Below are 55792 nucleotides of genomic sequence, written 5' to 3' on the forward strand. Positions count from 1 at the left end.
CCCCCCCCGCGGGGGCGCCCGCGGGGCCCCCCCGCCCCCCCCCCCCCCGTGCGGTGCGTCCGCCCCCGTCCCGCTCGTTGCCAGGTGCCCTGATGTCTACTGCCACCACCACGTCCGACGCTCCCCCCGGAAGGAGGCGCGGGCGCGAGAAGCTCCTCGACTGGAAGCTGTTGATCGGAATCGCCGTGGTGGGCGCCCTGCTGGTCGCCTCCCTGCTGACCGGGGTGTACGACGTGTTCGGTGCCGAGGACGGCAGACAGATGTTCGCCATCACCCGCATCCCCCGCACCGTGGCCCTGGTGCTGGCCGGTGCCGCGATGGCCATGTCAGGGCTGATCATGCAGCTGATGACGCAGAACCGCTTCGTGGAGCCCTCCACCACCGGCACTACCGAATGGGCGGGGCTGGGGCTGATCCTGGTGATGATCGCGGCGCCGTCGGCCTCGATCCTCACCCGCATGGTGGTGGCGATCGTGTTCGCGTTCGTGGGCACCATGGTGTTCTTCGTGTTCCTGCGACGGGTCACGCTGCGCAGCTCGCTGATCGTGCCGATCATCGGCATCATGCTGGGCGCGGTGGTCAGCTCGATCTCCAGCTTCGTGGCCCTGCAGTTCGACGCCCTGCAGAACCTCGGCGTGTGGTTCGCCGGGTCCTTCACCTCCGTGCTGCGCGGTCAGTACGAGGTGCTGTGGATCGTGCTGGCGGTGGGCGTCGCGGTGTTCTTCGTGGCCGATCGCCTCACCGTGGCGGGCCTGGGCGAGGACATCGCCACGAATGTCGGCGTGAACTACCAGCAGGTGGTGCTGCTGGGCACCGGCCTGGTGGCCATCGCCACCGGTGTGGTCACCGTGGTGGTGGGGAGCCTGCCGTTCCTTGGCCTGATCGTGCCCAACGTGGTCTCCATGATCCGCGGGGACGACCTGCGCTCGAACCTGCCCTGGGTGTGCCTGCTAGGCATCGCCGTGGTCACCGTGTGCGACCTGATCGGACGCACCATCATCATGCCGTTCGAGGTGCCCGTCTCCCTGATCCTGGGGATCGTGGGCGCGGCCGTGTTCATCGCCATGATCCTCAGGCAGCGTCGCCGTGGCTGACCGCGACCCGTACCCCATGAACCCGCGCCGCCTCGGGTCCCCGCCCGCCGACGGCGCGGCCGACGTCTCCACCGCCCCCACCGACACCGCGGTGGACCTGGATGCGATGGGCGCGCCCACCTCCCGCCAGGGCAACCGCTGGGCTGCGCGCCGCAAGGACCGAGGCGGAGCGGCCGGGACATCGGCCGGGGCAGGGGCCGGTGCCGCGCGCACCCGCGGCAGCTCCGGGGCGTTCCCGGGTGCCTCATCCCGGCGCCGCTATTGGATCGTGGTGGCGGGACTGGCGGTGCTGGCGCTGGCCTTCGGCTTCGGCCTGCTCGCCGTGGACAACCCCATGCCGCCCGGCTCCCGCGGCTTCTGGCTGATCGCCGAGCTGCGCGCCACCTCCCTGCTGGTGATGCTGATCGCCGCGTTCTGCCAGGCCACCGCCACCATCGCCTTCCAGACCGTCACCAACAACCGCATCCTCACCCCGTCGATCATGGGCTTCGAGTCCCTGTACACGGTGATCCAGACCGGCACCATCTACTTCCTGGGCGTGGCCGGGGTGGTGGCCCTGCAGGGCGCCGGGCAGTTCCTCGCGCAGGTGGCGATCATGGTGGCACTGTCGGTGCTGCTGTACGGCTGGCTGCTGCGCGGGCGCTACGCGAACATGCAGGTGATGCTGCTGATCGGCATCATCATCGGTGGGGGGCTGGGATCGGTCTCCTCCTTCATGCAGCGCCTACTGACCCCCAGCGAGTTCGACGTGCTCACCGCCCGCCTGTTCGGCTCGGTCACCAACGCGGAGGTCGAGTACCTCCCGTACGCGATCCCGCTGTGCCTGACGGCCGGGGTGCTGATCTGGCTGAACGCCCGCACCCTCAACGTGATCGCCCTGGGGCGGGACGTGTGCATCAACATCGGGGTGGACCACGGACGCCAGACCATCTACACCCTGGTGCTGGTCTCCGTGCTGATGGCGGTCTCCACGGCCCTGATCGGACCCATGACCTTCTTCGGCTTCCTGGTCGCCACCCTCACCTACCAGGCCGCCGGCACCCACGACCACCGCCGCCTGCTGCCCGTGGGCGTGCTGATGGGCTTCGTGGTGCTGGCCGGGGCGTACTTCGTGATGAACCACGTGTTCTACGCCCAGGGAGTCGTCTCCATCATCATCGAGCTCGTCGGCGGGACCGTGTTCCTCGCCGTCATCATGCGGAAGGGGCGCCTGTGATCACCATCGACACCGTGCGCAAGCGGTACGTCTCAAGCTCGGGCACCGTGGAGATCGGCCCGGTCTCCATCGAGATCCCCTCGGGCGGCGTGACCGCCCTGGTGGGGCCCAACGGTGCCGGCAAGTCCACCTTGCTCACCATGGTGGGGCGCCTGCTCGGCATCGACGAGGGCGCGATCGAGGTGGCCGGGTACGACGTGTCCTCCACCGCTTCCAAGGACCTCGCCAAGGTGCTCTCGGTGCTGCGCCAGGAGAACCACTTCATCACTCGCCTCACCGTGCGGCAGCTGGTGGGGTTCGGCCGCTTCCCCTACTCGAAGGGGCGCCTGACCGCCCTGGACGAGCAGAAGATCAGCGAGGCCATCGACTTCCTGAACCTCGAGGAGCTCGAGGACCGCTACCTCGACCAGCTCTCCGGCGGTCAGCGGCAGCGCGCGTACGTGGCCATGGTGCTGGCCCAAGACACCGAGTACGTGCTGCTGGACGAGCCGCTGAACAACCTCGACATGCAGCACAGCGTGCAGATGATGGGCCGCCTGCGCGATGCCGCCCGCGAGCTGGGCCGCACCATCGTGGTGGTGCTTCACGACATCAACTTCGCCGCGCACTACGCCGACCACATCATCGCGATGAAGGACGGCGCCGTGGTCGAGCACGGCCCGGTGGAGACGATCATGGACGGCGCCGTGCTCTCGCGCGTGTTCAACACCCCCGTGCAGGTGGTCCAGGGACCCAACGGGCCGCTGGCCGTGTACTACTGAGGCCGCCGCCGCTGGGACAGGCGCGAGCGGCCGCCTCGCCCGAGCGGAGCTGCCTGACAGGGCAGTGTCTCAGTGCCCTGAGTCAGCAGGGTCGCGGCCGGCGCGGCCGTCCTCGCGGTCCAGCTCGTCGATCCGCACCAGCTCGCCCTCGTCCAGGCGCAGCTGCACCGATCCCAGGTTCTCCACGATCCGCGAGGGGGTGACGGACTTCGGTATCGCCACGATCCCGCGCGCCAGGTGCCAGGCCAGCACCACCTGGGCGGGGGTGGCTCCGTGCGCCTGGGCGATCGCGGTGATCGCCTCGTTCTCCAGCAGATCGCTCCTGCCCTGCCCCAGAGGCCCCCAGGCCTGCGTGAGGATCCGGTGCTCGTCGTGGAAGGCGCGCAGCTCCCGCTGCTGGAAGTAGGGGTGCAGCTCGATCTGGTGGATCACCGGGACCACCCCGGTGGCCTCGATGATCTCCTCCAGCTGGGGGAGGGGGAAGTTGGAGACGCCGATGGAGCGCGTCAGGCCGCGCCGCTGCAGTTCGATCAGCGCCTTCCACGCCTCCAGGTACAGACCCTGCTGAGGGAGCGCCCAGTGGATCAGGAACAGGTCCACGTACTCCAGGCCCAGGCGCTCCAATGACGCTTCGCAGGCGGCGATCGCGTCGTCGAAGCGGTGGGCGTCGTTCCACAGCTAGGTGGTCACGAACAGCTCCTGGCGCGGCAGCCCGGAATCGCGGACCGCCCGGCCCACGCCCTCCTCGTTGTCGTAGAGCTTCGCGGTGTCCACGTGCCGGTAGCCCGCCGCGAAGGCCTGGCCGGTGACGTCGGCAGCGACGTCGGAGTCGACCTTGTAGACGCCGTAGCCCAGCTGGGGGATGGAACGGCCGTCGTGGAAGGTGAGAGTGGGGCTGGCGGGCATGGTCTCCTCCGGATCCTCGAGCGCTGCGGACCACCCTACGATGGCCCCATGATCCGAACCGGTGCCCAGGCGGCGGCGCATCCGGCCCGCCCGGGGGTGGCGCGATGACCCCGGCCCGGCAGCCGCGGCTGGCGCCGCTGGACCGGCCCGTCCCCGCCGAGCAGCCGCACTACGACCACCAGCGCGGTCACGCCCCGATCCGGGGCGGCTTCGAGCTGTACGGGCTGCTGGACACCCTGTTCATCGTGGCGGGCCTGGTGCTGTCGGTGTGGCTGGCCGGCCTGTACCTGCTGGAGGGCTTCTCGCTCACCCCGGTGCGGATGCTGTACTTGGTGGGCTTCTGGCTGCTGCTGACGTACATCGCGCTGCCCCGCCTGCACCAGCTGATGACCTGGATCTACCTGCCGGACTACTTCATCGGCCGCACCCGCACCGTCGAGGGCGTGCTGTCGGACCCGATCAACCTGGCCTTCGACGGCGACGAGGCCGATCTGCACGTGGCCATGCGCCGGGCCGGCTGGGTGCTCGCCGAGGAGCGCACCGTGGGCTCGGCCTGGGACATGGTGCGGGCCACGCTGCTGCGCCGCTCCTACCCGGAGGCGCCCGTCTCGGACCTGTTCCTGATGGGGCGGCGGCACGACTTCACGTACCAGCAGGAAGTGGGCGGCACCACCGCCAAGCGCCACCACGTGCGCTTCTGGAGGATGCCGCGCAGCTTCTCCCTGCCCGGCGGGTACCGGGCCGACTGGCTGGCCGCCGGCACCTACGACCGCGCCGTCGGCTTCTCCTTCTTCACCCTCCAGTTCACCCACCGCATCGACGAGAACATCGACGTGGAGCGCGACTACGTGATCGACACCGTGCGCTACGCCGACCCCCGGGTGCAGGTGGAGGTGATCCGTGAGTTCTCCGCCGCCTACCATCACCGCAACGGCCAGGGCGACCGGATCCGCACCGACGGCGACCTGCCGATCATCGACGTGGCCGGGGCCGCTGCGCGCTCCGACGGCGCCACCGCGATGATGCTGCAGCGGCACCGGCCCACCGGCACCAGCGTATGGCGGGCCCGCGCCGTCTCCTCCGCCCACAGGGCACTGCGGCTGCGCTCCGACGCGAGCGGGCGGCAGCCTGCCACCCGCCCCGACCTGGCCGGTGCCTGGCACGAGACCCTCGACGACCTGCACGAGACCATCTCCGGCGCGGCCGACCACCACCTGCCGCCGCCCACCGTCGTCTTCACCGCCGCCCTGGTGCTGCTGCAGACGATCCCGGTGATCGCCCAATGGGTGGCCCGGGCACTGGGGGAGGACCTCTCGATGCTGTTCGCCGACGCCTTCCTGGTGTTCCCCGAGCCGACGGAGCTGATCCAGGTCTCGGTGTTCGTGGGAGCGCTCGTCGCGCTGGTGATCGGGGTGTTCCGACGCAGCCGCTGGGCCCGCGTGGGCCTGATGGCGCTGTTCACCGCCGATGCGGTGCTGCGCCTGCTGGTGGCCTCCACCGCCGGGAGCGACGCCGCCCATGCCCTGCTGGTGGGTGCCGGCGCCTCCGCGCTCGGCGTCATGGCGATCACCTCGGACGCCTCCCGACTGTGGGTGCAGACCCCGCGCCTGCCCTCTCGGTCCTCGCGCCACTCCACCTCCGGGGCTCCACCTCGCAGCGTGGGGTGATGGAGTCGTCGGTGCCGAGGGTGCTGGTCAAGCCGCCCAGCTTCGTCGCGCCCGCGCGGCCCGGAGCGAGCGAGGGAGGCCGGGTGCCCCTGTGTCCGAGCATGCCGTCCGGTTCCTGACTCATTGCCGGCTCCAGACCGGACGTTCACGTCCCTGTCACGGTCGCGTGAGGCACCCGTCATCTTCGAGGAGGACCGTCGGCCGCGCCCCACAGCGTGCCCGCCACGGTCGCGCTCTCTCCTCACGAAGGCTCCTCCCATGCCCCGTCTGAACCTCCCCCTGCTCATGGACGGCCACACCCGCGGCAAGCGCTCCGCGGTGACCTGCGCACTCAAATGCGGCAACCAGTGCATCGGTGCCGACTGCAACACCTCCACCAACGCCTACTTCCGCGACATCGCCGCCGGTGCCCTGTCCCGTCGTGCGCTCATCGGCGGCGGCACCGGTGCGATCGCCATCGCCGTGGCCGGCACCCAGGGAGCCCTCGCGGACGGCCCCGCCGCCGCCAAGCCCGGGAAGGGGAACGGGAAGGGCAAGGGCGGCAGGCCCGACGCCGCCCCGAACGGCTCCGAGCTGGTGTTCACCCCGATCGCACCCGTGGACGCCGCGGCCGACGAGTTCACCGTTCCCGAGGGCTTCACCTGGCACCCGATCATCCGCTGGGGCGACCCGATCTTCGAGGACGCACCGGAGTTCGACTGGCACGCCCAGAGCGCCGAGGCGCAGAACCTTCAGTTCGGCTACAACAACGACTACACCGAGATCCAGGAGGTGCCCGGCACGAACGGTCGCCGCGCGGTGATGTTCGTGAACCACGAGTACACCAACGAGAACATCATGTTTCCGCCCACCATGAGCGCCGAGGAGGTCATCGAGGTGGGCATGGCGGCCCACGGCCTGACCGTGGTGGAGCTGGAGCGCAGGAACCACAACTTCCCGTACCGGTACGTGCGCGGGGCCGAGCTGAACCGCCGCATCCTGCTGTCGGACACCTTCGAGCTGACCGGCGCCGCCGCTGGCTCCGACCTGGTCACCACCATCGAGGACCCCGAGGGCCGCCACGTGCTGGGCACCCTGGGCAACTGCGCCGGCGGTCTCACCCCGTGGGGCACCCTGCTCTCGGGCGAGGAGAACTTCCACTCCTACTTCCGCGCACCCGGCACCACCGCCGAGGAGAAGCGCTACGGGCTGGCCGACGCCCCCACCGCCCGCGGCTGGGAGAACGCCCACGAGCGCTTCGACACCCGCAACGAGGGCTACCGGAACGAGGCCAACCGCTTCGGCTACATCGTCGAGGTGGATCCCTGGGACCCCACCTCCACGCCGAAGAAGCACACCGCCCTGGGCCGCTTCAAGCACGAGGGCGCCAACGTGATCATCGCCGAGGACGGCCGCGTGGTCGCCTACTCCGGTGACGACGAGCGCTTCGACTACCTGTACAAGTTCGTCTCCGCCAAGAAGTACGTCGAGGGCGATCGCGCGCACAACATGACCCTGCTGGAGGAGGGCGACCTGTACGTCGCCCGCTTCGACGGCAACTCCCCGGCCGCCGAGATCGACGGCTCCGGGGACCTGCCCTCCGACGGTGCGTTCGACGGCACCGGCCAGTGGCTGCCCCTGGTGCTGGACGGGGCCTCCCAGGTGCCCGGCTTCACCGTGGAGCAGGTGCTGGTCCACACCCGCCTCGCGGCCGACGCCGTGGGCCCCACCAAGATGGACCGCTGCGAGGACGTCGAGCCCTCTGTCCACACCCGGCGCGTGTACGTGGCCTGCACCAACAACTCCAACCGCGGCGTGGGCGCCAACGCCGGCCCCGATGAGGCCAACCCCCGCACCGCCAACCGCGACGGCCATGTGATCGAGATCGACGAGCTGGGCGACCAGACCTCCACCTCCTTCGCCTGGAACCTGCTGCTGGTGTGCGGCGATCCGGAGACCGATCAGGGCACCTACTTCGGTGGCTTCCCCGAGGATCAGGTCTCCCCGATCTCCTGCCCCGACAACCTGGCCTTCGACTCGGTGGGCAACCTGTGGATCTCCACCGACGGCCAGCCCGCCGGCATCGGCTACAACGACGGCCTGTTTCGCGTGACCCTGGACGGCGAGGCCCGCGGCCGCGTCGAGCAGTTCCTGTCCGTCCCCCGCGACGGCGAGACCTGCGGGCCGATCGTGCGCGACCGGGACCGCACCGCCTTCGTCTCCGTGCAGCACCCGGGGGAGGATGGCGAGTGGGGCGCCCACACCTCGTACTTCCCCGACTACGACGGCACCGGCCCCAAGCCCTCGGTGGTCCAGGTGATGCCCTCCAAGCCCGGCAAGGGCAAGGGCCGCGGCAACGGGAACGGGAACGGCAAGGGGAAGGGCAACGGCAAGGGGAACGGTCGGGGCTGACCCACCCCGCGCCGTCATGAGTGGAGCAGTTCGGTCGCTTCCCGACGCTGGAAACAACCGAACTGCTCCACTCGCGTGACGAGGGGTGCTGAGGTGGTCCGTGCCGCGAGGTCCTGTCGTAACCCTGCGCTGCGGGATCCTGAGGGGGCGCGTCCCGCGGGATCCCGCCGCGAGACCGTCCCGGGGGCGTGCGCCCGGCAGTGATCCTCGCCACCCCCGCGTCGCCCGCCCCGTGGCTCGCCAAGGCGCCCGCACTGTCCCCGCACCGCCCCCCGAGGCTTATTCCTCTCGCGCGCACGCGAGGGAGGCCCTGGCCGTCGGTGCCCCTCATCACTGGGAGAAGTCTTGGGACGGGTTGTGACCAGTCGATAAGATGCTGGCCATGTCCCGCCACGATGCCACCTCCTGCCCTGTTCGGGGGTGGTGATGGTGTCCGTGCTGTGGACGGTGCTGAGCCTGGGCGCCACGGTGGCTCTCACCCCGGTGCTCGACAAGCTGATGGGCCGCGCCGCCTGCTACGTGCTGGCCGTCCTCTACCTCGTCGCCGCCGGCGCACTGATCCCCGCCTCGGCTGCCGTGCTGGCCGGCACCGATGATCCGACCACCGCCTTCTCCGTCCCCTGGGCACCCGCATGGGGGGCCGACTTCGCTCTGCAGGCCGACGGCGTGGGCATCGTGTTCTCGATGATCGCGCTGGTGATCGGCGCGGTGGTGCTCGTGTACTCGGCCCGCTACCTCGACCCCGGGCGGCAGCTCAGCTTCTCGCTGGTGATGGCCCTGTTCACCCTGTCGATGGTCACCCTGGTGCTGGCCGACGACCTGGTGCTGCTGTTCATCACCTGGGAGCTCACCTCGATCGCGTCGTTCCTTTTGATCGCCCGCAGCGGGGGAGCAGGCCAGGCGGCCTCCATGCGCACCCTGCTGATCACCTTCCTGGGCGGGCTCTCGCTGCTGACCGCGGTGTCGCTGATGGTGTGGCGCCTGGGCACCACGTCGGTCTCCGAGGTGCTCGCCTCGGACGTGTGGGCGCCCGGAGACGGCTTCACCACCCTGATCGCCCTGCTGGTCGCCTTCGCGGCCTGCACCAAGTCCGCCCAGTTCCCCTTCCATGTGTGGCTGCCCGACGCGATGGCCGCCGCCACCCCCGTCTCCGCCTACCTGCACGCCGCCGCGGTGGTGAAGGCGGGCATCTTCCTGCTACTGCGCTTCAGCCCCGCCTTCCACGACGTGACGGCCTGGAACGTGGTCCTCATCGTCGCGGGCCTGATCACCGCGTTCGTGGGCGGCTTCCTGGCCCTCCAGCAGTCGGACCTGAAGAAGCTGATGGCCTACTCGACCGTCAGCCAGCTGGGCCTGATCGTCACCGTGATCGGGGTGGGCACCGAGCTGGCCATCCTCGCCGCCATCGTGCACACCATCGCCCACGCCCTGTTCAAGTCGGGCCTGTTCATGATGGTCGGCGTCATCGACCACTCCGTGCACACCCGCGAACTGCGCCGCATGCCGGCGATGTGGCGCGCCCTGCCCGCCACCTTCGTGGTCACCGTTCTGGGCTGCATGTCCATGGCCGGGCTGCCGCCGATGCTGGGTTTCGTCTCCAAGGAGTCCCTGCTTACCGGCGCGCTCGATGCCCCCGGCGCCGCCTGGACCGGCTGGGTGGTGGCCCTCGGCATCGCCGGTGCCAGCGTGATCACCTTCGCCTACTGCGCCAAGATCGTGCTGGGCGCCTTCGTCGACGGCCGCGACCCCGCCCTCGACCCCGCCGACGACGCCCGGGCCGACGAGACCGGTGCCGTCGTCCGTGCGGCCGACGTGCACCGCCCCGAGCCGCTGCTGCTGTGGCCCGCCGCCCTGCCGATCCTGGTGGGCCTGCCGCTCGCGCTGGTGGTCGGGGTGCTGGACACCCCCGTCGGCCGGGCCGTGGAATCCGCCCTGGGCATCGAGGGCGCGGAGCCCCACCTGGCCTTCTGGCACGGCCTGACCCCGGAACTGGCCCTCACTGCCGGCGTGATCGTGCTGGGCACCCTGATCGCACTGGGCCGCCGCCGCATCCTCCCCGCCCTCGAGGATCGCCCCTTCCCGTACGACGGCGCCCGGGTGCTGGGTGCGGTGGATCGCGCCGTGGAGAAGCTGGCGGCCGTGCTGGTGCGGCCCATCGCCTCCGACGACCCGATGCGCCACCTGGCCGCGATCGTGATCGCCTTCGCTACGGTGCTGCTGGGCTCCCTGGCCGTGGTGCTCGACGACCTCGCCCCCCTGCAGCCGAACCTGAACCGCCCGATCGACGCGGTGCTGCTGGTGCTGATCACCGCCGCCGTGCTCGTGGTGTGCACGCGACGGGACCGGATCGGCGCGGCCGTGTCGCTGTCGGCCGTGGGCATCCTCGCCACCGTGCAGATCCTCTCGCTGGGCGCCCCCGACGTGACGCTGACCCAGCTGCTGGTCGAGTCGCTGACCATCATCGTGATCATGCTGGTGCTGCAGCGCCTGCCGCGCACCTTCGTGGCCCCGGGCCGCTCCGGCCGTCGCGGCGCCCTGGTGCCCGCCGTGCTGGTGGGCCTGGCCGCCGGCGCAGGCACGTTCATGTTCATGGGCCGCCGCGGTCGCAGCGAGGTCGCCGAGTACTACATCGCCAACGCCGAGGAGATCACCGGCGGGCACAACATCGTCAACGTGATCCTGGTGGAGTTCCGTGCACTGGACACCCTGGGCGAGCTGTCCGTGCTGGGCATGGCCGGGGTGGCCATCGTCGCGGTGCTCTCCAGCGTGCGCGACAGGTTCATCGATCCCGGCACCGTCGAGCCGCCCGCGCCCGACGCCGATGCGGTGGAGCGCGCCGAGCACGACCGCGAGCCCGTGCTGCGTGAGGCGGGCACTGCCGCGCACCGCGCCATCTCCTCCGCCTGGAGCAACTCCGCCGCCCTGCAGCTGATGGTGAGGGTGGTGGCCCCGATCCTCGCGGTCATCTCCGCCCTGCTGTTCTGGCGCGGCCACAACGCCCCCGGTGGCGGCTTCATCGCCGCCCTGGTGGGCTCGGCGATCGTGGCGCTGCTGTACCTGTCCACCTCCTCGGACCGTCAGATCGGCCCGCCCCGCGTACCGCTGCACCTGATCGGCGGCGGCATCGTGGTGGCCCTGGGTGCCGGGTTCCTCGGGTATCTCAAGGGCGGGTTCCTGGAGCCGCTGCACGGATACCTGTTCGGCGTGCACCTGACCACCTCGATGATCTTCGACGTGGGCGTGTACCTCGCAGTGCTGGGCCTGGTCATGATCGCGGTCAACCTGCTGGGCGTCAGCGGGTCCCCGTCCACCACTCCATCGGGCGTGGACAGCGGCACCCGCGCCGAGGACGCCGTGGAGGGCACCCGTGAGCGTGTCGACGAGGCCGTCGAGGGCGAGCTGCCCGGGCCTCTGGAGACCACCCGTGGCGAGGCGCTGCCGGATCGTCGCCGGGTCGGTGTGCGCACCTCCCACCTCACCTCCGGCATCAGGCCGAAGGAGGTCGGACGACGATGATCATCTCCCTGACCGTGGCCGTGCTGGTGACCGGCGGTGTGTACCTGCTGCTGCAGCGCAGCATGGTGCGCGTGGTGTTCGGCATGACGCTGCTGAGCCATGCCGCCAACTTCATCCTGCTCTCCGCCGGGGTGCCCGGCTGGCGCGCCGAGCCGCTCACCGACGTGTCCGGCCGCCCCGAGATGGCCGACCCGCTGCCGCAGGCCTTCGTGCTCACGGCCATCGTGATCACCATGGCGGTCACCATCTTCATGCTGACCCTGGCCGTGCTGGGCCGTGACGACGACATGGCCGAGCACCCCGAGACGGGGGAGACGCGAGACTCATGATCCCTGCTGTCGCTCCCTCCCTGCTGCCCCTGTTCGTGGTCATCCCCCTGCTGGGGGCCGGCCTGCTGGTGGTCGCGCGCCGCCACGCCGTCGAGGTGGCCGCGCTGCTCACAGTGCCCGTGGTGATGATCCTGGGCGCCCTGTGGCTGCTGCTGTTCCACCGCACCGAGCCGCCGCTGTCCCACGCCGTCGGCGGCTTCGCCGACGTCCTGGCGATCCCCTTCGTCTCGGACTCCCTGAGCGCCCTGATGCTGCTGGTCACTGGCATCGCCACGCTGGCCGCCAGCGTGTTCCTGGTGCTGTCGGGGGAGTCCCGCTACCGCTTCGTGCCGCCCCTGGTGCTGCTGCTGACCGCCGGCGTCAACGGTGCCCTGCTGACCGGCGACCTGTTCAACCTGTTCGTGTGGGTCGAGGTCATGCTGATGCCCTCCTACGCCCTGATCGCCGTGACCGGCACCTGGCGCAGGCTCGGCATCGGCCGCATGTTCGTGCTGGTCAACCTGCTCACCTCCACCGTCCTGGTGATCGGCGTGGGCTTCGTGTACGGCACCGCGGGGACCGTGAACATCGCGGCCCTGGAGGGCGCCGGCAGTGAGGACCCCGTGACCGCCGCGGCGCTCGCGGTGGTGCTGCTGGCGCTGGCCGTCAAGGGCGGCATGGTGCCCGTGCACTCCTGGCTGCCGCGCGCCTACCCCGCCACCTCGGCCGGCATCATGGCGCTGTTCTCCGCGCTGCACACCAAGGTCGCCCTGTACGCGATGTTCCGCATCACCGCGGTCACCTTCTCGGACGGGCTGCCGTTCCTGTCGGTGCTGGTGGTGCTGGTGATCGCCACCATCCTGGTGGGCGCCTTCTCCACGGCGGGATCGAACCGCATCCGCACCGCCCTCGGCCATCAGATGGTCGCCGGCGTGGGCCACATCCTGCTGGGCCTGGTGCTGCTGACCGAGGTCTCCTTCGCCGCCGGCATCCTGTACCTGGTCCACCACGTGATCACCATGTCGGGCCTGCTGCTGACCACGGGCGCGATCGAGCACACCTACGGCTGCGGCCGCTTGGACCACATCTCGGGCCTGGCCCGCCGCGACCCGTGGGTGATGGCCGTGATGGCCGTGGGCCTGTTCAGCCTTGTGGGCCTGCCACCCACTTCCGGCCTGTGGGGCAAGGTGGGCCTGATGCGGGCCTCTGCGGAGCAGGCCACCGCCGGTGACATCGTGCTGGGCTGGGCGGCGCTGATCGCGATCGTGCTGGCCTCCGTCGGCTCCCTGCTGGGCCTGCAGCGGATGTGGCGCGGCATGGCCTGGGGCGAGGACATGACCGTGTACCGTCCCGACGATCCCGCCCGCGGCCGCGGCAACCCCGTCGAGCTGCCCGCGGACCACCGCATCCCGCTGCGGATGCTGCTGCCCGGTGCCGCGATGATCGCGCTGTCCCTGGCCATCTTCGTGGGCATCGGCGCACTGTTGCCCGCGGTGGACGCCGGCGCCCACGACCTGATGGACGCCCGCACCTATGTGGAGGCGGTGATGGGCGGATGATTCGCTTGTGGTACGGCCTGACCTACGTGCTGTGGATCGTGGTGGAGATCGTCAAGGGCTCCATGGACGTCGCCAAGGGCGCCTACAGCCGCGGCACGAAGTCCTCCCCGGCGATCGTGGAGTTCCCGCTGCGATGCACCACCGACGCCGAGATCATCGCGATGGCCTCCTCGATCACCATCACCCCGGGCACGCTGGTGGTGGGCACCGCCCACGGCACCGAGGCGGAGCACCCCAGCCTGTTCGTCCACGCACTGTTCGCCGAGTCCCGGGAGCAGGTGCTCGCTGACCTCACCGACATGGAGGACCGACTGCTGCGCGTCACCCGCGGCCGCGCCGGCGCCCAGGACGACCCGGCGCGCGGCTCCGGCGGCACCACCGACCCCGACCATGCCGACGGGCGAGCGGCCCGCCGCATCGACGAGGGGCCGCACCGCGAGGTCGCACCCAGCGAACCCGTCGTCGGAGAGGAGGAGCGATGAGCGTCATCCTGTGGCTGACCATTGCCATCCTGAGCGCTGCGATCCTGGTGGGCCTGTTCCGCGTTGCCACTGCTCCCGATGCCGCCAGCCGCGCCGTGGTCGGTGACCTGGTGTTCTTCTCCGCCATTGGCATCATCGCGGTGATCGGTCTGGTCCACGAGTCGGCAGTGTCGGTCGATGCCACGTTGATCGCCTCGGTGCTGGGAATCCTCGCCACCGTGGCCCTGGCCCGCATCCTCACCAGGGGGCGCCGATGAACTCCGTGCTCGATATCGTGCTCGCGGCGCTGGTGGCGGTGCTGCTGCTGGGCGGCGCGTTCTGGATGCTCACCTCGGCGCTGTCCATGTTCCACGCCCGCGACTCCCTGAGCCGGGTCAACGTGCTCTCGCCCGCCACCGGCCTGGGGCTGCCCATGATCGTGCTGGGCACCTTCCTGGAGCACACCCGGGTGGACGGTTTCGATGTGGCGACGCTGCTGAAAACGCTGTTCACGGTGGTCGCCCTGATCATCGTGTCCTCGATCGCATCGAACGTGCTGGCCCGCGCCGCGTACCTCTCGGGCGCACCGGTGGATCCGCGCACGGCCCCCCAGGACCTGGCCCGCGCGCCCGGCGAGGGCGATCAGGTGCCGCACAGCGAGGATCGCTGAGGCCGGGCCTGGTTCGCTCCGCGAGGATGAGCCGGCAAGCAGTGCTCGTGGGCCTTGTCCATCAAGTGGTGCGGGGAGCGGGACACGTGATCATGCGTGGTCGCGGCGTTCTCGGGGCCGACGATCTGTTCCCGCTCCTCGCAGGTCAGGAACTCCAGGCGGAAGCGGAACGAAACCCAGGATGCTATACGTGGGGTCGAGGTTCCAGGCAGGGTTGATGGCCCGCCATGCGGGGCTGGAGATGCGGCCGGGGTGGTTCAGGTCACCTACCCTGGTCGCCATGGTGACGACTCTGCCCCACGGTTCCTGGCCCTCCCCGATCAGCGCTGAGCTGCTGGCTACCGGCGGTACGCGGCTCGGCTCCCCCCGGCTGGTGGGCAACGAGGTCTGGTGGACCGAGGGGATCGCCACCGAGGAAGGACGCACAGCGATCGTGCGCACCCCTGGTCCGCTGGCGCTTCCGGGCGTTGGTGGGGGCGTCGAGGGAGTTGCGGGGGGCGAGGCTGCCGTCGAAGCCCCCGTCGCAGAATCCCTCGCTGCAGAAGCCCCCGCACCGGTTACCGTGCTCCCCGCCCCGTACAGCGCCCGCTCCCGGGTGCACGAGTACGGCGGGGCCGCGTGGCTGGCCCTCACCGCGGTCGACCTCGTCGCTGACGGCTCCGACAACCCCCACGACCCCGAGCACCGCCCCGTCGTGGTGTTCGTGAACTTCGTCGATCAGCGCGTGTACTCCTTCATCGAGGGCGAGGAGCCACGCCCGCTCACCCCCATCGGCCCCGAGGTGCCCAGCGCCCACGGCCCGTCCCTGCGCTGGGCCGACCCCATTCCGGTCACGCTCGCCGACGGCACCGTGGAGGTGTGGTGGGTGTGCGAGGACCACACGGGCGGCGAGCAGGGCCCCAGGGCCGGTGAGGACGGCGCCCCGCACATCGAGCGCTACATCGCCGCGGTGCCCCTGGACGGCTCCGGCGCCGCGGACCCCTCGGCGATCCGCCGCGTCACGCCCGCCTCCCGCTTCGTGGCCCACCCCCGGCTCAGCCCCGATGGCACCCACGTGGCGTGGATCAGCTGGGAGCACCCGCAGATGCCGTGGGACGGCACCGAGCTTCACGTGGCACCACTGATCAGCGGCAGTGCCGGTACCGGTGAGGTGATCGCTGGGGACACCGCCACCTCCGTGCTGCAGCCCGAATGGCTCGACGACGGGCACCTCATGTTCATCTCCGACCGGTCCGGCTGGTGGAACCCGTGGGTGTGGTCCGCCGACGACGGCGCCCGTCAGGTGCTGGAGGTGGAGCAGGAGTTCGCCGAGCCGATGTGGAGCATCGGAGCGACGTCCTACCAGGTGATCGACACCGACCATGCCTTGGTCCAGTACGGTCGGGCCGCCACCGGCCTCGCTGTGCTCACCGTCTCCACCGGCAAGCTGCGCGCCCTGGAATGCCCGCTGACCTCGTTCGATGCCGTACAGCGGCGCGAGGACGGCCTGGTGGTGCTGCTCGGCGCCTCGCCCACCGAGTTCCCCGCCCTCCACCTGGCACGGCTCGACGGCCCGGAGGCCTCGCTGTCGCCCCTGGAGCTGCTGCGCTCCTCCCGCTCCGACGCGCCCGAGGAGGCGGTGCTGCCCCGCGGCGAGGCCATCGAGGTGCCCCTGCCGGGCGGTGGCGTGGTCCACGCGATCGTGTACCGCCCCCGCCACGAGTGCTTCACCGGCCCCGAGAACGAGCTGCCCCCGTTCATCGCCCGCGTCCACGGCGGCCCCACCGGCCACGTGCCCCCGGTGCTGAGCCTGCCGGTCGCCTACTACACCTCGCGTGGCCTGGGCGTGGTGGAGGTCAACTACGGCGGCTCCACCGGCTACGGGCGCGCCTACCGCGACCGGCTCAAGGGCCAGTGGGGCGTGGTGGACGTGGCCGACACCGTCGCTGTCATGGACCACCTGGTGGCCCAGGGCATCGCCGACGGGAAGCGCCTGGCGATCGAGGGCGGCAGCGCGGGAGGCTGGACCACTCTGGCGTGCCTGACCCGCACCAGCACCTTCGCCGCTGGGGTCTCCAGCTTCGGTGTGGCCGAACTGGAGCAGTTCCGCCTGGACACCCACGACTTCGAGTCCCGCTACATCGACCAGCTGGTGGGTCCGTACCCGGAGCGGCGCGACCTGTACGTGGAGCGCGCACCGCTCAGCCATGTGGACGAGCTCGAGGTGCCGGTGCTGCTGATGCAGGGCGACGAGGACCGCATCGTCCCGCCCAGCCAGTCCGAGATGGTGCGCGATGCGCTCGCCGCCAAGGGCATCCCGCACGCGTACATCCTGTTCGAGGGGGAGCAGCACGGCTTCCGCAAGGCCTCCAGCATCATCCGCGCCACCGAGGCGGCGCTGTCGTTCTACGGTCAGGTGCTGGGCTTCAGCCCCCTGGACGTGCCGGTGCTCGAGCTGAGGACCAGCGCATGAGCCAGTACTCGTCCCCGCCGCCCGGCCCTGGCCACGAGCCCCAACCGAGCTACGGCCCGCCGCCCGCCCCGGGCCACGGCCCGCAGCAGCAGTACGCGGGCCAGTGGCACGGGCGCACTCCGCCACCGGTCGAGAAGTCGGCACCGGTCACAGCACTGTCCCGCCTGGGGGTCATCCTGGTGGTGCTCCTGGTGGTGGATGGTCTCGTGGAGGGGGCGGGATGGCTGCTGCCGCGTCTGGTGGAGAGCAGCCTGGGACAGTGGATCGCGCTGGGACTGTCGCTGGTCTACGTAGTCATCCTGCTGACAACCCTCGGAGTAGCACTGGCCTGCATGATCGTGGCAATCGTCGCCTTCGTGCGGCTGCCGTCCGGTAGGGCCCGCACCGGCGCCCTGCTGCTGGTCATCGCGGGGGCCGTCGCCTCCGGTGCCGTCACCAGCGGTGCTTCAGGGGATGGACTGCCGCAGGCCGTGGCGATCGGCATGGCGGTGCTGCGAGGGTTGGGCGCTCTGGTCTCCGTCGGGCTCGCGATCGCTGGTCTGATGCGGTTGCGCGTCAATCCCTCTGACCGGAGGCCGTAGGGGGACCATGTACATGGGCCCGTCACGCAGCGGCCGCGACAAGCCCACCCCGCGCAATGCCCGCGCGAAGGGAGCCGCCGGCCGCGACGGGCGGGGCTCGAACGGCGGTGACCTGCCCGATCCGTGGGACCGCTCCGGCTCCCGCGACCGCACTGTGCGTGAGGGCAACCCCCGCTCCGTGGGACTGGACCCGGACGTGCTGGACCAGCTGCCCGGCATCGTCCGGGCCGGTCTGGACAACGACCCGCCGCGCTTCTCCGGGGCCTCCCTGCTGGTGGCCTCCCAGGGCCGCATCGCCTACGAGCACGCCGACGGCTACGCGCTGCGCTGGAAGAACCCCACCGAGCAGCTGCCCGAGGACCAGTGGGTCCCCGCCCGCCAGGACACCATCTATGATCTGGCCTCCATCTCCAAGCTGTTCACCGCCACCGCGGTGATGCAGCTCGTGGAGCGCGGGCAGCTCTCGCTCGAGGACACCGTCGCCTCCCACCTGCCGCGCTTCGGTGAGAACGGCAAGGAGCAGGTGACCATCCAGCACCTGCTCACCCACGTGGGAGGGCTGCCGCCCTTCATCAACCTGTGGCAGGCCTACCCGGATGTGCCCTCCCGCATCGACGCGGCCCTGACGGTGAAGCCCACCGCCGCACCGGGCACGAAGTACGTGTACAGCGACCTCGGCCTGATCGCCCTAGGGCAGGTGGTCGAGGTGATCTCCGGGCAGGGCCTGGACGTGTTCGTGCAGGAGAACATCACTGCACCACTGGGCATGACCGAGACCATGTACAACCCGCCCGCGGAGCTGCTGGACCGCATCGCTGCCACCGAGTACATGACCGTCACCGGCGAGCTGGTGCGCGGCCATGTGCACGACGAGAACGCCTACTCACTCGGCGGGGTGGCCGGTCACGCCGGGGTGTTCTCCACCGCCCGCGACCTGGCCGTCTTCGCCCAGATGTTCCTCAACGGCGGCACCTACGGCGGGGCCCGGGTGCTCCAGACGAGAACCGTCCAGGACATGTTCACCGACCGCATCGCCGAGGTCACCGGGGCCGGCGGGGCTCGCCGCGGCCTGGGCCCGGAGCTGGCCGCCTGGTACTACCACGCCGGCCTCACCAGCCCCTACAGCGGTGCGCACACCGGCTTCACCGGGACCTCCCTGGTGATCGACCCGCTCACCGACACCATCGTGATCATGCTGGCCAACTCGGTGCACCCGACCCGTGAATGGTCCACCACCTCGGTGACCCGGCGTGAGGTCTCCACCTGCGTCGCCCACGCACTCGGCATCGTCCCGAAGAAGGTGCGCGACGGCTGGCACGCCGGCCACGTCGACGGCACCGTCGCCACCCTCACCGCGGCCCTGGACCTGGGCACGGGCGGCCGCCCCAGGGGAGGGAAGGCCAACGACAGCAACGGGCCGGCAGAGCTCACCGCCGAGCTGTTCTACCACCTCGAGGAGGCGTACGACCTGCTCACCGTGGAGGCCTCGGCCGATGACGGCACGACCTGGACGCCCCTGGCCGGCACCCTCACCTCGAAGGATTCCCGCACCATCGACGCCCCCGCCGGCTCCCTGACAGGATGGGGCCGGCGAGCCCGGTGGGACGCCACGTTCCCGCTGGTGGCAGGTGGATCACCGCTCACCGGCGAGGTGCAGCTGCGCCTTACCGCCACCACCGACGGTCTCACCCGGGGCCTCGGTGTCTGGGTGGACCGCATCCAGGTGCGGGCCGCCGGTGGCGGGAAGAAGCTGCTGGACACCCAGCGTGGCCGCGACCGGGATGCTCTCGTGGCCGACGGCTGGGTGAAGGAGTGAGCGGGCTGCTCTCGCCCTGGATCGCGGTCCTGGCCCCCTGGTCGTCGTGGGCGTGGCCCTCGCGTTCCGCCGGCGGCCCGAGCCCCGGCCCGAAGACAGGACGCCGACCGACGGAGACTGACAGCCGCCGTCGGCCCCTACCCGCACGGCGCGGTGTCGGCGTGCGGGCCTACGTGGCGCCGGGTGGGCCGGTCAGGCTTCAGCAGGTCTTGGTGGAACCACCGCGGGGGTACTTGCAGGACTCCAGCAGCTTGCCCGCGGCATTGAAGGTACGTGCAGTGTCGCCGGTGTTGTTCCAGATGTAGCTGGCCTTGCCCCAGTACAGGGTGGTGGCAGAGTTGGTGCCCTTACCGGAACGGATGGTGACCGTCTTCCCGGCAGCCAGTTTGTAGTTCTTCGGGAAGGTGAACACCTGCGGCCCGTCGTCGCGCACCTTGTACCCCGTGAGGTTCAGGGTGGTCTTTCCGACGTTCTTGACCTGGATGTACTCCTGGTTGTAGCCGGCGTTGTTGGCCTTGTCGGCGCCGGGCGGGTCGTAGTGGATCTTGACGATGTCCAGGGGCTTGACCACGGCAGCCTCCGCCGCGGGCATGCCCGCGAGGGGGACGGCCAACAGGGCCAGGGCCGCCAGAGCAGGGGTGATACGGGTACGCAGGGATGCGCGCATGAGAATCTCCGGATGGTGCGGGGGACGACGGATCGCGACCGGGCGCTCGGCGCTGCCACCATCATCGGTGGCTCGCTTCGTCGTCCGAGGCCGCACGGTGGGGACCGGCAGGGGCCTGGTCGAGCCCGGGGATCTCAGCATAAGGCCGGTCGGCCCGCGCGTTCAGGACTTATGACCGGCTCATCCGACCGAATGCACGGTCCGGGGGTGGCGCGAGCGTAGGCGACCAGCGATGATCGACAGGTACGCCGCAGGGTGCGGCGGGTCGCCAGAGCTGCGAGGCAGCGATCGTGACCGCCGCGCCCGCGGTCCCATCGACAGGACGGAGGCGACATGGGCATCTTCGGCTTCATGCGTCGTGACGAAGGCACCAAGACCACCCGCTCGGCCATGAAAGAGGTTCGCAGGGACAAGGCCGCCAAGGGCCGCGGCAAGAAGAAGGCGGAGGTCGAGCAGGAGTCCGGTGGTGCGCTGCAGCGGATGGTCGAGTCCTTCCGCGACATCGGCCTGGACGGGAAGCTGAACTTCTCCTCCGCGCAGACGGTGGCGGACCGCGCCCTGAAGCGAAGCCGCAAGAACCCCGAGAAGGCCGCGCGCCAGATCATTCGCTCGCACCGCCGCGGCGTGACCGTGGGCGGTTTCGCCACGGGCCTGGGCGGTGTGTTCACCCTGGCTGCACTGCTGCCGGCCAACGTGTTCGAGTTCTACGTGCAGGCCACCCGCATGGTGGGTGCCATCGCCGCCGTGCGCGGATATGACCTGGAGGACGAGGAGGTCCGCACGCGCGTGCTGGCCGCCCTGGTGGGAGAGGAGTCCGACGACATCCTCGCCAGCGTGGGCCTGGGGCCGGTGGCCGGTGCCGCCACCCGTCAGATCACCAAGCGCCTGCCGGCCTCGCCGTCCACTGCGGTTGCGGGGGCCATCGGCGGGAGGGTCGTGCGCCGCTTCGGCCTGCGCTCGACCAGGCTGTTCGGCAAGGCCATCCCCGGCCTGGGCGGTGTGATCGGCGCCTGGGGCGATCGTCGTGCGCTCAAGAAGATCGCCGAGACCGCGAAGAAGGACTTCCCGCAGGTCTGAGTCGGTCAGCTCCGCCGAGCCGTGGATCATGAGGCCTATCCGCGCGGATAAGCCCCAGAATCCGCGGCTCGGTGCGTTCCGGGGGCGGACAGGGCTCTCACACGGAGCGCCGGTCCGCTACATCGAGTCCTGCCACGCCTGGTACAGCGCGGCGAAGCGCCCACCTGCGGCCACCAGCTCCTGCGGGGAGCCGTCCTCGACCACCTCACCGCCGTGCACCACCAGCACGCGGTCGGCGATCATCACGGTGGTGAGGCGGTGGGCGATGATCAGCGAGGTGCGGTGCCCCAGCAGCTTGGTCAGGCCCTCCTGCACCATCCGCTCGGAGGGGATGTCCAGCGAGCTGGTGGCCTCGTCCAGGATCAGCACCTTCGGGTCTGCCAGGAAGGCGCGGGCGAAGGAGATCAGCTGCCGCTGACCGGCCGAGACCCGCCCACCGCGCTTGTTCACGTCGGTGTCGTAGCCGTAGGGGAGCTTCTCGATGAACTCGTCGGCCCCGATCGCGGCGGCCGCCGCCCGAATCTCCTCGCGGCTCGCCCCAGGCTTGCCCAGCGCGATGTTGTCGGCCACGGTGCCGGAGAACAGGTACGCCTCCTGGGTGACCATCACGATGTTGTCGGTGAGGTCGTGCATGGAGATGTCCCGCAGGTCCACGCCGTCCAGCCGCACCGCGCCCTCGCTGGGATCGTAGAAGCGGGAGATCAGCTTGGCGACCGTGGACTTCCCGGCGCCCGTCTGTCCCACCAGGGCGACGGTCTGGCCCGCGGGGATATGCAGGTCCAGGGGCTTGAGCACCAGGGGGCCGTCCTCCGTGTACCGGAAGGAGACGCCCTCGAAGTCGATGCGGCCGGTGGAGACCGGCAGCGGCGTGGGCTGGGCGGACTCCTTCACGTGGGGCTGCTCGGCCAGCAGGTTCGCGATCTTCTCCAGCGCCGCGACGGCGGACTGGAAGGCGTTGTAGAAGTTGGCGATCTCGTCGACCGGCTGGAAGAAGCGCCGTGAGTACAGCACCAGTGCCACCAGCACGCCCACCTGCAGGTCACCGGAGAGCACCCGGAAACCACCCACCACCAGCACCGCTGCAATGGTGACGTTGGCCAGGATGCGCAGCGCCGGCTGGTAGATGCCGAACACCTGGATCGAGCGCATCGACGCATCGCGGTAGTCCTGGGCCAGGCGGTCGAACTCGGCCTGGTTGCGGTCCTGCTTGCGGAAGGCCTTCACGGCGCGGATGCCGCTCATGGCCTCCACGAAGTGCACGATCAGTCGCGCGGAGTGGGTGCGGATCGCGCGGTACTCCCGGCTGGAGCGGCGCTGGAACCACACGGTGAGCCACACGCCGGGCACCAGCATCAGCAGCATCACCAGGCCGGTCACCCAGTCCATGCCCACGATCAACACGATCGTGAACACCATGGACAGCGAGGAGCCCACCATGATGTTCACGCCGGAGTCCAGCAGCTCTCGCAGGGCCTCCATGTCGGAGGTCTGGCGGGAGACGATGCGGCCCGAGGTGTAGTGCTCGTGGAACTCGAGATCCTGCTTCTGGGTGAAGCGGAACACGCGGCGCCGCAGCGTGAGCAGCATCTTCTGCCCCACCACCACGGACTGCCGCACGTACCCGAAGGTGAGCACGCCGCCGATGAGGGCGGCGGTCATGTGGAGGATCGTGGCCTGCAGCACCTTGGTGCCGTCACCCTCCAGCAGGGCGGGCAGGCCCTCGTCGATGCCCCAGGCGATGATCGCGGGCCCGGCCACCACGGCCGCCTGCGCGACCACCACCATCACCGCCATCAGCACGAACTGGGCCTTGACGGGGCGCAACAGCTCCATCAGCAGGGTGAAGGAGCGCTGCCGGGAGGCCTTGGCCTCGGCGTCGGTCAGGGCCCCCTGGTCGTCACCGTGGTCATCGGGGCGGCGGGCGGTGGCGGTGGCGCTCATCGCTTGGACTCCGTCCACAGCCCGCGCAGGTCCAGCTCGCCGGTCATCGTCTCGATGTCACGGTCGCGCCGGGCCTCCTCCTCCTGGTTGGCGATCACCCAGCGGTAGCGGGGAGAGCTCTCCATCAGCTCGGCATGGGTGCCGACGGCCACCACCGCCCCGTCGTCCAGCAGCGCCACCCGGTCGGCGAGGGCCACGGTGGAGGTGCGATGGGCGACGATCAGGGTGGTTGTGCCCTTCAGCACCTCCCGCAGGCGACCGGTCACGGTCTCCTCGGTGCGGGTGTCCAGGGCGGAGAGCGGATCGTCCAGCAGCAGCACGGCGGGTCGGGCCGCGATCGCCCTGGCCAGGGCCAGGCGCTGGCGCTGCCCGCCGGACAGGCTCATCCCCTCTTCGCCGATGCGGGTGTCCACACCCTCGGGAAGGTCATGGGCGAAGCCCGCGTCGGCCGTGTCCAGTGCGAGCCGCAGCAGCGCCTCGGACTCCTCCTCGCTGAGAGAGGCGTCGGCGCCCAGCAGCACGTTCTCCCGCACCGAGTCGGAGAACAGTGTGGCGTCCTCGAAGGCCACGGCGGTGAGGGTGCGCAGTTCGGTCAGGTCCATGTCGCGCACGTCCACACCGTCGATGCTGATGGAGCCGGCCGTCACGTCGTACAGGCGCGGCACCAGCTGCAGCAGAGTGGACTTGCCGGAGCCGGTCACGCCGACCAGGGCCATGGTCTCGCCGGGACGCACCTCGAGATCAACGCCGTCCAGCACGTCCTGGACGTGGTCAGGGGCGTCCGCGTACCGGAAGTGCACGCCCTCCATGCGCACCTCGCCGCGGGCATCCGCGGGGTCGACGCGGCGGGGCTGCTCGGGCGAGACGATGGTGTTCTCCTCGTCCATCACTTCGTAGTGGCGGTCCAGGGCGGTGGTGGCGTTGACGGCCTGGCCGAACAGCATGCCCAGCATCCGCACGGGGCCCACCACCAGGGTGGCGGTGGCGAAGTAGGAGGCCAGCTGGCCCACGTTCATGTCACCGCGGGCGGTGAGGTGCAGACCGAGGAACAGGGCCACGCCGAGGGCCAGCTCCGGCAGCATGAACATGAACATGTCGAAGCGGGCGATCGCGGTGGCCTTGCGCACCTCGGTGCGGCGCAGCTCCTCGGCCTGCTCGGTGAAGCCCTCCAGGGCAGAGGGGCCGCGGCCGAAGGCCTTCAGCACGCGGATGCCCTGCACGGACTGCTCGATGGTGGTGGCCAGGTCGCCGTTCTGGTCCTGCGAGAGGCGGGAGAGCACCGAGTACTCGCGGTGGAAGCGGTAGGCGATGACGCTGACCGGGATCGCCGCCACGATGAACACCAGCGCCAGCAGCACCGAGGAGCGCATCAGCAGGATCATGCCCACGATGATGGTGACGGCGCTGGTCACGGCCATGATCATGCCGAAGGCGATCCAGCGGCGGATGGTGTTGATGTCGCCCATCATGCGCGAGAGCAGCTGGCCGGAGCCCCAGTTGTCGTGGAAGGACACCGGCATGTGCTGGACCTTCGCGTAGAACCGCACCCGGATCTGCTTCTCGACCGCGGTGGAGGGGGCCACGGCGAACACGCGCCGCAGGTAGATCAGAGCGGCCTCGAGGACACCCAGGGCCATCACGATCGCGCCGCCGGTCCATACGGTGGCGGCCACGGCGGAGGTCTCCAGGCGGTTGACCACGAACTCGAGCACCTGCGGGATCAGCAGAGCCACGATGGAGGCGGTCAGGGCGCTGAGCAGGCCCAGGTAGAGGCGGAAGCGGATGGGACGGACCGTCTGCCAGAGGCGGCTCATGGTCGCGAACATGGGGGTGAGGGATCCTCGGGGGAAAGTAGTGGGGGATGGTCCCGGGGCGGGCGAGGCCGATCGGGGGACCGGCCGTCGGGACGAGAACCCAGCCTAGTCAAAGATCGGATCGATTCACAGGGCTGTCCCGCCTCCCTGTGCCTCGGTGCGCACTCCGATGACGAACGCCGGGACGGATCGGTGGTCGAATGCCCGGATTCGTCGTCGGTGCCCCGCAGGCGTCCCGCGGATCGTCAGGGCCGTGACGGAGCAGGCGGGGGGAGAGATCAGTCCTCGGCCGGCTCCCATTCGCTGTAGGCCGCGTCGGACAGCAGCGCCGACGCCCCGGCGGACACCCCGGCCACGGTGAGCACCGCAGGCCAGGCCCCGATCTTCTTGGCCAGCGGGTGGGACAGGCCGAAGCCGAGCAGGTAGGTGGCACCCAGTACCGCGGTGGTGGCGGGGCCGCGGCGGGTCAGCCACGTGCGGCCGGCCCAGATCCCGGCCGCGGCCAGCACCACGCCGCCCAGCGGTCGGATCCCGGTCTCGCGCGCGGTGAGCCAGCCACCGATCAGGCCCACCGCGACCACGGGCGCGGTGCTCACCTTCTCGGCGGGCTTGAGGGCCACGGTGTTCGGGCCGGTGTGGGGCAGGGACGGGGTGCGGGAGCTGCGTCGCGAGATGTTCATGGTCCGAGCGTATGTCGCGCGAGAGCCGAGTGTGCTCACTTGCCATACTGGCCATGTCGCCTCTCCCCAAGGCGATGCGTACCGCAGGCCAGGCAAGCCCTCCATGTGTGCGATCGCGCCGTGGGGGCGCACCACCTGGGGCGCTCCCACCAGCTGCCACCGTGGGGTCACCGCCCAGCTGCGGATGCTTCGTGAGCTCACGGAGGACGACGTGTTCAAGCGCCAGGCCGATACCCTCTTCTCCGATTCCTACCTCGCCTGAGGAGCCCACGATGATCCGCATGCGCATGGACCTGTTCGCCGAGTCGCTCCAGATGAGCACCTCGGCGGTGGTGCTGATGCCGCAGGCCGCCGCCGAGATCGGCATGAACGGCACCGATGCGCCCGGGGCGGGGGCGGGGGTCACGTCAGGGCCCGGCGGGCGTGACCGCGACGGCGGTGCCTCGGACGGGGTGCCGGTGCTGTACCTGCTGCACGGCCTCAGTGGCGACTGCACCAGCTGGGAGCGCCGCACCTCGATCGAGCGCTACGCCGGCGAGAAGGGCATCGCCGTGGTGATGCCGGAGGTGCGCCGCTCCTTCTACACCGACGAGGCCGTGGGCGAGAAGTACTGGACCTGGGTGGCCGACGAGCTGCCGCAGCTCATCGCGCGCACCTTTCGTGTCTCCACCGCCAGGGAGGACACCTTCGTGGCGGGCCTGTCGATGGGCGGCTTCGGGGCGTTCAAGCTGGCGCTGAACCGGCCGGGGCAGTTCGCTGCTGCCGCGAGTCTGTCCGGGGTGATGGACCTGGCGGGCCTGGACCTGTCCGAGCACGCGGGCAGCATGGCCCGGCGCATCTGGGATGGCCGCGACATCGCCGGCACCGAGGACGACCTGCTGGGGCTGCTGCGTGCTGCCCACCCCGGGCACATACCGCCGCTGTTTCTGGATTGCGGGACCGAGGACTCGCTGGTGGATGGCAACCGGAAGTTCATCGCGCTCGCCGGGGAACGCGGTCACGACCTCACCTCGCGCCTGCGGCCCGGTGCGCACACCTGGGATTTCTGGGACGAGGGCATCCGCGACGTACTGGACTGGCTGCCCACCCGCGCCCGGTGAACCGCCACCCCGCCCTGTGGATCGCCGCCCATCCTCGTCGACCGCCTGCCCCACCTCGACCCTCGCCCATCGGCTGCGGACCGAACACATCCGGTGCTGCGGGCCGCTGCCGTCTGTACGATGAGCACATGACCAGGAACGACGCTCAGGCAACTCCGCTCAGCCCCGACCTCACGCAGCTGCTGCACACCCTCAACGAAGTGGTGGAGCTGGCACAGCAGGCGGATCGTCGACCGCAGACCGAGCGGATGTCGGTCGTCGTCCCCGCACACCTCGGCGAGACGTGGACCGCGGCACCGGAGGAAACGTTCCGCTTCGCCGCCGTGCGGGCCGACGAGGTGTGGGCCGCCGTCTCGGCACTTCTGGACCTCGAGGGCGATGACGCCGCCGTATGGGGACTGGGCGACGAGAACGGGGGCGGTCTGAGCTCCCTGCGCAGCCTGGTCCATGCCGATTTCACGTACCCGAGCTTCCCGCTGACGGGCCCCACCTACACCACCCTGACCTTTCCGGGCGGGTCCGTCGTGCGCACGCCCATCGTCGCCGTCGCCCTCGCCATGCGGGACGGTGCCCCGCAGGCGATCCTGTTCTCGGCGGCCCAGGACCAGGAGCGCGGGATCCTCACGGTGCTGGGCGACGGGGCCGACGCCACACTCGCCGCGGTCCGCGAGGCGATGGCCGCGAGCTCGCTGCTCTCCGGCCAGGTGGTGGAGCTGCACCTCGACTTCGACGACATCCATGGCACGCACTCCGCACTCACGCTGCTGCCGCGCCCCGAGGTCACGACCGACCAGATCGTCCTGCCCGAGGGACTCCTGGAGCGGGTCACCGACCACGTGCACGGCATCCACGACGCGGCCTCCACCCTGCGAGAGGCCGGTCAGCACCTGCGCCGCGGCGTGCTGCTGTACGGACCGCCCGGAACCGGCAAGACCCTCATGATCAGGCATCTCATGTCCCGCCCGGACGTGACCGCGGTCGTGCTGCGCACCCTGGAGAACGGGCAGATGCGGGCCGCGATGGAACTGGCCCGCTCCGCGCAGCCGGCACTGCTGGTGGTCGAGGACACCGACCTGCTGCTGGGCGAGGGTCCCCACGGCTTCGAAATGCATGCCCTGCTGGAGGAGCTGGACGGCCTGGGCGCGGACGCGGACATCGCGGTGGTGCTGAGCACGAACGACCCCGCCGCGCTGCTGCCGTCCCTGAACCATCGGCCCGGCCGCATCGACCTGCAGGTCGAGGTGCCCCTGCCGGACGTCGAGGCCCGCGAGAAGCTGTTCGCCCTCTACGGTGCACCGCTGGACCTGCCGTCGGCGGACCTGCTGGCCGCCGCGGAAGCCACCGATGGTGCCAGCGGTGCATGGATCCGCGAGGTGGTGCGCCGCGAGGTGCTCGCTGCGGCCCGGGACCACCGGGACCCGTCCGGTGCCGGGCTGCTGGAGTGCATCGCCGGGATGCGCCGCGATGACGAGGCCGTGCTGTCCTCGGTGCGCGGTGCCGCCGACCATCTCGACGATGACGCGGACGAGGACGGTTTCGACGAGGGTGAGGGCTACCGGTAGAGCGTGCCTGGCGCTCAGCCGCCCAGGAGGGCCAGTGCCAGCAGCAGTGCGTAGAACATTGCTTCGCCGATCAGTCCGGCCACGCCGGGTGGGCTGAGCAGGCGGGCCTGCTTCTTCGTCTGCTCTGCGGGAGGGGCGGTGCTCGACGCCCGCCAGGACGCCACTGCGATGCCGCTGAGCAGGGCAAGGGCCAGCAGCCACACCGCCCACCACAGCGAGGAGTCCACCAGGCCCACCAGGCCCATGATCCCGATCAGGGTCGCGCAGGAGAGGCCCTCGGAGAGGATTCGTCGCGGATGGTGGTGGTAGCGCCACAGGCGGTAGGCGGCGCTGAGGATCATGATCCCGACGACGATCGGGACCAGGAGCGGGGCCAGTTCGCGGAGGGTGTTCACAGCTCCACCGCCCCGGTGAGGACCTGGAGGGCGATCGCATCGAGAGATCGCGCGGTGTCGCTCAGCATGACGATCCCCCGACCGGTCCCCTCGTGCCAGCCGACGAATGACGCGTAGCCGCTGGTCATGCCGTTGTGCCAGATCGTGGGATCTCGCTCGTCGATGGGGTCGTGCATCCAGTTCACGGCCACGCTGCGGCCGTCGTCGGGCCCTTCATGCAGCAGATGCCGGGAGAAGTCACCTCCCGGTCCGCTTCCGTCCATCACCGCCTGCATGTAGAGCGCCATGTCGGCCCCCGTGGACCAGATGCCGCCGGCCGGTGCCGCGCCGTTCATGGTCCACGGCGCGGCCTTGAGACCTGCCCTGGTGTGCCCACGATGCGCGTCCTGGTGGAGTTTCCCCGGCAGGATCGGCGCGTACGTACTGGTCAGGCCCAAAGGTTCGGCCACGCGCTCGGCCAGCAGCTGCTCGTACGGGATACCGGCAGCCTTCGCCACCAGCTGCCCTTCGAGGGCCACCCCGTGGTTGGAGTAGGACATCTCACCGCGGCCGGTGGGGGAGACCGCGAGGGCGTCGGCGATGACCTGCTCGGCGCCCCGGGCGCTGTAGGGGTCGTGGCGCAGGAAGCTGGATGCGAAAAATCGGGGCAGCCAGCGGGTGGCGACCGAGGGGATACCTGCTGTGTGGGACGCGAGCTCGGCGAGGGACACGTCGGCGATGTCGCTGCCGTCGGCCTGGGAGCCCAGCACGTCCGCCACGGTGGTCTCGTAGGTCACTTCGCCGCGGTCCACCGCGTCGGCCAGCAGGGCACCGGTGAATGTCTTGGAGACCGAGCCGATCTCGAAGCGTCGCTCCGGGTCGGCGCCGAAGCCGGCGAAACGGGGCTCGGAGCCGGGCTCCAGCAGGACGATCGAAACGGCGCGATGCCCGTCGAGGTGCTCGGCGAGGGCGGAGGTGATCTGCTCGTCCCCCTGGGGCTCGCCGAGGCCGGCGGGGCGGGGTGCGGTGAGGGCGGTCATGCCCAGCAGCGTGCCGGCTGCGGGGATGCCGGCCGCCAGCACGGTGCGGCGGGGGACGGGGCCGGGCTCGTCGGTGTCATGACGATCGTGTCCATCGGACATGCTCATACCTTCTCGAGTGCGGTGATGATGGTCAGCAGGGGGATGATCCGGGAGACGGGGATGGTCCAGGTGCCGCGGCGCGGGGACGCCACCCAGCCGCCGTTCTGGAGCGCGGAGAGGTGGTGGTAGGCCACACCCGTCGAGGCCAGGTCCAGTTCGTCGACCAGCTGCGCGACGGTGTGCTCGGCATCCAGCAGGCGACGCAGGATCGTCAGGCGCAGCGGATGCCCCAGCGCGGTGACCGCCTCGGCGTGCTCGGCCCAGTCGGCCTCCAGCAGGTGCTCGGTGGTGCGGCCCCACTGGTAGTCGACGTGCCCCATGCCCACGTCGACGCTTCCCGCGTAGGTGACGCCACCGGGGGCAGGGACGCGGGCCTGCTGGCCGCGCAGGGCCCAGAACGGGTCCTCGTCGGCAGGGGACGCCGGCGTGGTCGAGGCCGCACGAGCGCCGGGGGCCGGCGCAGGCTGGGGGCCATCGGGTCCGGATGGGCCGGGCACGGCGTCGGCCCCCGCCGCCGACAAGAGCGCGGCTACCTGCTGCTCGAGCCGGGCCACGCGTGAGGCGAGGTCCTCGACCGCGGTCGGGGTCTGCTCACCGCTCATGTCCCACCTCCCGGAGCGACGGCATGCATCGCACCCACCCTGGATTACGTTTCTACGGAAAACCGTAACACCACGGTCATCCAGTGCATAGAGTGTGGATGTGATGGCTTGGTGGCGGGTTTCTGGGATCACTCAGTGGCGGTGCAGGCGCGGTCAGGTGTCGGCCGTGGTGCGGCGCAGCTCGCGGTAGATGGTGGTGCGGGAGACGTTGAACAGCTCGGCGAGCTCGGCTTGGGTGTGTTCGCCGGCCGTGTACAACGTCAGCAGGTGCTTGTGCTGAGAGGGCGAGAGCTTGGGCTTCTTGCCTTTGAGTTTGCCCTTGGATCTGGCGATGGCCATGCCCTCGCGGGTGCGTAGGCGGATGAGGTCGGCCTCGAATTCGGCCACCATGCCGAGCACGTTGAAGAGCAGCCGGCCGACGGCGTCGTTGGGGTCGTAGACGCTGCCGCCGAGGCTGAGTGCGACTCCCTTGATGGTGAGCTCGTCGGCGATGTCCCTCGCGTCCGGGAGCGAGCGGGCCAGCCGGTCGAGCTTGGTCACCACCAGGGTGTCGCCCTCCCGGGTCGCGGCCAGTGCCTCGCGCAGCCCGGGCCGGGCGCGGTTCGTTCCCGTTAGGCCGTGGTCGAAGTAGATGTCCTTTTTCTCGACTCCAAGGCGCTCGAGTGCTTCCTGTTGGGCGGAAAGGTCTCGCTCGAGAGTCGAGACGCGCGCGTAGCCAACATGCATGTCCCCATTGTTGCAGTTACCCTCCCCTCACCGCCCATGTCACCGTACGGGTCTTGCGTACATGGGGGACTGGTGCACGGTTGGGTGACAGCTGGGGTTAGGCCGCCAGTGTGACGGTCGGGTTCATGATGGTCTCGTATTCGATGGGGGTCAACCGGCGCAGGCCATCTTGTCGGCGGCGGCGGTGGTAGGTCCGTTCGATCCAGGTGGTTATCGCGATCCGGAGCTCTTCTCGGGTGCGCCACCGCTTGCGGTCCAGGACGTTCTTCTGCAGCAGCGCGAAGAAGGACTCCATCGCGGCGTTGTCGCCGGCGGCACCGACCTGGCCCATTGATCCGATGAGGTGATGGCGGTGCAGAGCACGCACGAACTTCCTGGCTCGAAACTGCGACCCTCGATCCGAATGGACGATACAACCGGCCGTGTCGCTGCGGCGGATCACGGCGTTGTCCAGGGCGTTCACCGCGAGTCGGGACTTCATCCTGGAGTCCATGGAGTAACCCACGATCCGGTTCGAGAACACGTCCTTGATCGCGCAGAGGTAGAGCTTTCCCTCGTCGGTGGGATGCTCGGTGATATCGGTCAGCCAGAGTTCGTTGACGTCATCGGCGGTGAAGTCCCGCTGGACCAGGTCGTCATGCACGGCCGGGCCGGACCGCTTCCCGTTCTTTCCCCGCTTCTTCCCGAAAGCGGAGAACCACTGGTTGTCTCGGCAGATCCGCCACGCAGTCCGCCGACACATCACCTCCCCGGCGTCGGCAGCCTCGTCGGCCAGCAGTCGGTAGCCGAAGGTGTCATCGTCGCGGTGCGCGTCGAACAGGGCGTTGGCCCGGTAGGCCTCGACCAGCTCGGCCGCAGTGACCTGTTGTTTCCGCCAGCGGTAGTAGGGCTGGCGAGAGAGCTTCAGGACCCGCAGGGACACCGCGACGGGGATCCCGTCGGCGGCGAGCTCGCTCACGAGCGGGTAGTACCTTTTCCCGGCAGGTTCGCCTGGGAGAGGTAGGCAGCGGCACGGCGGAGGACCTCGTTCTCCTGCTCGAGCAGCCGGTTCCGGCGACGAAGCTCGCGCAGTTCGGTCGACTCTTCCCGGGTCTTGCCGGGTCGGTTTCCGTCCTCGACGTCGGCCTGGCGCATCCAGTTCGTCAGGCACGACTCGGAGATCCCGAAGTCCCGCGCGATCTGGGAGAGCTTCTGGCCAGGTTCACGGTTCCTCGCGACGCGCACGACGTCGTCGCGGAACTCCTGGGGGTAGGGAGCAGGCATGATGCACATCCTTCCCTGCGACGCTCCTCAGCGCCACAGATGATGTGTCACCTACCCGTGCACCAGTCCCTGGCGATCACTCGCAAGAAGTCGTCGAGGACTGAGCTCGCTCGACGTACGGTGGAGGATCCCCTTACGGGCATGCGATCTGGTCTGACGCCTGTGACAGAGCGTTCAGTGCACGCTGTATAGTTCAGTGCATGCTGACTATTGCTTCGCGTCTCGACGTGATGAACCGCCTGGGTCGTGCACTGGCCGACCCCACTCGATCCCGGATCATCTTGACCCTGCTCGACCATCCCGCTTACCCGGCGGAACTGGCCCGAGATCTGGACCTGACACGCCCGAACGTGTCCAACCACCTGGCATGCCTGCGCGATTGCGGGATCGTCGTCTCCGAGCCCGAGGGTCGTCGGACACGATATGAGATCGCCGATTCGCACCTGGCGCAGGCGCTGACGGCACTGGTCGATGCCACCCTGGCAGTGGACGAAGACGCCCCGTGCATCGATCCCGCCTGCTCGCTTCCCGGATGCGACGCAGCTGGGGAGGGCGCATGATCCTCACCTCGGTCTTGCAGGCGATGGGCCTGTTCGCAGCGACCAACATCGACGACATCATCGTGCTCTCCCTCTTCTTCGCGCGAGGGGCAGGCCAGCGCGGCACTACCGCCCGCATTCTGGCCGGCCAGTACCTCGGATTCGCCGGCATCCTCGGTGCCGCGGTCCTGGTGACCATCGGCGCCGGAGCATTCCTGCCCTCGGCAGCCATCCCGTACTTCGGTCTCATCCCTCTGGGCCTCGGCCTCTGGGCCGCATGGCAGGCCTGGCGCGGAGACGATGACGACGATGACGACGAGGCCAAGGTTGCCGGCAAGAAGGTCGGCGTGTGGACAGTCGCTGGCGTCACCCTTGCCAACGGCGGCGACAACATCGGCGTCTACACCCCTGTCTTCCTCAGCGTGGAACCTCTCGCAGTAGTCGCCTACTGCATCGTCTTCCTCGCGCTCGTCGCGGTCCTGGTGGCCCTGGCAAAGTTCGTCGCCACCCGCCCCCCGATCGCCGAAGTGCTCGAACGCTGGGAGGACATCCTCTTCCCCATCGTTCTCATCGGCCTCGGCATCGTGATCCTCGTCAGCGGCGGAGCCTTCGGACTCTGACGTAGCGGCAGCGATCCAAACGGCCCCCAACCGGGCGCACCCCTCTCGGTTCAGACCGCGACACCTACCTGCAGCCAGTCCTGCGTGATCGCGGCAACGAGACCGCCACGGAGCGCTGCAAAAACCCCGCCACCAAGCGAACGAAGCCACCGGAGCACCCGTCGCAGAACCTGTTCCGAAACCGTGAACGATCCACAACCCCCTCCGGCCGGCCGCCGGCCATGACCCCCGAGAAGATCGAGGCCGCCATGCGCCTACGTAATAGCGGCCAGAGCCTCGCACAGATTGCCAGTGCCCTCGAGGTCAGCAAGTCGACCATCCATCGCGCCCTCGCCCCCTCCGACGGTAGCCGCACCCAGGAAGCCAGCTAGCGCGTCCCGACCCTTCTTTCCCCCATCACGGGTGTGGCCGGGTGGGGACTGCCTCAGGCGGGCGGTGTCACCGTGCTGGGGACTGGTACGCCTCCGCCAAGGGGCGCAGCACGGTCTCCAGGTGGGCGATGACCTGCGGGGCGCTCTGGCCGGCATCGAGCATGCGGGTGCCGCTGTGGATCATTGCGTTGATCAGCTCGGCCACGTCCTCCGGTGCGGGGACACCGATCTCCACCAGCGTCGCCACCAGCGGCTCCTGCACCGCACGGTGCATCTGATCGGCATGTTCGCCCACGCCCTCACCCGGGGCCATGGCGGCCAGCGCGGAGCCGATGGCGTGGGAGCCCTCAGCGACCAGCTCGATGTTCGCGGCTGCGTACGCGAGGATCCGATCACCCGGCGTGGGGGCGGTGCGCATGGCGGCGGCGATCCGTTCGGTCCAGCGGGGGAACACGTCCCGCACCAGTGCCTGCAGCAGCGCCTTGTGGGAGGAGAAGTACTGGTAGACGCTGGGGCGGGCCAGGCCCGCACGCGCAGCCACCTGCGCCATGGTGGGTGCCTCTCCGGTCTCCTCGAGGATCGCGTGAGCGGCATCGAGCAGAGCCCGCTCCTGGGCGGCGCGATGCTCTGCCACGGAGGGGGCATTGATGCGCGGCATGGCAGGCCTTTCAGGAAGGGCGGCCCGGGGCCGTTCGGGCTGCAGGTGTGCTGGCCGGGTCAGGATACGGGGCCCGGTGAGGCCGGGGCCTGGTTCCAAGGCCAGCAGCGGCAGCGGATCGAAGCCGCCCTTCCCACTGCGTCTCTGACCGGCCAGGCGGTGCATCAGGCGCAGCTGATCGGCGGCCGTGAGGGCGATCTCCGGCCAGGCCCAGCCCGGCGCACCCACCCAGGAGCAGGTAGCGTCGGTCGTGAGTTCCGTACCCCACGTCGTTGTCCCGCATCCCAGTGAAGGAGCATCCATGGCCACCTACGCCGTCACCTACCGCTACGTCGACGATGCCGCCCGTCTCGACGAGGTCCGGCCCGAGCACCGCGCCTTCCTGCGGGAGCAGTACGAGGCCGGCCGCCTGCTGCTGTCCGGGCCGCTGGCCGACGGTGACCCGGGCGCCCTGCTGATCGTGCGCGGTGATGACGTTCAGGACGCCCAGGGCGTGCTGGCCGACGACCCCTTCCGCCGGGAAGGACTGATCGCCGAGGCCACGATGCGCACCTGGAACGTGGTGATCGGGGAGTTCGCTCGGCGGAGCTGACCGAAAGCGAGCCCGGCGGGACCCCCGGGGGCGCATCAGATGTGCACGGTGGGTTCGGGGGGAGCCCCGCCTGGCACTGATCGGACGGGCCCGGCTCAGATGTGCACGGCGCAGACGGAGCGCTCGTCGGCCACGGACACCAGCGCATCGCGCAACGCTGCGACCGCAGGGATCGACTGGGCGCCGTTGCGGTTGATCATGCCGATGGTGCGGTCGTCCAGATCCGGCAAGGCACGGGAGACCACGTCGTCGGAGGGGTGCGCCTCCAGTGCCGTCTCCGGCAGCAGGGCCACCCCTGCCCCGTGCACGATCAGGCGCTGCACCACGGTGGCGTCGTCGGTGGAGTGCCGCACCCGCGGTTCGTACCCGGCGCGGCGTGCGTTGGCCAGGAGGTTCGCCCGGCACCGCTCGCAACCCGCGATCCACTGCTCCTCAGCGAGATCCGCGAGGCGGAGGTCGGGGTCGTCTGCCCGCGGATGGTCCTTGGGCAGTACAGCGAGCACGCGGTCCTCCATCAGACCGGTCCACTCCAGCGTGCCCTCGGCGTCGACGTCGGACCCGGGGTACCGGAACACCAGGGCCAGGTCCACCTCCCCCTCGCGCACGGCCGCCACCGCATCCGGCGGTTCCAGCTCGGAGAAGGTGACGTCGAGGTCCGGGCTGGTGCGGTGCAGGAGGGCGAGGGCGGGCGGCAGCAGCACGGCGGCGGCCGAGGGGAACGTCGCGAAGCGCACGGTGCCGCGGCGCAGCGCGGTGATGTCGGCCAGCTCCTCCTCGGCGGCGTGCAGCTGGGCGGCGACCGCCTCGGCGTGGGCGGCCAGGCGCGTGCCGGCCTCGGTGGTGGTCACACCGGAGGAGGAGCGCAGCAGCAGCTGGGTGCCCACTTCCTTCTCGAGCGCGGCCAGATGCTGGGAGACCGCGGGCTGCGTCCACCCCAGCTCCCGCGCACCGGCGCCGATGGAGCCGTTGCGCACCACGGTGCGGAAGATCAGCAGTCGACGGGGATCCATGGGTTCATCGTACGGACCTGCCGGCCTCGAGGCGGGTCGACGCAGAGTCTGACGAGGCCCGGGCAGACCGGGACGGCGATCGGACCGGCCCGGACGGTCCCGCAGCCGACCGACGGTGCCACCACCACGCGGCCGCGGAGGCACCGAGCAACCCGGCGATCACGTCGCCGGCGGTGTCGGCCGGAGCGATGTGCACGCGCGGATCCACCACCTGGTGCCCCCACCACTCCAGCACCTCCCACACCAGGGCCAGCAGGAAACCGCTGATGACCATTAGCCAGGGGCGGGGGGAGGCGCGCCGACGCCACCGCACATCGACCATCCAGGCCGCCATCACGGAGACCACCGCGGTCAGGGCGGCGTGGACCGGCAGGTCCCACCAGGTCCATCTTTCGTACAGGTGCAGGTAGGAGCTGACGGCCGCGGCCATGGCGGTGATCGATGCCGCTGCCTCCCAGGCCCGGGGCAGTCGCATCCGCCAGGCCAGCACCTGCCCCAGTGCGACGAGCATCGCCACGGCCGCCTCGACCCACAGTCCGGCCAGGGCGAGCCCGGCCGCCATCAGCAGGCCCGACCAGCGCACGGCCAGGCGCAGCACGGCACGCCCGACTGCCCTCACCGCGGTTGCTCCGAGGAGGTGTGCGGCGCAGGCCTGGCTTCGGTCTTGCGCGCGCTGGTCCGATGCCCGGTCTCCTGCCGTCGTCGGCCGAGCCGTCTCGGGTCCAGGCCGCGGTGGGCGAGCCGGTCGGCCCAGCGGTCCCACGGGGCCTGCCGCTGCCAGGCTCGGGCCAGGGTGACGAACGCACGACGCGCACGGACGTCCGCCGGGCGGCCCCAGCGCAGGGCCCGCGGCGACATGTCCACGGCGACGTCCCAGGTGACGCGGACTGTCTGGTGGGGGAGCACGCTGAAGGAGAGGTCCATGTCGTCGTGCACGTCGGCGCTGCGGGAGACGCTGTCGCGCACGTCCTGCCACCACTCGCGGCGCAGGGACATGGTGGTGCCGAACAGCGGCGGGTGCCCGAGGGCCGAACCCACGGCCAGTACGTACCCGCCCAGGTACATCGCCGAGGTGACCAGGTCCAGCGGCGCGGGCAGTCGGAATCTCGCCGGACCGGTGACCGCCACGACCCGGGGACTGGTGCAGACGGATGTGCCCCCGGTGGCCTGTGCAGCGGTGGCATGGGCCCGGCGGTGAGCGGCCACCCAGGTGGGGCGGGGTCGGGAGTCCGCGTCGCAGCGCAGGATCAGGTCGCCCACAGCCGCGTCGTAGCCGGCCGCGACCGCAGCGGGGATGCCGGCAACGGGTTCGTGCAGCACGCGGCAGCCGGCCCCGGCGGCGATGCGGGCGCTGTCGTCGCTCGATCCGTTGTCCACCACGATGATCTCCAGCGGTGGCTCGGTCTGGCGGCCGAGCGCCTTGAGCAGCCCGCCCAGCTCCTCGGCATCGTCCTTCACCGGGACCACGACGGAGCAGCTGAGCGGCACTGCGATGGATCTGGACATGCGGGGAAGTAGACCACGTGCAGATCAGAGTTCCGTGGATACGAGGGGAGGCATCCGGAAGTGCTCCTGAGCGGCCGCAGACCGCCGAGCCCTGATCAGCAGCCTGCGGCGCGCACCACGGCATCGGCGAGGACCACGTCCCCCAGTCCGCTCCCCAGGTTCTGAGCGACCACCAGGCCATCCGGGCGCCCCTCGCGCAGCAGGTCACCGGTGGCCCCGGTGGCGCGCGGGTAGTCCTGGCCGTGCTTGAGGGGACGCAGCATCTCGTACTGCTCGGGGTCGTCGGCCACCACGGTGCCGGTGCGGGCCAGCTCGGCACCGGCCACCGAGGCGTAGTCCAGCGGCAGCAGGGTTGCATCGGCGGTGACCTCACCCGGTGCGAGCTCGCTGCCACTCAGCCCGATCGGCAGGCCGCTGATCACCACTCCCGCACCGGCCAGGGCCTCAGCACGGTCCGTGGCGGTGCGGATCTCCAGGTTTGGCGTGTTGACCCTGCCCCAGGTGACCAGGTCCTCGAGTGCCCCGGCCCGGCGCCCCCACACGGAGAGCGGGCCACGTCCCAGCGCCTCGATGACGCGGGCGTGCGAGCGCGCCTGCACCCCGGTTCCCAGGAAGGCGATCGGGCGGTTGTCCAGCGCCAGGGAGGCACCGGTGACGGCGGCGGTGCGAAGAGCGGTCAGCTCGGCGGCGTCCATCACGGCGCGGGTGGAGCCGTCAGCGCCCGAGAGCACCATCAGGCCGTCGATCATCTCCTTGCCGTGCGCACGGTTCGAGGGGGTGATCGTCACCCACTTGATGCCCAGCAGGCCGCGCTCCGGCCAGGCGGCGGGCATGGCGTTGGCGAAGCCGCCCTCCTCGTGCACCACCTGCGACTTCGGGGTCACCGAGGCCGAGCCGTCGGCGAGCGCGAGCAGCGTCTCGCGCATGAGGGCCACAGCGTCCGTGGGGGAGGGCAGGAGGTCACGGACCTGGTCGTCGCGCAGATGGATCATGCCTCGACGGTAACGTGTCCGCTCCTGCCGCTGCCCCTACACTCGGCACCATGAGCGGGGTATTCGGGTCCGGAGCGCACGGACCGCAGGGGGACCCGTCCTGGATGCGGGGCGCGGACGACCGCGGGAGCGACCGACGGTGGGACGACCCCGGCAACGCTGGAACCGGTGGCGCCGGCGGCAGGGGCGAGGGGTGGTCCGCCGACTTCGACCATGGTGAACCTGCGGACGTCCCGCGGGACGCGGGCCGGGATCCCTCGTCGTTCGGCCCGCAGTTCGGCTCCGGTGCGAAGTCCGGGCCCAGCACCGACTGGCGACGCAGCTTCGGCACTGCCGATGCCGAGGAGGGTCGATCCCGGGGCGGGGCCACCTCCATCGGGGGGATCGTCACCAGTGTGATCTCACTGGTGGTCCTGGGCTACGTCGCGATCACCTTCTTCGGCATCCTGGGCACGTCGGGCGGGGTCGGTGGCGCCCCCTCGGTCTTCATCCTGGTCTTCGGCGTCTTCGTGGTCACCACCGCGGTGAAGATGGTGCGGTCCATCCTGCGCTCCCTGCGACGATGAGAGACGCCTGCCCCGCGCGCTGAAGGGCGAGCCCCAAGGGGGGTAGCTCCCGACCGTGGCCCGATGACGAGCCCGTAGGCTGGGCCGATCATGCGCATCCCCGAAGGCTTCAGCACCCGCATCGCTCGACGCCCGGCCGATGACCGCAGCGGCTCCGACGGTATCGACGGGGACACCTGGCTCGCCCACCTGCCGGCTCTGGTCGACCGCTGCCTGGACAGCTGGGACCTGCGACTCGACGGCGACTCCTGGTACGGGGAGAACGCGCTGGTCCTCCCGGTCCGCCGGAACGACGGCGAGCGGGCCGCACTGAAGCTCACCTGGCCGCACCGTGAGGCCACCACCGAGCACCTGGCGCTGCGGGCCTGGGCCGGGCGCGGCGCCGTCAGGATGCTGGCCGCATCTCCCGCAGACTGTGCACTGCTGCTGGAGCGGCTGGACGGCGACCGCGACCTCACCACCGTCCCGATACTCGAGGCGTGCGAGGAGATCGGCCGCCTGTTCAGGGTGCTGGACCATCCGGCGCTGCCGCAGCTGGACACCGTCGCAGCCAAGGCGGAGCGGTGGCGCGGGGAGCTCGCGCAGGCCGGGCCCACAGTGCCGCGCCGACTCACCGAGCAGGCCCTGTCCGTCCTCGATGACCTGCTGGTCGATGCTCCGCAGGCCCGGATGGTGCACGAGGACCTGCACGACATGAACGTGCTCGCCCCTCTCGATCCGCAGCGAGGGGACTGGCTCGCCATCGACCCCAAGCCCGTGGCAGGTGAATGGGCGTATGCGGTGGCACCGATCGTGTGGAACCGCGAGGACGCCGCCGAACGCGCCCACTCCTTCCGCACCCATGTGCGGCTGCGGGCCGAGGTGGTGGCCGATGAGGCCGGCCTTGACCTGGACCGGGTGCAGGCCTGGACCCTGGTGCGGCTCACCGTGAACGCCGCATGGGCTGCGCAGTTCCCCGCCGCAGCGCACTTCCACGGGCGGATGATCGCCCTGGCGAAGGCGTTCAGCGAGCCCCTGGGCTGGTGAGGGCCGGGCTCCCCGGGGGGAGGGCGACCGGGGGCTGCAGGAGTTGCGCGAGGCGGTAGCGGCTCCCGTCCGCCGCCCGCTCCAGCACCCCGGAGTCCACCGCATCCCGCCGCACCAGCGCCGGGTCCGGCGCGATCATCGAGATCCCTGCGTTCAGCTCCGCCTCGCTGAGTGCACCGTCGGCTCCGAGTCGCTCGAACACCATGCGGGCGATACGGCCCGAGGCTGCGATCCGGTCGACCTCCCGTGGAGGGAGGGATTCCAGCCGGGGCACCTCCAGGATGGCGTCCGAGGAGCGCATCAGGGTGAGGGCATCGACCACCTCGCGCAGCATCGGGGCATCGACCTGACCGTCGGCCCGCAACCAGTCGATGCGGTCCACAGGAGCATCGGTGCTGCTGCTCCGCGTGTGGGCGGCATCCCTGGTGCCGTTGCGATGCTCCGCGCCGGCGGGACGATCCGCGACGTCGATCTGCTCCCGTCCGGTGAGCCGTGCACCGAGGGCGGCGCGCAGCTTCGGGGAGGAGAGCATCGAGAACAGCATCCGGGCGCGGCTCAGGGCGGCATCGAGGTCCATGGAGGGACTGGGGGTCATGGCCTCAGCCTCCCAGCTCCAGCACCCTGATGGCCAGCTGCACCCGGTTGGTGACCTGCAGCTTGTCGAACAGGCGCCCCAGGTGGGTCTTCACGGTGGCAAGGCTGAGGAACAGCTGCTCGGCGATGTCCTGGTTGGTCAAGCCGCGCGCCACCAGGCGCCCCACCTCCCACTCCCGCTCGGTGATGCCCGCGGGGGCTGTGCTCGGCGTCTGGGCAGGAGCGGCGCGGCCAGGACCCGTGCCGGTGGTGCCAGCATCGGTGGGCCCGGTGCCCTGCCCGTCGGATGCCAGCCGCACCAGGCGCGCCAGCACCTCCGGGGAGAAGCGCGCCCGGTCCTGGGGGGCATCGAGCACGGCCTCGACCACCTGCTGCGGCGGGGAGTCCTTGAGCAGGAACGAGACCGCGCCGGCGCGCAGCGCATCCAGCAGGAACTCGTCGGTGTCGAAGGCGGTCAGCATCACGACCCGGGCTGTGGAGCCCTCCTCGCGCAGCGCTCGCACGGCCGCGATCCCGTCCATGTGCGGCATCCGCACGTCCATCAGGATCACGTCCGGTTCCAGGGCGCGGGCCTGGTCCAGGCCCGACCGGCCGTCGGCCGCCTCGCCGACGACGTCGATCCCGCGTGCCCCGTCGATCATCAGGCGCAGACCGGCCCGCATCAGGGCCTCGTCGTCGACCAGAAGCACTCGGGTGCGGGACTGCTGGTCGGTGATCCCGTCGCCTGTGCCGCTGGTGTCGCTGCCGGTCTCGGAGATGCTCACCATGGGATCCATGCTTCCACCTCGAAGCTGTCGTGATCGCAGCCGGAGCGGGCATCACCGCCCAGCAGTCGCGCGCGTTCCTGCAGGCCGATGAGTCCGTGACCGGTCGACGGCACGGCCCCCTCCTGGTCCCCGCCCGGGTGCTCGTCGCTCAGTGGGTTCCGCGCGGTGAGCACAAGGCGCTGCTGGCGACGGGCCAGGGTGAGGGTCAGCGGTGCACCGGGGGAGTGCTTCGCGGCGTTGGTGACCATCTCGCCGAGCATCCGGGACAGCGCCACCACCGTGGAGCGGCCCCGCTGGTCCAGCTCACTGGAGTCGGTGCCCTCCCAGGTCAGCGACACATCCTGACCCCTGGCGCGGGCGTCGTCCACGATCTCCTGCAGCGCGGGAGCAGTGGGGAGCGGCTGGGGCCCGTCCGTGGAGCGCAGTGCCAGCAGCACCTGCCGCAGCTCCCCGTTGGCCTTCTGTGCAGCATCGCGCACGGTGCCGGCGATGTGCTGCAGCTGCTCGGGCGGCAGGTCCTCCCGGTAGCTCATGGCCCCGGCATGCATGGCGATCGCGGCCAGGTGGTGGGAGACGCTGTCGTGCATGTCGCGGGCGATCGCGGTGCGCTCCTCTGCTCGGACCCGCGCCTCAGCCGATGCCCGGGCCTGCTCCGCAGCCTCTCGTGCCCGTTCGGCCGAGGCCCGTGCGAGCTCAGCGGATTTACGTGCCTGTTCGGCGGCGGTGCGCTCGCGATCAGCGGCGATGCGCTCGCGGTCGGCGGCCTCGGCCTGGCTGCGCAGGGATGCCAGCAGCGCTGTCCTGGTACCGGACAGACGCCCCAGCACCAGCGCGGTGGTGCTCACGGCCAGCGTTAGCACCACGGCCACCACCCACGAGAAGTCAGGCGAGGCTGACCGAGCGGCGGCGTCCAGGGCCATCAGGCCGATGGCGGCGCCGGTGAGCAGTCCGACGGCCAGCAGGTCCAGCCCTGTCCGTCGCTTCCTACCCAGGCGATGCAGGGCGATGAGCCCTGCCGGGATCCCGCACGTGCTGAAACCTGCCAGGGTCGCGATGACCAGGTTGAGGACCGTCCCGACGCGGGTGGCAGAGAGGAACCGCAATGGACCGATCACCAGCGCGGCCAGGGCACCCACCAGCAGATCGACACCTGTCAGCAGCACCAGCGCCGTCGGTGGCTGGTCATTGAACTCCGTCAGCACCATGCCGAAGGTGATCAGCAGGATGAACAGTCCTGTCGCCACGCAGCCGAGGGATTCACCTGCCGCGATCAGCCAGGCTCGTGGCCGACCCGGGGAGGGGGATGCCGCGCCGGGTGCCGTTGCGCCCGGTCCGGGTGCCGTTGCGCCCGGTCCGGGTGACGCGGGGGCCGGTGCCACCGCCATGGCGGAGGCGGGTGCCGCGGTCGCACCGGGCGTGGGTGCATCGGGGACAGGTGCCGCCGACATGGGGGCGTCGGGCTGGGCGACCGGGGCACCGGCGCGGGTGGGGACGGGCATGGGGCCAGCGTAGGGATACCGACGGCGAACGGGATCGGCCGTTCGGCTGACCTCGACGCGAGACTGCGGGAGGGGCCGATGAAGGCCGGGCGAGGAGTACGCCTTCCTGCTGCACGCGGCCAACAACTGGTCCCTGTTCCTGCTGGCACCGACGATGGTGAGCCCGCTCGAGCAGGGCGCCGTCCCGCCGATCGCGCTGCTCACCTCGACCCTGCCCACGGTGCTGATCACCGCCGGACTGTGGTGGTGGTACTCCCGCCGCGAGGGTCTGGGGCTGTGGGAACCGGCCAGGGGCACCGGTCAGCGACTGCGCGGATCAGGGCGGGCCCGTGCCGGATCAGGGGACTGAACCGCCAGGGGATCGCTTCCCGAGGCACCGGATCAGTCGGCGGCCTCGTGAACGGCAGCGCGCCTCGGGCTGTCGGTGCGGGCTTCGCGTGCCGCGAGCACCTCGCGGCCGCGGTCCGTCTCCGGGAATCGCGCCACCATGGCGCGCAGCTCCGCAGCATCGATGGTCGCGCCGAAGGCCTCGGTGAACGGCTGCAGGCGCACCCCGTCGGACAGACCCCCGATCAGCACCGGGTCGAAGCCCAGCTCGTCGACGAACTCCGCGACCTCATCCACCTGCGGCGAGGGACCTGCGATCGCGATGGCAGCGCGCGGGGTCGCACCGCCCGCACCTGGAACCCTCCCACCGCGCGGCCGAGCCAGGTCCTCCAGATCGTGGTAGCCCATGTGGTTCAGCGCCTTCACCACGGTGGCACCCGGCAGCTGGCCCTGGATGAACTCGCTGGTGGAGGCGGCGGGGGCGGAGAACTCCTCGTGTTCGCCGTCCGTCTCCCACCAGTAGTTCATGGCGTCGATGACGAGCTTGCCGTCCAGGGCGTCGGCCGGGATGGTGGCGTGCTTGCCCAGGGGCAGGGCCAGGACCACGATGTCGGCCTGGGCGGCGGCCTCCCGGGCGGTGGTGGCGCGCGCTCCCGGGGCCAGGATCTGCACGATCAGCTCGATCTTCCCGGGGTCACCGGAGCCGGCGATGAGGACGTCATGGCCTGCGGCGACGGCCAGGCGTGCCAGGACGGTGCCGACCTTGCCCGCCCCCAGGATGCCGATGGTGCGGTGGATTCTCTTGCTCACGACCAGTGCTCAACGTGCGCCGGCCCCGGTTCCTTCCCGGGTGTGATGCGTCAGCGAGGGGTGTCGGTGTGGGCGAGGTGGTCAGGGGCATCGGTGCGGGGCAACGGAGGTGCAGCCTGGATGGCCCGGGTGCCCACGTGACCTGTGAGGCACTTCGTCCCGTCTGTCTCACGGGCCACTGCAGATCGCCGCCACCCGGCCTACACTCGACGCCGACATGTGCCGACTCTTCGCTCTCCACGCCGACCAGCCCGTCACCGCCCAGATGTGGCTGATGGATGCCCCCTACTCCCTGGTGACCCAGTCCCGCTTCAACGCCGACGGCACCGGTCTCGCCTGGGTGGACGAGGCAACGGGGCAGGTGCAGGTCAGGAAGCGGCCCATCGCCGCCTACCGCTCCGAGCGCTTCGGCCGGATCGCGCAGCAGGTGCGCACCCGTTCGATGATCGCGCACGTGCGACTGTCCAGCGGCACCCAGCACACCACTGAGAACACCCACCCCTTCGTGCAGGACGGCATCGTCTCCGCGCACAACGGGGTCCTCGAGGTCACCTCCGGCATGAAGCAGCGCGTGCGGCAGCTGGGCACGGCCCACCACGTGCACGGCACCACCGACAGCGAATGGATGGCCGCCCTGGTCACCGGCGAGGTCGCCGCCCACGGCGACGACCTGCACGACGGGGTGGTGGCAGCGCTGGACTGGATCGCCCGCAACGTGCCCGTGTACTCCGTGAACCTGCTCGCCATGCGCGGGGACGAACTGATCGCCGTGCGGCTTCCCGCCACCAACGAGCTGTGGGTGCTGGAACGCTCCGCCACCGCGGCTGATCCCCGAGAGCCCCTCGAGCAGTCCTCCGACTCCCTGCGCGTGGACAGCGAGGACCTGCAGGACGTGCGCTCCGTGGTGATCGCCAGCGAGCCGATGGACGACGACGCAGGCTGGCGCCTGATGGACCCGGGCGAGCTGATCCACGTCGGCCCCGGCGCGACCATGACCAGCGAGCGTCCCTTCGGGCCGCTGGCCCAGGCGCTCACCATCGATGACCTCGGCCTGTCGGCCGCGGCCTCCCAGGCGCACGCGGCCCAGGCCCGCGAGCACGAGCAGCGCCGCCAGCGTCTCGCCCGGCGTCTCGCATCGCGGCGCGCAGCATGACCGCGTACCACCGCATGGCCACCCTGCGCGAGCCCTGGTCGGCATGGTCCAAGCCTTTGCTGACCGTGTTCGCCGCCTTCGCGTCGTACGTGATCATGGCGTCCGCGCTGCTGGTCACCGTGGTGCTGCTGCTGGCCCTGGTGCCCGGGGTCAACGTCGCCCTGGGTGTGACCAGCGGTGACCCCGCCAGCCCGCTGGACGTGGGCCTCGCTCTGGCGATGGGTGCGCTGTGGCTGCCGGCCGGTCTGATCGGCGTGCGCGCGGGCGGGTGGCGTCCCATCGCCACCGCGTTCTCGGTGGCCGCCCACCGCCGCAGCGTCCTTTCGACCCCTGCAGCGTTGGCCGTCATCGCCGGTGGCGTGATCACGGTGGGCGTGGCCGCGCTGGCCGGGTCCCTCGCACCGGTGGAGGCGGGCCCTGACGCGCCCGGCCCGTCGACCGGTGCCGTGCTCGCACTGGTACTGGTCACCGCCGTGCTTGCGCCCCTGCAGGTGGCGGGCCTGGAACTGACGATGCGCGGACTGGTGATGCAGGCCCTCGGCACCTGGCTGCGCAGCCCCGTCCTCCCGATCCTCGCGGCGATGGGCATCGTGCTGATCGGGCGTGAATGGAGCGCCGCCGTGCTGATTCCCGCCCTCACCCTGGCCGCCTGCGCCGGCATCCTCGCCTGGAAGAGCGGCGGCCTCGAACTGCCCTTCTTGCTCACCCTCACGACGACCGTCGTCGGTATCCTCACCTCCGGCCTCGCGGTGGGCACCGGTATCGGTTCGGGCGCCGCGGCGATGGTCGCGGCGTCAGCCGCCCCGGGCAGTTCGAACGCGGCCCTGGCCGGCGGCGCGCCCGCCTCCGCGGCGCTCGCCGGTGGAATCGCTGGGGCCGTGGCCCTGGTCGTGGGCACCGCGGTGGCCTGCGTGCTCATCGGCCGACGCGACGGGCTCACCCTCGCCGAGCCGGTCACCCGAGCGGCCGACGAGCCGCTGCCGCCGATCGTCGCGGTCTGAGCCGGCCCGGCCGAACTGCGCCGGGGCGCGCGTCGTCGCCCCACGGACGCGCAGCCTCACCCCACCTCGCGGAACCCGAGGTCCAGGTAGAGGGCACGCGCTGCGGGCGCGGTGTCGTCCACTCGGAGGGCCACCGGCTCGCGTACGGCACCGACAGCGGCAGTGACGAGAGCACGGGCAATCCCCTGTCGACGCACGGCGGGAATCACGAACAGGTCGATGATGAACGGCCCGGGTGGTGCATCGTCCCAGGGGGCGTCCCTGACGGTGAGGACCGCGCCGAGCAGTTCGTCCCCGCGCCACGCCCCGAGCGAGGCGTCCGGCAACCACAGCCCGTACTCCCCCTGCCAGGCAGCGCGCACGTCGGCTGTGGCCTCTTCGATCGTCATCTGGGACGAGGAGCCGTGATGGCTGAGCCAGTATGCCTCTGCGGCCGCGTCGAGGTCCTGCTCCCGAAGCTCGCGAAGGTCGACCGGCTGGGGCAGGTGGACCAGTTCCGTCGGATCGGCCCTGTGCTCACGGACCATCAGGGAGTTCGCCATGCGTTGACCGTAGCCAGCTGTGGCCGTCACGGCCACATGATTTATCGCCCGTCGCCCGTCGCCCGTTGCCCGTCATGGGCCCGGGGCCTCGGCTCTCGGCCCCGCCTCGGTACGACGTGGCGGCATAGCTCAGCGGGGGATCGCCTCAGCTCCGGATCGCGTCGATCACCTTGATGCGGGTGGCGATGATCGCGGGCAGGGCACCGGCCAGGACGCCCACCAGGGTCGCCGCCGCAAGACCGGCCACCACCGCGCCCACGGGGAACGGCGGCAGGTCCACCAGGCCGATGCCTCGGAAGTAGTCGGTGACGAAGGGGGCCTTGACCAGGGCCACGGCCCCCATCACGCCGATCGCACCGGCCACCACAGTGGCCACCACCGACTCCATCAGCACCCCGAAGAAGATCCGCCCGCCGGTCGCGCCGTAGGAACGGCGGATGCCGATCTCCCGCACCCGGTACCGCACGGTCACCAGAGAGATGTTCACCAGGCCCACCGCGCCCAGCACCAGGATCGCCAGCGCCACCGCGATCAGCGCCTGCTGCAGCACCTCGAAACCCTCCATGGGGGCGGAGTACTGGGCCGCCTCGAAGCTCCCCGCCGGGGTGTCGGCCAGCACCTGGGAGAGCCGGTTCGACACGGCCTGGGCCTGCTCCGGGGGCACCCATGCCCGGTACTCCGCGGTGATGGCCCCAGGCTGGTCCATCCCCGGCATCTCGTCGATGCTGCCCGCAGCGGTGTAGGCGGTGGGGCCCCAGTCCGTGGTGGGATCAGCGGGGAGCACCCCGATCACCACCGCCTGCACGGCCTGCTGGTTCCCTGCCTGCCCATAGAGGGTGATGGGCTCGGTTCCCATGGCGGGGCGGCCCAGCAGCTCATACGCCGGCTGGTTGACCACGATCGCGGGGGCCAGACGGTTCTGGTCCGAGTCGGCGATCCACCGTCCGGACTTGGGGCGCACCCGGTAGATGTCGGCGTAGTCCGGGTCCACGCCTTGCAGCTCGATCGTCTGCACGCCCTGGCGGGTCTGTGCCCTTACGAGGGTGTTGATGACGCGGGTACGGTGCTCGATCCCCAGGCGGTCGATCTGCTCCAGCACGATCTCGTCACGCTCGTCGGCCGTGAGTTCCGGCCCACCTCCTCCCACGTGGTACACACCCACCACGGAGGCACGGCCGGCAGACTTCTCCACCGATTGCTCCAGGGCGCTGCCCAGCATGCCGCCGGCGCCCATCACGCCGGTCAGGATGAACACCGACAGCGCCACGCCGATCAGCGCCAGCATGATGCGGCCCTTGTTGACCCGCAGTTCGCCGTAGGCCTCGACGATGGGGGCGATCAGACCGGTCATGCCGCGTCACCGCTCGCGCGCGGGCTGGCCTCGACGGCAGGGGCTGACGTCCCGGCGCTCGCTGGGGCCGACGCTCCGACACCCGCTTCGGCCAGGTCCTCCACCTCGCGGCGGCCGGAGCGGATGCCCACGGTGGCCGACAGTGCCTCGCGGGCATGGTTGCTGGTGACCGGGTGCAGCACGCCCTCGTCCAGCAGGTACGCGCGCTGGGAGAGCGCGGCGACCTGCAGGTCATGGGTGATGGTGACCAGGGCGGCATCGGAGTCGCGGGCGATCTCGTCCAGCAGCGCCATCACGGCCTCGCCGGTCGTGACGTCGAGCGCGCCGGTGGGCTCATCGGCCAGGATCAGGCGCGGCCGGCGCACCAGCGCTCGGGCCACCGCCACCCGCTGCTGCTCACCGCCGGAGAGCCGGGTGGGCAGCTGGTGGGCGCGGTCGGCCAGACCCACCCGGTCCAGCATCTCCATCGCCGAACGCTCGCGGCGCCAGAACTGCCGGGCGGTGCCGTACATCATCGGCATCATCACGTTCTCCAGCGCGGTGCGCCGCTCCAGCAGGTTGAACTGCTGGAACACAAACCCGATGTAGGCCCCGCGCAGGCGGGCACGGCGGGCGTCGGACAACCGGGAGACGTCCTTGCCGTCGAACAGCAGCTCGCCGCCGGTCTGGCGGTCGATCAGTCCCAGCAGGTTCAGCAGGGTCGTCTTGCCGGACCCGGAGCGACCGACGACGGCCACATGGTCCCCGGCCTCCACTGTCAGGTCGATGCCCTGGAGGATGTGCAGCATGTCCCGGCTGGGCAGGCGCACCGAGCGGGTCAGGTCCCGCAGCTCCAGCAGCGGTATGCGTCCCTCGTGGGGTGCGGTCACCACATCTCACCGCCGACCATGGCGCCCTCGGGATTGTCCACCCCCGGGACGAATTGCAGGATCTCCTGGCCCTCCTCCAGGCCCTCGACGATCTCCACCACGCCCTCGCCACGCAGGCCTAGCGTGACCGGAACCGGGGTGGGCTCGCCCGTGGCCTCATCGAACACGTACACGGTGCCGTCGGTGCCGTTGCCCTCCACTGCCGTGGTCGGCACGGTCATCACACCGCTGGCGGAGCCCAGGTCCACCGACACCTTCACCGACAACCCGGGCACGATCTTGATTCCCTCGGGGACGGGACAGCGCAGCTGGGCCGCGGAGGTGCCCGAGCTCTGCTCCTGCTCCATCCCGGGGTACTCCTCGAAGACACCCGGGGGTGCCTCGGGCTCCGAGGGCGACGTGGGCTCCTGCACGGTGGCGTCCTCGGTGATCGTCGGGGCTGTGCAGGGCACCGGCTCCGCCGCGGTGGGAAGCTCCGCCGTGGCCTCGATGTCCAGGTCCAGCAGCTGCAGCTGCTCCTCCGGGCTGAGACCGGCGACGATCGAGTAGGTGCCCGGCGACAGGGTCGCCACCGTCTGGCCCGCGGTGGTGCTCTGCCACTCCGCCAGGGTGAGCCCGGTGATCCGGCCGGCCTCGGGGGCGGTGAGGTTCAGGTAGAGGTACTCCTGGGCGGGAGCCGGGTCCGGCGCCGGGGCGGGCAGGGGCTCTCCGTCGGGCCCCGGTGCCGCCGGGTCCCCCGACGCGGACTCCACCGCGACCGGATCCTGCGGCACCCGCACCTGCAGAATCCGGTCGCCCTTGGCGACGGTGTCGCCGTTCTTCACCCAGATCTTGGTGATCTCACCGGAGGCCTTGGCGAGCACCGGGGTTCCGGCGTCGGGCTGGACGATCGCGTCCAGGGCCATCGTCGAGGTGATGTCGCCGGTCTCGGGGACCACGGTCGCGTACTGGTCGAACTCGGCGGTCGGGTAGAGCTCGTCCCCCTCGCCGGCCTCGGCGTTCGCGGGGAAGAACGCCAGTTTCGCCAGCGCCAGGGCTATCACGGCGAAGATCAGCATCCACACGATGGGGAAGACATAGCGGCGAACGGATTCCATCGCGGCCTTTCGATCAGGACGGGGGCGCATCTCGACGCCGCCGAACGGAAAAGGGTGCACATAGCTGCGCTGAGGACAGTGTGGCCGGTGGCGGGGCGCTGGTCATCCGACCGAGGTAGGGAGTTCGTGCGCTCCTTGCCGTACCACGGTCCGTGATTGCGCCCTAGTCTCGTATCCATGAGCTCCTCCGACTCCGTGCCCGATCCGCTGCTGCTGCTGCCGCTGCGCCAGCGCATCGTCGAGCAGCAGCTGGGCGTGCGTGCCCTCCACGTGATCCGCCCGGGCAGGCCCGACGTCACCCACCTGTTCCGGTCCGACGCCCCGGAGAACCTCTACTCGATCTCCAAGGCGGTCACCGCCCTGGCCGTGGGCCTGGCCCGGGATGAGGGTCTGCTGGATCTGGACGACCGGCTCGTCGACCACCTGCCGGCCCCCACCGGAGGCACCGGGCCGGACGGGGCCGCCACCCGCGGGTACGGCGAGGGGATCGACCAGGTGCGCCTGCGGCACCTGCTCACCATGACCTCGGGCTCCCCGGTCACCGCCTTCACCGACGAGGAGCGCGAGCACCCCGGCCTCACCGATCACTTCCTGGGCACCGACCTCTCCGCCCAGCCCGGGGACGGCTTCGTCTACTCCAACGGCTCCACCTTCATGCTGGCCCGCGTGATCAGCGAGCGCACCGGGCAGAGCCTGCGCGACTGGCTGATGCCGCGTCTGTTCGAGCCGCTGGGGATCCTCAACCCCCAGTGGTTCACCGACCGCCAGGGATTCACCTGGGGCGCCACCGGCCTGCACCTGACCAGCGCGCAGGTGGCCCGGATCGGCGGGCTGCTGCTGGGTGAGGGCATCGCCCCCGAGGGGGCCGCCGAGCCGGGCACGCGCCTGGTGCCCGGGGAGTGGATCCGCGCCATGCACGCCGCCGACGCCTGGGTCCCCACCGGCGAGGCGGACCCCGAGGGCGGGAAGTACGGCTTCGGGGTGTGGAAGTGCTCGGTGGGGGAGTCCTGGCGGGCCGACGGCGCCTTCGGCCAGTTCCTGGTGGTGCTGCCGGAGCAGGAGGCCTGCGTGGCGATCACCTCGCACCTCGAGGGCAAGCCCGGCTCCGAGATCCTGCGGGCCGTGTGGGAGGAACTGCTGCCGCTGCTGTGAGCGGGGATATGTGACGCGCTGCTGAGCGGGGTCAGCGGCGCGGCGCCGGTCCCGTGCTCTCCCGTGCCATCAGCTGCATGGGCAGTCGCTCCACCATGGGAGGCCCCCCGCCGGGGCGCTCACCCTGCTCCCCGTCGATCAGACGCGTCAGCATCGCCACCGCTGCCCTCGCCTTGGCTTCGATGTCCTGGGCGACGCTGGTCAGCTGCGGCCTCACCCACCGGGTGACGGGGGAGTCGTCGAAACCCGCCACCGACATCTGACCCGGCACGGCGATGCCGCGGTCCAGCAGCTCGCCCAGGATCTCCGCCGCGAGCACGTCGCTGGAGGCCACGACGGCCGTGGGCCGCTCCGGATGCGCGAGGATCTCATCCACCGCGCGTACCGCGGAGCCCGGGTGGTGGTCGGCGTGGACCGCGATCAGATGGGCGGCGCCCTGCAGCCCGTCGCCCGTCGCGGCGTGCTCCAGGATCGCCCGCTGCACACCCTCGTAGCGGCGCGCCACCACGCCCGGGGCATCGGTCAACGGGCCTGCGAAGGCGATCGCCCGGTGACCGTGCTCGATCAAGTGCCGCCCCACCGCGAGACCCCCGCCCGCGTCGTCCACTCCCACCACCGGGACCTCGGAACGGCGCGAGTAGTTGTCCAGGAACACCAGCGGCCGGGGATGGGTGCGGGTGAGGTCGTTGATCTCGTCGGCCACCGAGCCGTAGACGATCAGCCCGTCCACCCGCCACGAGCCCAATCGCCGGGCGGCCCGGACCACGTCCCTGCTGGCTGCCGGGATGAACGAGAACCCCGCCCGGGTCACGGCCTGGCCCACCGCCCCCAGCAGCAGGGCGTCGTGCGGGTTCTCCAGCAGAGCGCGCGACTGGCCGGGGTGGTGGAGCACCAGGCCGATCATGCGGGAACGGTTGGCGGCCAGGGAGCGGGCCGGGGCGTCCGGCACGTAGTCGAGCTCCTCGATGGCCCTCAGCACCCGGGCCACCGTCTCCGCGGAGGCCTTGTGGTGACGACCGTTGATCACATTGGACACGGTCATCCGGCTCACGCCCGCGGCCGCCGCCACATCGCGAATGCTGCTCATGGGGCTGGTCCCTCCCATCGGCCCCGGGGGTGGCGCCGCTCGACCCCCCGGTAGGCCCATCCTTGACCATCCGTGTGCCCTGCGCCTAGCCTACGAAGTCGTGGACCGGTAAACAACGGTGTGACCTGCGGGGGTTCCCATCCCCGCGTTTCTGCTGGTCTCCGGAGCGGGCGGAGTTGCCCGTTCCGCGACTGTGACGGAGGAGCTTCCCATGAACCATCTGGTCGACCCTGAACGATTCGCCCCGTCGCGTCGCGCGCTCCTGGGGGCCCTCGGCGTCTCGGCGGCGTTCCCCGCGCTCGCGGCCTGCGGTGGCGGCGACCCGGCGGAGAAGGCGGCGGAGGACGTCGCCTCCAACGCCGAGGTTGAGCTGCCCACCTACACCGAGCAGACGGCCGTCGAGCCCGACATACCCGGTGAGAACGGCTCCACCCCGGGCTACACCTCCTATCCGGAGGATCTCCCGCAGACGGTCGATGCGCCCCCGGGCTCCGGCAACACCTTCACCCTGATGGTGCCCACTTGGAGTGCGGTGCAGTCGGGGCTGAACAACGCGTACACGCAGGCCCTGGACGAAGCGCTCGGGTCGAAGCTCGAGTACCAGATGACCACCGGCAACGACTACCGCGACAAGCAGGCCGCGGTGTTCGCCTCCCCGGACGACGTGGCCGACTGGGTCTCGGTGTTCGGCTGGAACCCCCCGGCCCGGTTCGACCAGGCCGTCGAGTCCGTGTTCCAGGACCTGACGCCCTTCATCGGCGGGGACAAGATCTCCAAGTGGAAGAACCTCGCCAACCTCCCCACCGCCGCCTGGCAGTTCGGCGTGTTCAAGGGCAAGCTCTACGGCATCCCGGTGCCCGGCGAGATTGTCACCGACGCGATCTTCTACCGCGGTGACATCTTCGAGGAGCTGGGCCTGGAGGCGCCCACCAACGCCGAGGAGTTCCTGGCGGTGTGCGAGGAGCTCACCGATCCCGGTGCCAATCGCTGGGCCACCAACGACCTCAACACCGGCGCCCCGAACCTGATGTTCGGTGCCCCGCCGGACTGGCGCGTCGATGACGGCCAGCTCATCTACCGCTGGGAGACCCAGGAGTACCGTGATGCGCTGGAGTTCCAGATCCAGCTGTTCGAGAAGGGCCTGGTCCACCCGGACGTCGCCGCCGACACCGGGGACGCCAAGCAGCGCTTCGAATCCGGCCAGGTGGCCATCCACTACGACGGCGTCGGCGCGTGGGGTGAGGCCACCAAGCGCGTCCAGGCCTCCAACCCCGACTACCGGCAGGTGCCGATGAGCGGGCTGTCCGCCAAGGGCGGGGACCCGATCCGCTACACCGGCAGCGCCGCCAACTTCTTCAGCTTCCTCAAGAAGTCCGACGACGAGGCCCGCATCGAGGAGCTGTTGGGCATCGCCAACTACCTGGCCGCCCCCTTCGGCACGAAGGAGTGGGAGCTGGTGAACTTCGGCGTGGAGGGCACCCACTTCAACCGGGGCGACGGCGGGGTCCCCGAGCCCACCGAGGCGCTCGCCGCCGAGCACCCCGGCGTGCTGTCCACCCTGGTCACCGGGCCGCTCGCGAAGTACGACTTCGCCGATCCGGGGCACGTGGAGGAGTACTGCGAGTGGATGAAGGGCGAGACCCAGTACATGGTCGAGGGACCCTTCTACGGCCACCAGGTGCCCAAGCCCGCCGAGTACGCCTCCCTGGACCAGCCGATGTACGACCTGGAGAAGGACATCGTGCGCGGCCGCAAGACCATGGACGACTTCGACGCCGCGGTGGAGACCTGGCGCAGCAGCGGTGGTGACCGGATGCGCGAGTACTACCAGGGCGTCTACGACGAGCTGGACAAGTGAGCACCGCGCACGGTGCCTCGGCGGGGGCCGCCCCCCCCGGGGCCCGCCGGGGGGGGGCCCCCCCCCCCCCCCCCCGCGGGGGCGGGAGGGGGAGGCGGCGCGGGGGCCTGCGTATCCGACGATTCCACACATGGGGCTCACGCTAACGGCCCGCGCAGGGTGTGACACCCCGAAACCGCTGGTGGAGAGAGGTGTCGCTCACGATCCAGAGCGACCGTGCACGCACGTGGAGCATCCCACGCAGGTTCGGTCACGATCGGTCACGGCCTGTCCGGTGCGCGTCACGGGGCCCGGGCTGGAACAATCGCCCCATGAGATCCGCCGTCAACGCCGTCTCCCCGTTCGACGAGATCCCTCGTGACGAGTGGGCCCGGCTCTCGCAGCAGACCCCGCTCCCCCTGTCCGAGCAGGACGTGGCGAAGCTGCGGGGCCTGGGCGACCGGGTGGACCTGCAGGAGGTCGATGCGGTGTACCGGCCCATCTCGCGCCTGCTGAACATCCAGGTGGCCGCCGCCCAGCAGCTGCGCATGGCACGGGGGGACTTCCTGCCCCAGCGGCAGCACCGCACCCCGTACGTGATCGCGGTGGCGGGATCGGTGGCCGTGGGCAAGTCCACCACCGCGCGCCTGCTGCGGGAGCTGATGGCGCGCTGGCCGGACACGCCGCGCGTCCAGCTGGTGACCACCGACGGGTTCCTGTACCCCAACGCCGAGCTCGAGAAGCGCGGCATCATGCACCGCAAGGGCTTTCCCGAGAGCTACGACCGCAGGCGCCTGCTGCGGTTCGTCTCCGACGTCAAGGCCGGGGTGTCGAGCGTGGAGGCACCGGTGTACTCCCACCTCACCTACGACATCGTCGAGGACGAGCGGGTGGTGGTGGAGCGACCGGACGTGCTGATCCTGGAGGGCCTGAACGTGCTCCAGCCCTCGCGGCCGCGCCGTGACGGGCGGATGGGCCTGGCGGTCTCGGACTTCTTCGACTTCTCCGTGTACGTGGATGCCCGCGGTGAGGACGTGCAGCGCTGGTACGTCGAGCGGTTCCTGCAGTTGCGACGCACCGCCTTCAACGACCCCCGCTCCTACTTCCGCCGCTACGCGGAGCTCTCGGACCAGGAGGCCAGGGAGACGGCCGAGCGGATCTGGCGCTCCATCAACGGGCCGAACCTCTCGGAGAACGTGCTGCCCACGCGCGGTCGCGCGGACCTCGTGCTGCGCAAGGACGGCCTGCACCGGGTGCAGACCGTCCTGCTGCGCAAGGTGTGAGGAAGGGCCGGCCGCACTGGCGACCGGCCCCTCACGGGGGCACGCAGGCTCAGAGCCCGACGCGCTCGCTGACCACAGCGGCGAGGCGCTCAGCCACGGCGGTGGCCTGCTCGTCGGTGGGCGCCTCGACCATCACGCGGACCACGGGCTCGGTGCCGGAGGGGCGCAGCAGCACGCGGCCGGTCTCCCCCAACTCG

54 protein-coding genes and 1 pseudogene (1 of these 55 cut by a window edge) are annotated in these 55792 nt (G+C 70.7%); 30 read left to right on the forward strand and 25 right to left on the reverse strand.

Going from position 1 to position 55792, the window contains the following annotated elements; all coding sequences use genetic code 11:
* The first annotated feature begins 92 nt into the window (after window positions 1-92).
* Genes M4D54_RS02610 through M4D54_RS02620 form a run of 3 tightly spaced genes read left to right on the forward strand, consistent with a single transcriptional unit; the run spans window position 93 to window position 3071 of the window.
* Window positions 93-1094 carry an ABC transporter permease gene (locus M4D54_RS02610; protein ID WP_259890183.1) on the forward strand — a complete coding sequence of 334 codons (1002 nt, stop codon included), beginning with the start codon at window positions 93-95 and terminating at the stop codon, window positions 1092-1094.
* A 16-nt stretch (window positions 1095-1110) separates the two neighbouring features.
* A complete protein-coding gene (locus M4D54_RS02615) occupies window positions 1111-2310 on the forward strand; it encodes an iron chelate uptake ABC transporter family permease subunit (RefSeq protein ID WP_396121466.1) in 1200 nt (399 codons plus the stop codon).
* A complete protein-coding gene (locus M4D54_RS02620) occupies window positions 2307-3071 on the forward strand; it encodes an ATP-binding cassette domain-containing protein (RefSeq protein ID WP_311199661.1) in 765 nt (254 codons plus the stop codon). Before M4D54_RS02615 ends, M4D54_RS02620 begins: the two co-directional genes overlap by 4 nt.
* Window positions 3072-3140: 69 nt before the next feature.
* Here M4D54_RS02620 and M4D54_RS02625 read toward each other — a convergent pair.
* Window positions 3141-3977, reverse strand: a pseudogene (locus M4D54_RS02625) (aldo/keto reductase).
* 104 nt (window positions 3978-4081) lie between these two features.
* Here M4D54_RS02625 and M4D54_RS02630 point away from each other — a divergent pair.
* From M4D54_RS02630 to M4D54_RS02680, 11 genes are all read left to right on the forward strand, one after another.
* On the forward strand, window positions 4082-5644 hold the full coding sequence (locus M4D54_RS02630) for an LssY C-terminal domain-containing protein (protein WP_259890184.1): 1563 nt from the start codon (window positions 4082-4084) through the stop codon (window positions 5642-5644).
* A 258-nt stretch (window positions 5645-5902) separates the two neighbouring features.
* A complete protein-coding gene (locus M4D54_RS02635; protein ID WP_259890185.1) occupies window positions 5903-8035 on the forward strand; it encodes a PhoX family phosphatase in 2133 nt (710 codons plus the stop codon).
* Window positions 8036-8461: 426 nt separating this feature from the next.
* The gene (locus tag M4D54_RS02640) at window positions 8462-11551 is read left to right on the forward strand and encodes a DUF4040 family protein (protein WP_259890222.1); all 3090 of its coding nucleotides are present in this window, start codon (window positions 8462-8464) and stop codon (window positions 11549-11551) included.
* A complete protein-coding gene (locus tag M4D54_RS02645) occupies window positions 11548-11880 on the forward strand; it encodes a Na+/H+ antiporter subunit C (protein WP_017823398.1) in 333 nt (110 codons plus the stop codon). Before M4D54_RS02640 ends, M4D54_RS02645 begins: the two co-directional genes overlap by 4 nt.
* Entirely contained in the window at window positions 11877-13418 is a 1542-nt protein-coding gene (locus M4D54_RS02650; protein WP_193865083.1) for a monovalent cation/H+ antiporter subunit D family protein, read from the forward strand. The genes M4D54_RS02645 and M4D54_RS02650 overlap by 4 nt, the downstream gene beginning before the upstream one ends.
* On the forward strand, window positions 13415-13900 hold the full coding sequence (locus M4D54_RS02655; protein WP_193865084.1) for a Na+/H+ antiporter subunit E: 486 nt from the start codon (window positions 13415-13417) through the stop codon (window positions 13898-13900). Before M4D54_RS02650 ends, M4D54_RS02655 begins: the two co-directional genes overlap by 4 nt.
* Window positions 13897-14157, forward strand: a complete 261-nt coding sequence (locus tag M4D54_RS02660; protein ID WP_259890187.1) for a monovalent cation/H+ antiporter complex subunit F — start codon at window positions 13897-13899, stop codon at window positions 14155-14157. The genes M4D54_RS02655 and M4D54_RS02660 overlap by 4 nt, the downstream gene beginning before the upstream one ends.
* Window positions 14154-14549 carry a monovalent cation/H(+) antiporter subunit G gene (locus M4D54_RS02665; protein ID WP_259890188.1) on the forward strand — a complete coding sequence of 132 codons (396 nt, stop codon included), beginning with the start codon at window positions 14154-14156 and terminating at the stop codon, window positions 14547-14549. The genes M4D54_RS02660 and M4D54_RS02665 overlap by 4 nt, the downstream gene beginning before the upstream one ends.
* 280 nt (window positions 14550-14829) lie before the next feature.
* Window positions 14830-17001 (forward strand): prolyl oligopeptidase family serine peptidase, encoded by a 2172-nt coding sequence (locus M4D54_RS02670; RefSeq protein ID WP_259890189.1) that lies wholly within the window; start codon window positions 14830-14832, stop codon window positions 16999-17001.
* Window positions 16998-17582, forward strand: a complete 585-nt coding sequence (locus M4D54_RS02675; RefSeq protein WP_259890190.1) for a hypothetical protein — start codon at window positions 16998-17000, stop codon at window positions 17580-17582. Before M4D54_RS02670 ends, M4D54_RS02675 begins: the two co-directional genes overlap by 4 nt.
* Window positions 17583-17595: 13 nt before the next feature.
* A complete protein-coding gene (locus M4D54_RS02680) occupies window positions 17596-19398 on the forward strand; it encodes a serine hydrolase (protein WP_259890191.1) in 1803 nt (600 codons plus the stop codon).
* A 199-nt stretch (window positions 19399-19597) separates the two neighbouring features.
* Here the strand turns inward: M4D54_RS02680 and M4D54_RS02685 are convergent, their stop codons facing one another.
* Window positions 19598-20065 (reverse strand): lamin tail domain-containing protein, encoded by a 468-nt coding sequence (locus M4D54_RS02685; protein WP_259890192.1) that lies wholly within the window; start codon window positions 20063-20065, stop codon window positions 19598-19600.
* Window positions 20066-20398: 333 nt separating this feature from the next.
* Between M4D54_RS02685 and M4D54_RS02690 the strand changes: the two genes are divergently transcribed.
* Complete coding sequence (locus tag M4D54_RS02690; protein WP_259890193.1) at window positions 20399-21142, forward strand: EcsC family protein; 744 nt, start codon at window positions 20399-20401, stop codon at window positions 21140-21142.
* A 117-nt stretch (window positions 21143-21259) separates the two neighbouring features.
* Here M4D54_RS02690 and M4D54_RS02695 read toward each other — a convergent pair whose 3' ends face one another.
* The 3 genes from M4D54_RS02695 to M4D54_RS02705 all read right to left on the reverse strand — a co-directional run bounded on the left by M4D54_RS02695 (window position 21260) and on the right by M4D54_RS02705 (window position 25577).
* Complete coding sequence (locus tag M4D54_RS02695; RefSeq protein ID WP_259890194.1) at window positions 21260-23083, reverse strand: ABC transporter ATP-binding protein; 1824 nt, start codon at window positions 23081-23083, stop codon at window positions 21260-21262.
* Window positions 23080-24909 carry an ABC transporter ATP-binding protein gene (locus M4D54_RS02700; protein ID WP_193865092.1) on the reverse strand — a complete coding sequence of 610 codons (1830 nt, stop codon included), beginning with the start codon at window positions 24907-24909 and terminating at the stop codon, window positions 23080-23082. Before M4D54_RS02700 ends, M4D54_RS02695 begins: the two co-directional genes overlap by 4 nt.
* 266 nt (window positions 24910-25175) lie before the next feature.
* Window positions 25176-25577 (reverse strand): hypothetical protein, encoded by a 402-nt coding sequence (locus M4D54_RS02705; protein ID WP_228018781.1) that lies wholly within the window; start codon window positions 25575-25577, stop codon window positions 25176-25178.
* Between the two features lie 103 nt (window positions 25578-25680).
* On the opposite strand from M4D54_RS02705, the gene M4D54_RS02710 reads away from it, so the two are divergent.
* From M4D54_RS02710 to M4D54_RS02720, 3 genes are all read left to right on the forward strand, one after another.
* Window positions 25681-25839 carry a hypothetical protein gene (locus M4D54_RS02710; protein WP_193865093.1) on the forward strand — a complete coding sequence of 53 codons (159 nt, stop codon included), beginning with the start codon at window positions 25681-25683 and terminating at the stop codon, window positions 25837-25839.
* Between the two features lie 10 nt (window positions 25840-25849).
* Window positions 25850-26677, forward strand: a complete 828-nt coding sequence (locus tag M4D54_RS02715) for an alpha/beta hydrolase family protein (protein WP_193865094.1) — start codon at window positions 25850-25852, stop codon at window positions 26675-26677.
* A gap of 128 nt (window positions 26678-26805) precedes the next feature.
* Window positions 26806-28239 carry an AAA family ATPase gene (locus tag M4D54_RS02720; protein ID WP_193865095.1) on the forward strand — a complete coding sequence of 478 codons (1434 nt, stop codon included), beginning with the start codon at window positions 26806-26808 and terminating at the stop codon, window positions 28237-28239.
* A 14-nt stretch (window positions 28240-28253) separates the two neighbouring features.
* On the opposite strand, the gene M4D54_RS02725 is transcribed toward M4D54_RS02720, so the two are convergent.
* The 5 genes from M4D54_RS02725 to M4D54_RS02745 all read right to left on the reverse strand — a co-directional run bounded on the left by M4D54_RS02725 (window position 28254) and on the right by M4D54_RS02745 (window position 32346).
* Window positions 28254-28634: a hypothetical protein gene (locus M4D54_RS02725; protein ID WP_193865096.1), complete on the reverse strand. Its 381-nt coding sequence runs from the start codon at window positions 28632-28634 to the stop codon at window positions 28254-28256.
* Window positions 28631-29755, reverse strand: coding sequence for a serine hydrolase (locus M4D54_RS02730; protein WP_259890197.1), 1125 nt, complete (start codon window positions 29753-29755; stop codon window positions 28631-28633). Before M4D54_RS02730 ends, M4D54_RS02725 begins: the two co-directional genes overlap by 4 nt.
* A gap of 2 nt (window positions 29756-29757) precedes the next feature.
* A complete protein-coding gene (locus M4D54_RS02735; protein ID WP_193865097.1) occupies window positions 29758-30357 on the reverse strand; it encodes a helix-turn-helix domain-containing protein in 600 nt (199 codons plus the stop codon).
* Between the two features lie 153 nt (window positions 30358-30510).
* Entirely contained in the window at window positions 30511-31083 is a 573-nt protein-coding gene (locus M4D54_RS02740) for a recombinase family protein (RefSeq protein WP_193865098.1), read from the reverse strand.
* Between the two features lie 97 nt (window positions 31084-31180).
* A protein-coding gene (locus M4D54_RS02745) for an IS3 family transposase (protein WP_228018783.1) occupies window positions 31181-32346 on the reverse strand; the annotation gives its coding sequence in 2 pieces (ribosomal slippage) (window positions 31181-32059 and window positions 32062-32346; 1164 coding nt in all).
* A 200-nt stretch (window positions 32347-32546) separates the two neighbouring features.
* Here M4D54_RS02745 and M4D54_RS02750 point away from each other — a divergent pair.
* The 3 genes from M4D54_RS02750 to M4D54_RS13850 all read left to right on the forward strand — a co-directional run bounded on the left by M4D54_RS02750 (window position 32547) and on the right by M4D54_RS13850 (window position 33876).
* A complete protein-coding gene (locus tag M4D54_RS02750) occupies window positions 32547-32906 on the forward strand; it encodes a helix-turn-helix transcriptional regulator (RefSeq protein ID WP_006590980.1) in 360 nt (119 codons plus the stop codon).
* The gene (locus M4D54_RS02755) at window positions 32903-33505 is read left to right on the forward strand and encodes a cadmium resistance transporter (RefSeq protein WP_193865099.1); all 603 of its coding nucleotides are present in this window, start codon (window positions 32903-32905) and stop codon (window positions 33503-33505) included. Before M4D54_RS02750 ends, M4D54_RS02755 begins: the two co-directional genes overlap by 4 nt.
* Window positions 33506-33675: 170 nt before the next feature.
* Window positions 33676-33876 carry a helix-turn-helix domain-containing protein gene (locus tag M4D54_RS13850; protein WP_396121467.1) on the forward strand — a complete coding sequence of 67 codons (201 nt, stop codon included), beginning with the start codon at window positions 33676-33678 and terminating at the stop codon, window positions 33874-33876.
* A 67-nt stretch (window positions 33877-33943) separates the two neighbouring features.
* Here the strand turns inward: M4D54_RS13850 and M4D54_RS02760 are convergent, their stop codons facing one another.
* Window positions 33944-34762 (reverse strand): TetR/AcrR family transcriptional regulator, encoded by an 819-nt coding sequence (locus tag M4D54_RS02760; protein WP_259890200.1) that lies wholly within the window; start codon window positions 34760-34762, stop codon window positions 33944-33946.
* 73 nt (window positions 34763-34835) lie between these two features.
* On the opposite strand from M4D54_RS02760, the gene M4D54_RS02765 reads away from it, so the two are divergent.
* Window positions 34836-35126 (forward strand): YciI family protein, encoded by a 291-nt coding sequence (locus tag M4D54_RS02765; protein ID WP_193865101.1) that lies wholly within the window; start codon window positions 34836-34838, stop codon window positions 35124-35126.
* A gap of 95 nt (window positions 35127-35221) precedes the next feature.
* Here the strand turns inward: M4D54_RS02765 and M4D54_RS02770 are convergent, their stop codons facing one another.
* From M4D54_RS02770 to M4D54_RS02785, 4 genes are all read right to left on the reverse strand, one after another.
* Window positions 35222-36136, reverse strand: a complete 915-nt coding sequence (locus M4D54_RS02770) for a LysR family transcriptional regulator (protein ID WP_193865102.1) — start codon at window positions 36134-36136, stop codon at window positions 35222-35224.
* Between the two features lie 4 nt (window positions 36137-36140).
* Window positions 36141-36755: a hypothetical protein gene (locus M4D54_RS02775; RefSeq protein WP_193865103.1), complete on the reverse strand. Its 615-nt coding sequence runs from the start codon at window positions 36753-36755 to the stop codon at window positions 36141-36143.
* Entirely contained in the window at window positions 36752-37642 is an 891-nt protein-coding gene (locus M4D54_RS02780; RefSeq protein ID WP_193865104.1) for a glycosyltransferase family A protein, read from the reverse strand. The genes M4D54_RS02775 and M4D54_RS02780 overlap by 4 nt, the downstream gene beginning before the upstream one ends.
* A gap of 95 nt (window positions 37643-37737) precedes the next feature.
* On the reverse strand, window positions 37738-38634 hold the full coding sequence (locus M4D54_RS02785) for an ornithine cyclodeaminase (RefSeq protein ID WP_193865105.1): 897 nt from the start codon (window positions 38632-38634) through the stop codon (window positions 37738-37740).
* A 50-nt stretch (window positions 38635-38684) separates the two neighbouring features.
* Here M4D54_RS02785 and M4D54_RS02790 point away from each other — a divergent pair, with 50 nt between their 5' ends.
* Entirely contained in the window at window positions 38685-39200 is a 516-nt protein-coding gene (locus tag M4D54_RS02790; protein ID WP_259890206.1) for a hypothetical protein, read from the forward strand.
* A gap of 90 nt (window positions 39201-39290) precedes the next feature.
* On the forward strand, window positions 39291-40226 hold the full coding sequence (locus M4D54_RS02795) for an aminoglycoside phosphotransferase family protein (protein ID WP_259890207.1): 936 nt from the start codon (window positions 39291-39293) through the stop codon (window positions 40224-40226).
* Here the strand turns inward: M4D54_RS02795 and M4D54_RS02800 are convergent.
* The 3 genes from M4D54_RS02800 to M4D54_RS02810 are packed head-to-tail and all read right to left on the reverse strand — an operon-like array spanning window position 40204 to window position 42831.
* Window positions 40204-40821 carry a DUF2087 domain-containing protein gene (locus tag M4D54_RS02800; RefSeq protein ID WP_259890208.1) on the reverse strand — a complete coding sequence of 206 codons (618 nt, stop codon included), beginning with the start codon at window positions 40819-40821 and terminating at the stop codon, window positions 40204-40206. The two genes, M4D54_RS02795 and M4D54_RS02800, sit on opposite strands and share 23 nt — an antisense overlap.
* A 4-nt stretch (window positions 40822-40825) precedes the next feature.
* Entirely contained in the window at window positions 40826-41587 is a 762-nt protein-coding gene (locus M4D54_RS02805; protein ID WP_259890209.1) for a response regulator transcription factor, read from the reverse strand.
* Entirely contained in the window at window positions 41581-42831 is a 1251-nt protein-coding gene (locus M4D54_RS02810; RefSeq protein ID WP_193865108.1) for a sensor histidine kinase, read from the reverse strand. Before M4D54_RS02810 ends, M4D54_RS02805 begins: the two co-directional genes overlap by 7 nt.
* A gap of 412 nt (window positions 42832-43243) precedes the next feature.
* Here M4D54_RS02810 and M4D54_RS02815 point away from each other — a divergent pair, with 412 nt between their 5' ends.
* A complete protein-coding gene (locus M4D54_RS02815) occupies window positions 43244-43435 on the forward strand; it encodes a hypothetical protein (RefSeq protein WP_193865109.1) in 192 nt (63 codons plus the stop codon).
* Between the two features lie 32 nt (window positions 43436-43467).
* On the opposite strand, the gene M4D54_RS02820 is transcribed toward M4D54_RS02815, so the two are convergent.
* Window positions 43468-44223 carry an NADPH-dependent F420 reductase gene (locus tag M4D54_RS02820; protein WP_259890211.1) on the reverse strand — a complete coding sequence of 252 codons (756 nt, stop codon included), beginning with the start codon at window positions 44221-44223 and terminating at the stop codon, window positions 43468-43470.
* A gap of 217 nt (window positions 44224-44440) precedes the next feature.
* On the opposite strand from M4D54_RS02820, the gene M4D54_RS02825 reads away from it, so the two are divergent.
* Both M4D54_RS02825 and M4D54_RS02830 read left to right on the forward strand, forming a co-directional pair.
* Complete coding sequence (locus tag M4D54_RS02825; protein ID WP_193865110.1) at window positions 44441-45376, forward strand: class II glutamine amidotransferase; 936 nt, start codon at window positions 44441-44443, stop codon at window positions 45374-45376.
* Window positions 45373-46377, forward strand: coding sequence for a CAAX protease (locus M4D54_RS02830; RefSeq protein ID WP_193865111.1), 1005 nt, complete (start codon window positions 45373-45375; stop codon window positions 46375-46377). The genes M4D54_RS02825 and M4D54_RS02830 overlap by 4 nt, the downstream gene beginning before the upstream one ends.
* Window positions 46378-46433: 56 nt before the next feature.
* Here M4D54_RS02830 and M4D54_RS02835 read toward each other — a convergent pair whose 3' ends face one another.
* From M4D54_RS02835 to M4D54_RS02850, 4 genes are all read right to left on the reverse strand, one after another.
* Window positions 46434-46919 (reverse strand): GNAT family N-acetyltransferase, encoded by a 486-nt coding sequence (locus M4D54_RS02835; RefSeq protein ID WP_193865112.1) that lies wholly within the window; start codon window positions 46917-46919, stop codon window positions 46434-46436.
* A 145-nt stretch (window positions 46920-47064) separates the two neighbouring features.
* Complete coding sequence (locus M4D54_RS02840; protein ID WP_193865113.1) at window positions 47065-48270, reverse strand: ABC transporter permease; 1206 nt, start codon at window positions 48268-48270, stop codon at window positions 47065-47067.
* Window positions 48267-49139, reverse strand: coding sequence for an ABC transporter ATP-binding protein (locus tag M4D54_RS02845; RefSeq protein ID WP_396121464.1), 873 nt, complete (start codon window positions 49137-49139; stop codon window positions 48267-48269). The genes M4D54_RS02840 and M4D54_RS02845 overlap by 4 nt, the downstream gene beginning before the upstream one ends.
* Window positions 49136-50236, reverse strand: coding sequence for an efflux RND transporter periplasmic adaptor subunit (locus tag M4D54_RS02850; RefSeq protein ID WP_193865115.1), 1101 nt, complete (start codon window positions 50234-50236; stop codon window positions 49136-49138). The genes M4D54_RS02845 and M4D54_RS02850 overlap by 4 nt, the downstream gene beginning before the upstream one ends.
* Before the next feature lie 177 nt (window positions 50237-50413).
* On the opposite strand from M4D54_RS02850, the gene M4D54_RS02855 reads away from it, so the two are divergent.
* Entirely contained in the window at window positions 50414-51388 is a 975-nt protein-coding gene (locus M4D54_RS02855) for a serine hydrolase (RefSeq protein ID WP_193865116.1), read from the forward strand.
* 31 nt (window positions 51389-51419) lie between these two features.
* Here the strand turns inward: M4D54_RS02855 and M4D54_RS02860 are convergent, their stop codons facing one another.
* Window positions 51420-52475 carry a LacI family DNA-binding transcriptional regulator gene (locus M4D54_RS02860; RefSeq protein WP_193865117.1) on the reverse strand — a complete coding sequence of 352 codons (1056 nt, stop codon included), beginning with the start codon at window positions 52473-52475 and terminating at the stop codon, window positions 51420-51422.
* 211 nt (window positions 52476-52686) lie between these two features.
* On the opposite strand from M4D54_RS02860, the gene M4D54_RS02865 reads away from it, so the two are divergent.
* Together M4D54_RS02865 and coaA are read left to right on the forward strand one after the other, a co-directional pair.
* The gene (locus M4D54_RS02865; RefSeq protein WP_193865118.1) at window positions 52687-54333 is read left to right on the forward strand and encodes an extracellular solute-binding protein; all 1647 of its coding nucleotides are present in this window, start codon (window positions 52687-52689) and stop codon (window positions 54331-54333) included.
* 311 nt (window positions 54334-54644) lie between these two features.
* The gene (coaA, locus tag M4D54_RS02870; protein ID WP_259791138.1) at window positions 54645-55595 is read left to right on the forward strand and encodes a type I pantothenate kinase; all 951 of its coding nucleotides are present in this window, start codon (window positions 54645-54647) and stop codon (window positions 55593-55595) included.
* A gap of 49 nt (window positions 55596-55644) precedes the next feature.
* Here the strand turns inward: coaA and glmM are convergent, their stop codons facing one another.
* Window positions 55645-55792: the final stretch of a phosphoglucosamine mutase gene (gene glmM / locus M4D54_RS02875; RefSeq protein ID WP_259890213.1), read on the reverse strand. 1199 nt of this gene lie beyond the right edge of the window; the window shows 148 of its 1347 coding nt (coding positions 1200-1347); its start codon lies beyond the right edge, outside the window; its stop codon occupies window positions 55645-55647.

It is taken from the genome of Brachybacterium sp. p3-SID1565 (genome assembly GCF_025143785.1).
Taxonomy (GTDB): Bacteria; Actinomycetota; Actinomycetes; order Actinomycetales; family Dermabacteraceae; genus Brachybacterium; species Brachybacterium epidermidis.

Excerpts from the sequence above, each read along its gene's own strand:
- M4D54_RS02655 (WP_193865084.1), top strand. The coding sequence starts at position 13,415 with ATGATTCGCTTGTGGTACGGCCTGACCTACGTGCTGTGGATCGTGGTG.
- M4D54_RS02755 (WP_193865099.1), top strand. The coding sequence starts at position 32,903 with ATGATCCTCACCTCGGTCTTGCAGGCGATGGGCCTGTTCGCAGCGACC.
- M4D54_RS02675 (WP_259890190.1), top strand. The coding sequence starts at position 16,998 with ATGAGCCAGTACTCGTCCCCGCCGCCCGGCCCTGGCCACGAGCCCCAA.
- coaA (WP_259791138.1), top strand. The coding sequence starts at position 54,645 with ATGAGATCCGCCGTCAACGCCGTCTCCCCGTTCGACGAGATCCCTCGT.
- M4D54_RS02765 (WP_193865101.1), top strand. The coding sequence starts at position 34,836 with ATGGCCACCTACGCCGTCACCTACCGCTACGTCGACGATGCCGCCCGT.
- M4D54_RS02635 (WP_259890185.1), top strand. The coding sequence starts at position 5,903 with ATGCCCCGTCTGAACCTCCCCCTGCTCATGGACGGCCACACCCGCGGC.
- M4D54_RS02710 (WP_193865093.1), top strand. The coding sequence starts at position 25,681 with ATGTGTGCGATCGCGCCGTGGGGGCGCACCACCTGGGGCGCTCCCACC.
- M4D54_RS02805 (WP_259890209.1), bottom strand. The coding sequence starts at position 41,587 with ATGGTGAGCATCTCCGAGACCGGCAGCGACACCAGCGGCACAGGCGAC.
- M4D54_RS02695 (WP_259890194.1), bottom strand. The coding sequence starts at position 23,083 with ATGAGCGCCACCGCCACCGCCCGCCGCCCCGATGACCACGGTGACGAC.
- M4D54_RS02855 (WP_193865116.1), top strand. The coding sequence starts at position 50,414 with ATGAGCTCCTCCGACTCCGTGCCCGATCCGCTGCTGCTGCTGCCGCTG.
- M4D54_RS02650 (WP_193865083.1), top strand. The coding sequence starts at position 11,877 with ATGATCCCTGCTGTCGCTCCCTCCCTGCTGCCCCTGTTCGTGGTCATC.
- M4D54_RS02780 (WP_193865104.1), bottom strand. The coding sequence starts at position 37,642 with ATGTCCAGATCCATCGCAGTGCCGCTCAGCTGCTCCGTCGTGGTCCCG.
- M4D54_RS02645 (WP_017823398.1), top strand. The coding sequence starts at position 11,548 with ATGATCATCTCCCTGACCGTGGCCGTGCTGGTGACCGGCGGTGTGTAC.
- M4D54_RS02740 (WP_193865098.1), bottom strand. The coding sequence starts at position 31,083 with ATGCATGTTGGCTACGCGCGCGTCTCGACTCTCGAGCGAGACCTTTCC.
- M4D54_RS02615 (WP_396121466.1), top strand. The coding sequence starts at position 1,111 with ATGAACCCGCGCCGCCTCGGGTCCCCGCCCGCCGACGGCGCGGCCGAC.
- M4D54_RS02670 (WP_259890189.1), top strand. The coding sequence starts at position 14,830 with ATGGTGACGACTCTGCCCCACGGTTCCTGGCCCTCCCCGATCAGCGCT.
- M4D54_RS02700 (WP_193865092.1), bottom strand. The coding sequence starts at position 24,909 with ATGTTCGCGACCATGAGCCGCCTCTGGCAGACGGTCCGTCCCATCCGC.
- M4D54_RS02750 (WP_006590980.1), top strand. The coding sequence starts at position 32,547 with ATGCTGACTATTGCTTCGCGTCTCGACGTGATGAACCGCCTGGGTCGT.
- M4D54_RS02735 (WP_193865097.1), bottom strand. The coding sequence starts at position 30,357 with ATGAGCGGTGAGCAGACCCCGACCGCGGTCGAGGACCTCGCCTCACGC.
- M4D54_RS02690 (WP_259890193.1), top strand. The coding sequence starts at position 20,399 with ATGGGCATCTTCGGCTTCATGCGTCGTGACGAAGGCACCAAGACCACC.
- M4D54_RS02665 (WP_259890188.1), top strand. The coding sequence starts at position 14,154 with ATGAACTCCGTGCTCGATATCGTGCTCGCGGCGCTGGTGGCGGTGCTG.
- M4D54_RS02790 (WP_259890206.1), top strand. The coding sequence starts at position 38,685 with ATGAGCGGGGTATTCGGGTCCGGAGCGCACGGACCGCAGGGGGACCCG.
- M4D54_RS02610 (WP_259890183.1), top strand. The coding sequence starts at position 93 with ATGTCTACTGCCACCACCACGTCCGACGCTCCCCCCGGAAGGAGGCGC.
- M4D54_RS02660 (WP_259890187.1), top strand. The coding sequence starts at position 13,897 with ATGAGCGTCATCCTGTGGCTGACCATTGCCATCCTGAGCGCTGCGATC.
- M4D54_RS02800 (WP_259890208.1), bottom strand. The coding sequence starts at position 40,821 with ATGACCCCCAGTCCCTCCATGGACCTCGATGCCGCCCTGAGCCGCGCC.
- M4D54_RS02865 (WP_193865118.1), top strand. The coding sequence starts at position 52,687 with ATGAACCATCTGGTCGACCCTGAACGATTCGCCCCGTCGCGTCGCGCG.
- M4D54_RS02720 (WP_193865095.1), top strand. The coding sequence starts at position 26,806 with ATGACCAGGAACGACGCTCAGGCAACTCCGCTCAGCCCCGACCTCACG.
- M4D54_RS02680 (WP_259890191.1), top strand. The coding sequence starts at position 17,596 with ATGGGCCCGTCACGCAGCGGCCGCGACAAGCCCACCCCGCGCAATGCC.
- M4D54_RS02785 (WP_193865105.1), bottom strand. The coding sequence starts at position 38,634 with ATGATCCATCTGCGCGACGACCAGGTCCGTGACCTCCTGCCCTCCCCC.
- M4D54_RS02705 (WP_228018781.1), bottom strand. The coding sequence starts at position 25,577 with ATGAACATCTCGCGACGCAGCTCCCGCACCCCGTCCCTGCCCCACACC.
- M4D54_RS02795 (WP_259890207.1), top strand. The coding sequence starts at position 39,291 with ATGCGCATCCCCGAAGGCTTCAGCACCCGCATCGCTCGACGCCCGGCC.
- M4D54_RS02715 (WP_193865094.1), top strand. The coding sequence starts at position 25,850 with ATGATCCGCATGCGCATGGACCTGTTCGCCGAGTCGCTCCAGATGAGC.
- M4D54_RS02770 (WP_193865102.1), bottom strand. The coding sequence starts at position 36,136 with ATGGATCCCCGTCGACTGCTGATCTTCCGCACCGTGGTGCGCAACGGC.
- M4D54_RS02835 (WP_193865112.1), bottom strand. The coding sequence starts at position 46,919 with ATGGCGAACTCCCTGATGGTCCGTGAGCACAGGGCCGATCCGACGGAA.
- M4D54_RS02630 (WP_259890184.1), top strand. The coding sequence starts at position 4,082 with ATGACCCCGGCCCGGCAGCCGCGGCTGGCGCCGCTGGACCGGCCCGTC.
- M4D54_RS02825 (WP_193865110.1), top strand. The coding sequence starts at position 44,441 with ATGTGCCGACTCTTCGCTCTCCACGCCGACCAGCCCGTCACCGCCCAG.
- M4D54_RS02860 (WP_193865117.1), bottom strand. The coding sequence starts at position 52,475 with ATGAGCAGCATTCGCGATGTGGCGGCGGCCGCGGGCGTGAGCCGGATG.
- M4D54_RS02830 (WP_193865111.1), top strand. The coding sequence starts at position 45,373 with ATGACCGCGTACCACCGCATGGCCACCCTGCGCGAGCCCTGGTCGGCA.
- M4D54_RS02685 (WP_259890192.1), bottom strand. The coding sequence starts at position 20,065 with ATGCGCGCATCCCTGCGTACCCGTATCACCCCTGCTCTGGCGGCCCTG.
- M4D54_RS02840 (WP_193865113.1), bottom strand. The coding sequence starts at position 48,270 with ATGACCGGTCTGATCGCCCCCATCGTCGAGGCCTACGGCGAACTGCGG.
- M4D54_RS02640 (WP_259890222.1), top strand. The coding sequence starts at position 8,462 with ATGGTGTCCGTGCTGTGGACGGTGCTGAGCCTGGGCGCCACGGTGGCT.
- M4D54_RS02730 (WP_259890197.1), bottom strand. The coding sequence starts at position 29,755 with ATGTCCGATGGACACGATCGTCATGACACCGACGAGCCCGGCCCCGTC.
- M4D54_RS02850 (WP_193865115.1), bottom strand. The coding sequence starts at position 50,236 with ATGGAATCCGTTCGCCGCTATGTCTTCCCCATCGTGTGGATGCTGATC.